This window comes from Hydrotalea lipotrueae (assembly GCF_019249625.1).
GTDB lineage: Bacteria > Bacteroidota > Bacteroidia > Chitinophagales > Chitinophagaceae > Hydrotalea > Hydrotalea flava.
Window position 1 is genome coordinate 1 of record NZ_JAESDL010000019.1, and the last position, 57,671, is coordinate 57,671.

At 37.5% G+C, this 57,671-nt stretch carries 54 protein-coding genes; 50 read left to right on the forward strand and 4 right to left on the reverse strand.

Features of this window, described 5'->3' with window-relative positions; translation table 11 throughout:
• Window positions 1–253: 253 nt before the first annotated feature.
• The 7 genes from JK139_RS11240 (at window position 254) to JK139_RS11270 (ending at window position 9,521) form a co-directional block, all read left to right on the forward strand.
• The gene (locus JK139_RS11240; RefSeq protein ID WP_218331315.1) at window positions 254–457 is read left to right on the forward strand and encodes a hypothetical protein; all 204 of its coding nucleotides are present in this window, start codon (window positions 254–256) and stop codon (window positions 455–457) included.
• Window positions 458–973, forward strand: coding sequence for a DUF6680 family protein (locus JK139_RS11245; RefSeq protein WP_074420270.1), 516 nt, complete (start codon window positions 458–460; stop codon window positions 971–973).
• A gap of 581 nt (window positions 974–1,554) precedes the next feature.
• On the forward strand, window positions 1,555–1,989 hold the full coding sequence (locus JK139_RS11250) for a DUF6326 family protein (RefSeq protein WP_074420269.1): 435 nt from the start codon (window positions 1,555–1,557) through the stop codon (window positions 1,987–1,989).
• A 15-nt stretch (window positions 1,990–2,004) separates the two neighbouring features.
• Entirely contained in the window at window positions 2,005–2,706 is a 702-nt protein-coding gene (locus JK139_RS11255) for a DUF4386 domain-containing protein (protein ID WP_074420268.1), read from the forward strand.
• Window positions 2,707–3,000: 294 nt separating this feature from the next.
• The gene (locus JK139_RS11260) at window positions 3,001–5,511 is read left to right on the forward strand and encodes an outer membrane beta-barrel family protein (protein WP_074420909.1); all 2,511 of its coding nucleotides are present in this window, start codon (window positions 3,001–3,003) and stop codon (window positions 5,509–5,511) included.
• A 323-nt stretch (window positions 5,512–5,834) separates the two neighbouring features.
• Window positions 5,835–7,313, forward strand: a complete 1,479-nt coding sequence (locus JK139_RS11265) for a radical SAM/SPASM domain-containing protein (RefSeq protein WP_074420266.1) — start codon at window positions 5,835–5,837, stop codon at window positions 7,311–7,313.
• Window positions 7,314–7,334: 21 nt separating this feature from the next.
• Window positions 7,335–9,521 carry a peptidase domain-containing ABC transporter gene (locus JK139_RS11270; RefSeq protein WP_074419534.1) on the forward strand — a complete coding sequence of 729 codons (2,187 nt, stop codon included), beginning with the start codon at window positions 7,335–7,337 and terminating at the stop codon, window positions 9,519–9,521.
• A gap of 12 nt (window positions 9,522–9,533) precedes the next feature.
• Here the strand turns inward: JK139_RS11270 and JK139_RS11275 are convergent, their stop codons facing one another.
• Complete coding sequence (locus JK139_RS11275; RefSeq protein ID WP_143439152.1) at window positions 9,534–9,761, reverse strand: hypothetical protein; 228 nt, start codon at window positions 9,759–9,761, stop codon at window positions 9,534–9,536.
• A 518-nt stretch (window positions 9,762–10,279) separates the two neighbouring features.
• On the opposite strand from JK139_RS11275, the gene JK139_RS11280 reads away from it, so the two are divergent.
• Window positions 10,280–10,924, forward strand: coding sequence for a DUF5343 domain-containing protein (locus JK139_RS11280; RefSeq protein WP_143439153.1), 645 nt, complete (start codon window positions 10,280–10,282; stop codon window positions 10,922–10,924).
• Window positions 10,917–11,504 (forward strand): Swt1 family HEPN domain-containing protein, encoded by a 588-nt coding sequence (locus JK139_RS11285; protein WP_074419536.1) that lies wholly within the window; start codon window positions 10,917–10,919, stop codon window positions 11,502–11,504. Before JK139_RS11280 ends, JK139_RS11285 begins: the two co-directional genes overlap by 8 nt.
• A 503-nt stretch (window positions 11,505–12,007) precedes the next feature.
• Here the strand turns inward: JK139_RS11285 and JK139_RS11290 are convergent.
• A complete protein-coding gene (locus tag JK139_RS11290) occupies window positions 12,008–12,220 on the reverse strand; it encodes a hypothetical protein (protein ID WP_179853208.1) in 213 nt (70 codons plus the stop codon).
• A 316-nt stretch (window positions 12,221–12,536) separates the two neighbouring features.
• Here JK139_RS11290 and JK139_RS11295 point away from each other — a divergent pair, with 316 nt between their 5' ends.
• On the forward strand, window positions 12,537–13,367 hold the full coding sequence (locus JK139_RS11295; RefSeq protein ID WP_074419105.1) for a hypothetical protein: 831 nt from the start codon (window positions 12,537–12,539) through the stop codon (window positions 13,365–13,367).
• Between the two features lie 439 nt (window positions 13,368–13,806).
• On the opposite strand, the gene JK139_RS11300 is transcribed toward JK139_RS11295, so the two are convergent.
• Both JK139_RS11300 and JK139_RS11305 read right to left on the reverse strand, forming a co-directional pair.
• Window positions 13,807–15,042, reverse strand: a complete 1,236-nt coding sequence (locus JK139_RS11300) for a DUF4440 domain-containing protein (protein ID WP_074419106.1) — start codon at window positions 15,040–15,042, stop codon at window positions 13,807–13,809.
• 40 nt (window positions 15,043–15,082) lie between these two features.
• Window positions 15,083–16,246 carry an aldo/keto reductase gene (locus JK139_RS11305; RefSeq protein ID WP_074419107.1) on the reverse strand — a complete coding sequence of 388 codons (1,164 nt, stop codon included), beginning with the start codon at window positions 16,244–16,246 and terminating at the stop codon, window positions 15,083–15,085.
• A gap of 199 nt (window positions 16,247–16,445) precedes the next feature.
• Here JK139_RS11305 and JK139_RS11310 point away from each other — a divergent pair, with 199 nt between their 5' ends.
• The 40 genes from JK139_RS11310 to JK139_RS11505 all read left to right on the forward strand — a co-directional run bounded on the left by JK139_RS11310 (window position 16,446) and on the right by JK139_RS11505 (window position 56,996).
• Window positions 16,446–17,345 (forward strand): helix-turn-helix domain-containing protein, encoded by a 900-nt coding sequence (locus JK139_RS11310; protein ID WP_074419108.1) that lies wholly within the window; start codon window positions 16,446–16,448, stop codon window positions 17,343–17,345.
• Between the two features lie 497 nt (window positions 17,346–17,842).
• Window positions 17,843–18,169, forward strand: coding sequence for a hypothetical protein (locus JK139_RS11315; RefSeq protein WP_143439101.1), 327 nt, complete (start codon window positions 17,843–17,845; stop codon window positions 18,167–18,169).
• A 1-nt stretch (window position 18,170) separates the two neighbouring features.
• A complete protein-coding gene (locus JK139_RS11320) occupies window positions 18,171–19,199 on the forward strand; it encodes a S8 family serine peptidase (protein ID WP_081298635.1) in 1,029 nt (342 codons plus the stop codon).
• A 170-nt stretch (window positions 19,200–19,369) separates the two neighbouring features.
• Window positions 19,370–19,720, forward strand: a complete 351-nt coding sequence (locus JK139_RS11325; RefSeq protein WP_074419111.1) for a type II toxin-antitoxin system RelE/ParE family toxin — start codon at window positions 19,370–19,372, stop codon at window positions 19,718–19,720.
• Complete coding sequence (locus JK139_RS11330; protein WP_074419112.1) at window positions 19,701–20,006, forward strand: helix-turn-helix domain-containing protein; 306 nt, start codon at window positions 19,701–19,703, stop codon at window positions 20,004–20,006. The genes JK139_RS11325 and JK139_RS11330 overlap by 20 nt, the downstream gene beginning before the upstream one ends.
• A 297-nt stretch (window positions 20,007–20,303) precedes the next feature.
• Complete coding sequence (locus tag JK139_RS11335; protein WP_141676729.1) at window positions 20,304–20,798, forward strand: hypothetical protein; 495 nt, start codon at window positions 20,304–20,306, stop codon at window positions 20,796–20,798.
• A 582-nt stretch (window positions 20,799–21,380) separates the two neighbouring features.
• Window positions 21,381–22,736, forward strand: a complete 1,356-nt coding sequence (locus JK139_RS11340) for an IS110 family RNA-guided transposase (protein ID WP_074419113.1) — start codon at window positions 21,381–21,383, stop codon at window positions 22,734–22,736.
• Between the two features lie 26 nt (window positions 22,737–22,762).
• Window positions 22,763–23,770: a dienelactone hydrolase family protein gene (locus JK139_RS11345; protein ID WP_074419114.1), complete on the forward strand. Its 1,008-nt coding sequence runs from the start codon at window positions 22,763–22,765 to the stop codon at window positions 23,768–23,770.
• 289 nt (window positions 23,771–24,059) lie between these two features.
• Window positions 24,060–24,938, forward strand: a complete 879-nt coding sequence (locus tag JK139_RS11350) for a DNA-methyltransferase (protein ID WP_074417600.1) — start codon at window positions 24,060–24,062, stop codon at window positions 24,936–24,938.
• Window positions 24,898–25,644: a PmeII family type II restriction endonuclease gene (locus JK139_RS11355; protein WP_074417601.1), complete on the forward strand. Its 747-nt coding sequence runs from the start codon at window positions 24,898–24,900 to the stop codon at window positions 25,642–25,644. The genes JK139_RS11350 and JK139_RS11355 overlap by 41 nt, the downstream gene beginning before the upstream one ends.
• Before the next feature lie 20 nt (window positions 25,645–25,664).
• Window positions 25,665–25,859, forward strand: coding sequence for a hypothetical protein (locus JK139_RS11360; RefSeq protein WP_074419115.1), 195 nt, complete (start codon window positions 25,665–25,667; stop codon window positions 25,857–25,859).
• A 10-nt stretch (window positions 25,860–25,869) separates the two neighbouring features.
• Entirely contained in the window at window positions 25,870–26,640 is a 771-nt protein-coding gene (locus tag JK139_RS11365) for a hypothetical protein (protein WP_074419116.1), read from the forward strand.
• Between the two features lie 206 nt (window positions 26,641–26,846).
• Window positions 26,847–27,635 carry a hypothetical protein gene (locus JK139_RS11370; protein WP_074419117.1) on the forward strand — a complete coding sequence of 263 codons (789 nt, stop codon included), beginning with the start codon at window positions 26,847–26,849 and terminating at the stop codon, window positions 27,633–27,635.
• Window positions 27,636–27,728: 93 nt separating this feature from the next.
• Window positions 27,729–28,154 (forward strand): hypothetical protein, encoded by a 426-nt coding sequence (locus tag JK139_RS11375; RefSeq protein WP_143439102.1) that lies wholly within the window; start codon window positions 27,729–27,731, stop codon window positions 28,152–28,154.
• A gap of 21 nt (window positions 28,155–28,175) precedes the next feature.
• Window positions 28,176–28,514 carry a hypothetical protein gene (locus tag JK139_RS11380; protein WP_074419119.1) on the forward strand — a complete coding sequence of 113 codons (339 nt, stop codon included), beginning with the start codon at window positions 28,176–28,178 and terminating at the stop codon, window positions 28,512–28,514.
• A gap of 722 nt (window positions 28,515–29,236) precedes the next feature.
• Window positions 29,237–30,769, forward strand: a complete 1,533-nt coding sequence (locus tag JK139_RS11385) for a hypothetical protein (RefSeq protein WP_074419120.1) — start codon at window positions 29,237–29,239, stop codon at window positions 30,767–30,769.
• An 11-nt stretch (window positions 30,770–30,780) separates the two neighbouring features.
• Window positions 30,781–31,131: a hypothetical protein gene (locus JK139_RS11390; protein WP_074419121.1), complete on the forward strand. Its 351-nt coding sequence runs from the start codon at window positions 30,781–30,783 to the stop codon at window positions 31,129–31,131.
• A gap of 23 nt (window positions 31,132–31,154) precedes the next feature.
• Window positions 31,155–31,676: a hypothetical protein gene (locus JK139_RS11395; RefSeq protein WP_074419122.1), complete on the forward strand. Its 522-nt coding sequence runs from the start codon at window positions 31,155–31,157 to the stop codon at window positions 31,674–31,676.
• Window positions 31,648–32,382 carry an outer membrane beta-barrel protein gene (locus JK139_RS11400; RefSeq protein WP_074419123.1) on the forward strand — a complete coding sequence of 245 codons (735 nt, stop codon included), beginning with the start codon at window positions 31,648–31,650 and terminating at the stop codon, window positions 32,380–32,382. The genes JK139_RS11395 and JK139_RS11400 overlap by 29 nt, the downstream gene beginning before the upstream one ends.
• Window positions 32,383–32,395: 13 nt before the next feature.
• Window positions 32,396–33,571, forward strand: a complete 1,176-nt coding sequence (locus JK139_RS11405; protein WP_179853189.1) for a S41 family peptidase — start codon at window positions 32,396–32,398, stop codon at window positions 33,569–33,571.
• 102 nt (window positions 33,572–33,673) lie between these two features.
• Window positions 33,674–34,195, forward strand: a complete 522-nt coding sequence (locus JK139_RS11410; protein ID WP_074419125.1) for a hypothetical protein — start codon at window positions 33,674–33,676, stop codon at window positions 34,193–34,195.
• A 923-nt stretch (window positions 34,196–35,118) separates the two neighbouring features.
• Window positions 35,119–35,679, forward strand: coding sequence for a restriction endonuclease subunit S (locus JK139_RS11415; RefSeq protein WP_074419126.1), 561 nt, complete (start codon window positions 35,119–35,121; stop codon window positions 35,677–35,679).
• Window positions 35,680–35,700: 21 nt separating this feature from the next.
• Window positions 35,701–36,084 (forward strand): four helix bundle protein, encoded by a 384-nt coding sequence (locus JK139_RS11420; protein ID WP_074419127.1) that lies wholly within the window; start codon window positions 35,701–35,703, stop codon window positions 36,082–36,084.
• Between the two features lie 19 nt (window positions 36,085–36,103).
• A complete protein-coding gene (locus tag JK139_RS11425; protein ID WP_074419128.1) occupies window positions 36,104–37,660 on the forward strand; it encodes a type I restriction-modification system subunit M in 1,557 nt (518 codons plus the stop codon).
• Window positions 37,661–37,662: 2 nt separating this feature from the next.
• Window positions 37,663–38,523, forward strand: coding sequence for a DNA damage-inducible protein D (dinD, locus tag JK139_RS11430; RefSeq protein WP_074419129.1), 861 nt, complete (start codon window positions 37,663–37,665; stop codon window positions 38,521–38,523).
• A complete protein-coding gene (locus JK139_RS11435; protein WP_074419130.1) occupies window positions 38,520–39,824 on the forward strand; it encodes a restriction endonuclease subunit S in 1,305 nt (434 codons plus the stop codon). The genes dinD and JK139_RS11435 overlap by 4 nt, the downstream gene beginning before the upstream one ends.
• A gap of 8 nt (window positions 39,825–39,832) precedes the next feature.
• Window positions 39,833–40,252, forward strand: coding sequence for a GxxExxY protein (locus JK139_RS11440; protein WP_074419131.1), 420 nt, complete (start codon window positions 39,833–39,835; stop codon window positions 40,250–40,252).
• A gap of 11 nt (window positions 40,253–40,263) precedes the next feature.
• Window positions 40,264–40,503: a DUF2188 domain-containing protein gene (locus JK139_RS11445; RefSeq protein WP_074419132.1), complete on the forward strand. Its 240-nt coding sequence runs from the start codon at window positions 40,264–40,266 to the stop codon at window positions 40,501–40,503.
• A 3-nt stretch (window positions 40,504–40,506) separates the two neighbouring features.
• Complete coding sequence (locus tag JK139_RS11450; protein ID WP_218331317.1) at window positions 40,507–41,040, forward strand: transposase; 534 nt, start codon at window positions 40,507–40,509, stop codon at window positions 41,038–41,040.
• Window positions 41,041–41,066: 26 nt separating this feature from the next.
• The gene (locus tag JK139_RS11455) at window positions 41,067–42,146 is read left to right on the forward strand and encodes a Fic family protein (RefSeq protein WP_074419133.1); all 1,080 of its coding nucleotides are present in this window, start codon (window positions 41,067–41,069) and stop codon (window positions 42,144–42,146) included.
• 241 nt (window positions 42,147–42,387) lie between these two features.
• Window positions 42,388–45,615, forward strand: coding sequence for a type I restriction endonuclease subunit R (locus JK139_RS15770; protein WP_074419861.1), 3,228 nt, complete (start codon window positions 42,388–42,390; stop codon window positions 45,613–45,615).
• Entirely contained in the window at window positions 45,615–46,310 is a 696-nt protein-coding gene (locus JK139_RS11465; RefSeq protein WP_074419432.1) for a M48 family metallopeptidase, read from the forward strand. The genes JK139_RS15770 and JK139_RS11465 overlap by 1 nt, the downstream gene beginning before the upstream one ends.
• 407 nt (window positions 46,311–46,717) lie before the next feature.
• Window positions 46,718–47,506 (forward strand): abortive infection family protein, encoded by a 789-nt coding sequence (locus JK139_RS11470; RefSeq protein WP_074419430.1) that lies wholly within the window; start codon window positions 46,718–46,720, stop codon window positions 47,504–47,506.
• 641 nt (window positions 47,507–48,147) lie between these two features.
• On the forward strand, window positions 48,148–49,731 hold the full coding sequence (locus tag JK139_RS11475) for a type I restriction-modification system subunit M (RefSeq protein ID WP_218331319.1): 1,584 nt from the start codon (window positions 48,148–48,150) through the stop codon (window positions 49,729–49,731).
• Window positions 49,728–50,648: a hypothetical protein gene (locus JK139_RS11480; RefSeq protein WP_218331320.1), complete on the forward strand. Its 921-nt coding sequence runs from the start codon at window positions 49,728–49,730 to the stop codon at window positions 50,646–50,648. The genes JK139_RS11475 and JK139_RS11480 overlap by 4 nt, the downstream gene beginning before the upstream one ends.
• A complete protein-coding gene (locus JK139_RS11485; protein WP_218331321.1) occupies window positions 50,648–51,109 on the forward strand; it encodes a type II toxin-antitoxin system VapC family toxin in 462 nt (153 codons plus the stop codon). Before JK139_RS11480 ends, JK139_RS11485 begins: the two co-directional genes overlap by 1 nt.
• On the forward strand, window positions 51,102–52,283 hold the full coding sequence (locus JK139_RS11490) for a restriction endonuclease subunit S (protein ID WP_218331322.1): 1,182 nt from the start codon (window positions 51,102–51,104) through the stop codon (window positions 52,281–52,283). The genes JK139_RS11485 and JK139_RS11490 overlap by 8 nt, the downstream gene beginning before the upstream one ends.
• Before the next feature lie 14 nt (window positions 52,284–52,297).
• A complete protein-coding gene (locus JK139_RS11495) occupies window positions 52,298–52,726 on the forward strand; it encodes a GxxExxY protein (RefSeq protein ID WP_074419425.1) in 429 nt (142 codons plus the stop codon).
• 8 nt (window positions 52,727–52,734) lie between these two features.
• Window positions 52,735–53,760 carry a virulence RhuM family protein gene (locus tag JK139_RS11500; RefSeq protein WP_074419424.1) on the forward strand — a complete coding sequence of 342 codons (1,026 nt, stop codon included), beginning with the start codon at window positions 52,735–52,737 and terminating at the stop codon, window positions 53,758–53,760.
• Window positions 53,757–56,996, forward strand: coding sequence for a type I restriction endonuclease subunit R (locus JK139_RS11505; protein ID WP_074419423.1), 3,240 nt, complete (start codon window positions 53,757–53,759; stop codon window positions 56,994–56,996). Before JK139_RS11500 ends, JK139_RS11505 begins: the two co-directional genes overlap by 4 nt.
• Window positions 56,997–57,671: the final 675 nt, after the last annotated feature.

Below are 57,671 nucleotides of genomic sequence, written 5' to 3' on the forward strand. Positions count from 1 at the left end.
AGCAGTTTCGACGTTGTCAAACAAGATTTGATTACTATGATGCTAATTTTCTCGGATTTGTACAATTAGCTTGTACAATTATATTATTAAGAAACTACTTTTGAGATACGCTCTAATGATTTTGGTTACTTTAGGACAATGATTGAATAATATGCCAACGCTTTTGGTGGCACATTTGCAAAACCGCACAAGCCAACGCTAAAGCCAAGTTTTACAAAAGAGCCACCAAGCCAACGCACCAAAACAGACACGAATGACACGAACAAATACGACAGAAAAGAAGGGCGAAGTGCTAACAGCGGTTTTGCATAATGGCGGGTGCAGTAGTAAATTGAAGGTCAGTTTTTCAAATCAATTTTTGTGGTGGGTTGACAGTTTTGTGCTCCGAAATCCGCCACTACGCAAAGCCGCAAACCGTTGGTGGCAAGGCGGACACCCCAATCATCAAAAAACATAAATGGAGACAAAAGACATCATCATGACAGTTGCAGTGCTGGTTGGACCTATCGCTGCTATTCAAATTCAAAAATGGTTAGACAACCGTAGGGAAATAAGGGGGCGAAAATTGAATATTTTCAAAACACTTATGACTACACGAGCAACACGAGTTTCATTAGAGCATATACAGGCATTAAACATGATAGACATCGAATTCATTGGGAAGAAATATCAAAAAGTGGTTCAAGCATGGCGACAATATCACGACATGCTTTCCAATAGTAATCCTCAAGCTCAGGACTGGAGCAACCGAATTGATGATTTGTTTATTAATCTTCTTTTTGAAATGGGGCAAGTGTTAGGCTATTCATTTGACAAGGTAATGCTTAGGAGAACTGCATATTCACCAATTGCTCATGGTGACTTAGAATTTGACCAACAGGTTATTAGAAAAGGATTGTCAAATATTATGAAGGGGGAAGCCGCTTTACCAGTCTACTTTGTTAATGGAAACAACACCGAAACGCAAGAATAGCCCAGCCACCAACATGGGGTTTGCTGCTATGGCGGGGCGACAAACAAAACTTCAGCTATGTGCAGTCGTCAGCAGCAGTTCCAGCGTGACGAACAAAGCCAGGCTTTAGTTCTTATCTTCAACTTCCAAAACAAACCTGGGTAGCGGTTCGGGCTGGGCGTTCAACGAATACCGCCACATCGCCAAGCCCTGTTCGTTGGCTGCAAGGCTAAAGCGACCAGTATGAAAATTTGTAAACTCTGCGGACTTCCCAAAGTATTAATAAAAAAATCGCATATCATTCCTGACTTTATGTACAAGGGAATGTTTGACGAAAACCATAAACTTGTTCTACAACCGTTTAGACAGGGGGACATCAACACCTTATCTTTGTTCAGCACCAGTTCCCAGCTTGACAGAACGCTATTTCAGCCACATCGCCAAGCCCTGTTCGTTAGTGGCAAGTGTATCGGCCGACCGTTTCCAGTTTACAGCAGACTATAAATAATTTATTTCCCTTGTAACTTTTTATACGATTCAATCGTTTCGTCAGTTCGTTACACTAAAAGCAGACAATTATTAACTTAACCCTAAAGAGATTTATGAATTCAAGTGGGACAAATACAAGTGATTTTGAAGACTTAAAAGTTAATATCAAAATCAAACTTTCGGCACTTTGGGCTTCTGTTACATTTTTTTATATCTATGGCGACTATTTTGAACTCTATGTGCCTAACAAAGTGCAAGGGATAATCAATGGTAACAGTATGCTTGACAATCCAGTAAAATTGTTTGCAGCTTCAGTATTATTGGCAGTTCCAGCCTTAATGATTTGCTTGTCTGTTATATTGAAACCCCGAATAAATAGAAAGTTAAACATAATTGCAGGTTGCTTTTTTACAGCAATTATGTTTTTGATTGCAGTTACATCAATTTCAGAATGGAGAACCTTCTATGTTTTTTATGCAATCGTCGAAAGCATACTTACTTCAATAATCGTATGGTATGCTTGGAAATGGACAAAAGTAAAAAATTAAATTACCAACTGAATTATGGCGACAGATTTCTCAAACAAAAAATTAGCAAGAATTGCAGGACTTTTATATTTAGGAGTAGTAGTAACAGGGATTTTTACTTTAATGTATGTGCCTTCTAAACTTTTTAATGCAGATAATGCTTCTTTGGTTTATCAAAATATTGCTTCAGCTCAAACACTTTTACGGTTTGGAATCGTTGGCGGACTTTTATGCTATACATTTTTTCTTTTCTTGCCACTCGTACTGTACAAATTATTGAAATCCGTAAATGAAAATTATGCTAAACTAATGGTGCTTTTAGCGGTTTTGAGTGTTCCCGTATTTTTCTTAAATGTTCAAAACCTATTTTCAATTCTTTCCCTTATCAAAGAAGGACAAAATAAATTAGGGTTATCAATAGAGCAAATCCAATCGCAGGTAATGTTATATCTTGGACAGTATGACAACGGCATGCGAATTGTGCATATATTTTCAGGACTTTGGTTGTTCCCTTTCGGTTATTTAGTTTTCAAATCCGAGTTCCTGCCCAAAATTTTAGGAGTATTACTAATGTTTGGCTGTTTTGGATACTTAATAAATTTCTTAGGCCACACTCTAATTCATAACTACTCTAAAATTGGAATATCATCATACATAAGTTTACCAGCAAGTATTGGAGAAATTGGAACTTGTTTGTGGTTATTAATTGCGGGTGTAAAAGACAAAAAAACAACTTGACGACAAAAACGCCTGCCACCAACAAAAGTATTTGCAAAAGCAGGGCTGGACATTGTGACATCAGCTATATGCAATTATCAACAGCCGTTCTGGCTCGACGTTCAATGTTCAGCTTTAGTTCATAACTTCAACAACATATTTTCAAATGGGCATTTGTACCGGGCTGGACAATCAATGAATTCCCTGTCTTCGCAAATACTCGAACGTTACTTGCTATTTTAAAAATTGACACACAAAGCGGGATTTATGTAACAAATAGTATGTGCTGAATAAAAGACAAACAATAAAACAAGTATGTACTTTAATATAAAACCTCAACAAGTTTGCACCACATTTGCAAGGCACACAAAACCTTTGCACAATAGCAAACCTTGCAAAAGAGGTGCAAACACGGCTTTATTCAGCAAACCCAACTTAAAGTTTATCTCATTAATAGTAGTAATTTTTATTTCAACTTATGTAAATAGCCAAACAATAAAAGGCAAAGTAACAGACATTAATAATTATCCTTTGGAGTTTGTAACTGTTACTTTAAAATGCGATACAACGTTTAACAAAATTGCGTTAACAGATTCGGTCGGCAATTTTATAATTGATAACTGCCCGTTGAATAAAAAATATTCTCTCAATGTTTCATTTATTGGGTTTAATACTATTGACACAACTTTTATTGCTAACTCAAATAAAAATTTCAATTTTGTTTTAACACAAAACAACACACAATTAAAAGCAGTAACAGTAACCAGTAAAAAGCCTTTGATTGAAAGAAAAGTTGATAGGTTGGTTTTTAATGTAGAAAATAATTTGCTTACAACAGGAATGAGTTCTGATGAAATATTTAAAATAATACCCGGAGTAAAAATTGATGAATTAGGAACTATAAGTATTAATGGCATTTCGGGTGCTGCTGTAATGTTAAATGATCATTTATTAAATTTAAAGGGAACTGAGTTGGTTTCTTTTTTGCAGGGGCTTCATTCGCAAGATATTTCTTCTATTGAAATAATTGCACACCCATCTGCAAGTTTTGATGCCGAAGGTGCAGGCGGTATAATTAAAATAATAACCAAAAAGAAAAGAAGTAAGGGCATAGAATTGGGTGTGGGCAGCACTTACAAGCAAGGTGTTTATGCCAAATTTCTTGAAGATGCGAGTGTAAGTTTTAAGAATGAAAAATGGGTTGTATATGTTTCGCTAAATAATAATAATTCTAAAAATTTTTATGAAGGAATCAATACAAGAACAATTGAAAATAATCCATATTCGTTTTTCAGATATAACAATGCAACTTCAAAAGGAAATGGATTTGGTTGGCGTGGCGGCTTTGAATTTGACATTGCAAAAAATCAGACTATCCAATTTGAAACTATTTCTAATTCAGGTAATAGAAATACTTTGAACTCATTAGTAAACACACAAGTATTTTTAAATAACATTCTCGATACCACAGTTAAATGTCTTAGCCCATATAATGGTAAATCAAAAAATTCTACTTATTCATTCAACTATAATTGGACAATTGATGCTTTGGGGAGTACATTTAAAGTTTTATCAGATTATTCTGTTTCAAATTCTTTATCGAATGATACAAGTTTAAATAGTTATTATGATAAGAATAATATTTTTGTTTATCAGTTAAATAGATATGGGAATGTTGGAGATTCGCTGCACATTTTTACTGTACAAAGTGGTTTGAATTATAAATTCAGAGATAAAAAAAGCAACATACAATTCGGCGTAAAATACAGCAATGCTAATAATTTTAATGGTAACGATTACTTTTTGTATAACTTCTCAAATTCAGAATGGCAAAGTGATACAACGCAAACCAATCATTTTCGTTACAGAGAAAATATACTTGCAGGTTATTTGAATTTTAATTCAAAAATTAAGCGATTAGAATATGAAGCAGGGCTAAGAATTGAGAACACACAATCAAAAAGTATTTCAACAACAACCAATACACAAGTGGCTGATAATTACACGCAATTTTTTCCCGATGTGTTTTTAAAATATTCATTAAACGATAGTATAGGCAGATATATTTCTTTGAGTTATTCAAAAAGAATTTCACGACCGCCTTATATTATTCTAAATCCGTTCAAATATTTTTATGACCAATACACTATTAAACAAGGTAATCCTTTTTTACAACCAACAATTGAATATTCTCTTGCTGCAGATTATGCTATAAACAATAAGTTATCATTTTCATTGAATTATTATTTTAGTAAAAATGCTTTATCAGATGTTTATCTTTCGCAGGGAAATTATACAATAGAAACCTTCGCAAATTTAAGTTCAGCAGATGGCTACTATCTTGAAACGACTTACACAAATGATATTACAAAATGGTGGAACAGTATGGTAGATGTAGCTTTTGTAATTTCTCGATTTCGTGCACCCGATTTTGAGCAACATTATACAGGCATCAATTTTTCGACTACAAATGCCATAAAATTTAATGCTCGTTTAAGTTTACAAAGCGATTTAAATTTTTCGTCAAAAGGCTATGACAGATTTTCAACAAGCAATTACAATTCAGCTGTTTTAAATATTGCATTTCAATACAAACTTTTAAAAGATAAATTACTGTGCCGAATAGGAATGAATGATATTTTTTATAGAGAAGGAAATATGAGTTTAACTGAAAACTATCAAGGACAAATTACAAACACATTATTTAAAAGAGATACAAGAGGTTTCTTTATAGGCATAAGGTATAATTTTAAAAAGGGATTAAAGAAAGAAAACAAGCAAATTGAAAAAAGTAACAACGATGAAATGCAAAGAACAAGTAATTAAAAATATTGTAGGCCAACAATGGGAAAATTGCCGAAAATCCCTAAAAAGAGTAGGCATTAAATTCAAAAATGTTTTTTATGAAAAATGAAATTTAAAAAAAGCAGTTTCAATTAGATGCAATTAAATTGCTTGAAAACGCAGAAATGCAAAAATTAAAAGGTGGTTTAGCCGCATCTGTTGATTGTGCATGTAAATCTGGTTGCAGAACAGCATGTATCAGCGGAGGTCAAGTAAGCAATTAATTAGAAATTGCTTTTAGCTTTATGCGAGAGTTGAGTCTTTTGAGATTCGACTCTCTTCTTACAATTTAAAATATAAATATTATGAATATATCATTTAATCCAGAATATCATCTTAAACCAGATGAAGGCAGAGTTTTATTAATGCCAAGCGAAATGTTTCGTTCATTGCAAGACGGATCGGATAATAGCTACGAGTCTGTTATACACCCCATTTATGCTATGATATTGGCGTTTTTTAATAATACTGAATATGAAGAAGGAATTAGAAATGCTTCGAACTATCTGAATGTAAGTATTGAGTTCATTAAAAAATTTATTGACCCTTTAATTGAAAATGATGATATTATTTCTTTTAAAAACGATAATCAATTAGACATAGTCTTTCCAAGAAAAACTCTCATCAGAAACATTCTTGAGAATAGTAAAAAATATAATCCAGAGGATTTTATCTATGAAAGTGTAGACATCTCTCATAAAAGACATAAAACGCCAACAGATATTACATTAATGGTTAATACAACATGTGCTACAAATTGTTTTTATTGCTATGCAGACAGAAGAATTAAGACAAGTTGCAAAATACCATTAGAAAGAGTTTATGAATTAATTGATGAAGCAAAATCATTTCATGCTAGAAGTTTTGAAGTTATTGGCGGAGAATTTTTCCTTTATAAAAATTGGAAAGAGGTTTTGATTTATTTATATGATAGTGGATTTCATCCTTATATATCAACTAAAGTCCCTATTTCAAATGATGCTATTGACTTTTTAGCATCAAATAAAATAACTGATATACAGGTCTCATTGGATACATTAGTTCCTAATAATTTGACAGAAATACTCAATGTAGATAAAGCATATATTGAAAAAATTAAAGAAGCTTTAATTTACTTGAACAAATCAAATGTTGGAGTGTACTTGCATACAATTTTAAATAGCAAAAATCAATCACCTAATGACATGAAATCAATTTACGATTTCATAAAAGATATGAATAATATTGTTACGTGGAGAATTGACAAGGCGGGGCCTTCATTGTATTTAAGTGAGGATAGCTATGAAAATTACAGAGTAAATAAACATAAAACTACTGAAACATATGAATATCTTAGAAAATTAAGCGAGCAATATACGAAATTTGCAATATTGCCTGATGGTGTAAACCCAATAGCTATTAATGATAGTCCAAATCCAGCAATCAGAGAAGGAAGAGAGAGGGCATCTTGTTCCGCAAATTATTCGCAATTATTTATTTTACCTGATGGGAATGTTACTGTTTGTGAAGAGTTATATTGGCATGATCAATTTATAGTAGGAAATGTACTTGAAAGTAGTTTGTTGGAAATATGGAATTCAGATTTTGCTAAATACATTCGAAAAATTCCACAAAAAAAAATACCATTTGATAGTGCGTGTAGTACTTGTGCCGAATATGATTTATGTAGAGATTTGAATAAAATATGTTGGAAAGATGTTATTAAAGCATACGGTAATGATAAATGGTATTATCCCGATGTTGCCTGTTCAAAAGCCCCCCCCTTGAAATATCATGTGGAATAGTATACCTCAAATATCATCCTAATGGCAAGATATTATTTCCGAGTGCAGCTTCAATACGATACTATGGATTGCGGACCCGCTTGCCTTTCCATGCTTTCAAGTATTTATGGTAAAAAATATTCCTTACAATTTATACGAGAAAATTGTTCCATCACTAGCGAGGGTGTATCCTTATTAGGTATTACTGAAGCTGCAAAAAAAATTGGCTTCAAAACTATTTCTGCAAAACTAACTATCAATAATCTTAAAGAAAGTAAGGAAACTCTTCCTGCAATCCTTCATTGGAATCAAAACCATTTTGTTGTATTGTATAAAATTAAAAACAATAAATTCTACATAGCCGACCCTGCCCATGGATTGGTAAAATTAAACGAAGAACGCTTTAAAAAAAGTTGGTTAAGTGAAGAAGATAAAGGCGTGACCTTATTTTTAGAACCAACCGAAGAATTTTATAAACTGCAACCACCTGCTTCGGCTCAGGTTAAAATAAAATTCCTTTTTAAATATTTAACGACCTACACTAAGCAATTATCTTGGATGTTTTTATTGCTTTTGTTAGGAAGTGCTGTTACTTTAGTATTTCCATTCCTAACGCAAAACCTTATTGATAAAGGCATTCATGCAAAGAATATTAATATCATCACTACTATTTTGTTGGCTCAATTGGCTTTATATATGGGTAGCATTGCCATGAGTATTTTTCGCAACTGGTTATTATTATTTGTTGGTACAAAACTGAGTATTAAAATTATTTCCGATTTTCTAAAAAAAATGTTGCAATTGCCCATTAAGTTTTTTGATACCAAAACGATGGGCGATTTTAATCAACGCATTCAGGATAATGAACGAATAGAAAATTTTCTTACATCACAAAGTTTACTCACGTTTTTTTCAATTCTCACATTCACCGTTTTCTTTGGTGTGCTTTGGTATTACAACATAATAATATTGTTGGTGTATATGACGCTAACTGTGTTATCGGTTGTATGGTCGTATTACTGGCTACAAAAGCGAAGGCAATTAGATTATTTACGTTTTCAACAACGCAGCGAAAATCAGGAATCTATTTACGAAATGCTGAATGGTGTTACAGAAATGAAATTAAACCAGTTCGAGGATTTTAAGCGTAACAAGTGGGAAGAAATTCAACACAAACTTTTCAACATAAATATCCGTATTTTAAAACTTGACCAATTGCAACTTTCGGGCTTTGAATTTCTCAATCAAATAAAAAATATTCTCGTAACTTTTTTAGCAGCCAGTTTTGTAGTACACGATAAAATGACATTAGGTGCTTTGTTAAGCGTATCGTATATAGTAGGCGAAATGAACTCGCCTGTTAATCAGTTAGTCAATTTCTTTCGCTCTTTACAAGATGCTAAAATAAGTTTAGAAAGATTAAACGAAATACAAAATCATCTTCTTGAAGAAGAACCACAGGCACAAAAAATTATTAGCAAAAATAATGATGAAGGAATTATTTTAAAAGATGTTTCGTTTCAATATGAGGGTCCGCATTCACCTTTTGTATTAAAAGATATTTGTTTGCAAATACCCACCGGAAAAGTAACGGCAATAGTAGGCACAAGCGGAAGCGGTAAAACAACTTTAATGAAATTGTTGCTTAAATTTTACGCTCCTGTTGAAGGATATATTTTCTATAACGGAATAAACTTAGAAGAATTATCACCCAAAGAACTCCGAAAAAGTTGTGGAGTAGTAATGCAGGACGGATATATTTTTAGCGATACCATTGAAAGGAATATTGCAACAGGTGATGAAAATATTGATAATGAAAAATTAGCGCTGTCAGTAGAAATGGCTAACATTAAAACATTTATCGGAAATTTGCCATTACATTATAAAACAAAAATTGGAGCATCGGGAATTGGTATCAGCAGCGGACAACGGCAACGAATTTTAATTGCAAGAGCCATTTATAAAAATCCCGATTATATTTTTTTGGATGAAGCCACCAGTGCTTTGGATGCTGAGAATGAAAAAGTAATACACGATAATTTGCAAACCTTTTTTAAAGGCAAAACAGTTGTAATTATCGCACACAGATTAAGTACTGTAAAAAATGCCGACCAAATTGTTGTATTAGAACAAGGTAAAATTGTGGAAATTGGCAATCATGAAACGCTCACCAAACAAAAAGGTAAGTATTTTGAATTAGTAAAAAATCAGTTAGAATTAGGAAATTAAAACAGACAAACCCTAACCAATAGACACATAAAAATTAGTGAGAGACGAATATTTTTTGTATAGACAACTGTTTCCTGCATTGACAGAACCATAAACTTGACAAAGAGAGGCATAAAAACCGAATGAAATAGCGTATCCGCCACTAACAGACAGGTAACCGGCACACACAGACGCATAAAAATTGGTGAGAGATGAATAACCAACGCATAGAGACGAATAACCAAAGACAATGACATTCATTTCCACGACAACAATATGCAATTCCGTCAATACAAGATGCGTTACCAGGACAATCAACATCGTTTTCAGCACAGTCAGACAGGTTTTCAGTATTGTTACATCAATAAAACAGACAACGAACATCATTTTCAAGACATAGATATTCAATTTCATAACATAGACACATGTTTTTCGACACATTGACAGGGTAAGCAGCAATATTAGACCAATAAAAACGACAGATACACAAATGAGCATTGCAACCACTTTGCAAAAGCCCACAAAGCAAAGCACAGATGCTATCTTTTACAAACAGGTTGCAAGTACGAACAATGAACTTTTGTATTTCAATTAAACAGACAAGAAGCGAAGAAAAACAGCAAGTAACATAGTATTTGCAAAATGCGGGGCAGAGCAGTTAAATGCTCAACATTAGTAATGCTATTTTACTTTTGTGCGAGTTGTGAGCAACAGAATAAAAAATATCCGCACTTCGCAAATACCTGATCGTTGCCTGCAATATTTAAACTAACATGCTTATGCTTTCTAAAAAGTATCTGAACAGCGTAAAAAATTTACCCGCAATCATGAAAAAGATTGTGGAAGGAACTGCTCCCGACAAATTCACGACTGAACACCTCAAGAAAATTGGGTTTCCGAGTAGCAACGACAGAGCACTGATTGGGGTATTAAAGGATTTGAAATTTATTTCTGAAAGTGGGACACCTACCCAGCGTTATCATGACTATAGAAATTCTTCAAGGTCGAAGAATATTTTAGGGGAAGCTCTCAAAGAAGCATATTCAGACATCTTTCACATAAACGAAAAGCCTAGTCAAGCAGATCGTCCAGCAATTACCGGTTTATTCAAATCTACGCACAATGTAAGCGACCAAATTGCCGGTTTTATGGCTAACACATTTCTTTCATTGCTCTCGATGGCAGACATTTCTGGAACCCATAAAGCACCATCTAAAAAAGAGACAGAAAAGCCCAAGAAAGAAGAGGAACATCAGCAAGGTGACGAACCGCCTCCGCCACCAAATAATCATAGCGGAAACGGTACTTTTCCTTTAATACCTAATTTGAGATATAACATCGAAATCCACTTACCTGCTTCAAAAGACATTGAAGTTTACAATGCAATTTTTAAATCTTTAAAAGAACATCTACTAAATGACTGATAAACCCAACATAAGGGAGTGGATGTTTCGAGCACTGATGTTTGAAGCGGAAGCAGAGCAATTCAAATCCGCTGGAATTCGAATTGGAGCGGACACAGAACAAGCGGAAAAAGCATTAATGGAAGAAACTCTTTCACCTTTCCCTATTCAGACACGAAACGAAGGGTTGCGAATGGCTCGACTTTACGCATTGGTTAACTGTTTTGAAAATTCAGTGAGAGATCTGATCAAAGAGCGTTTAAAGGAAAAGTTCGATACTGATTGGTGGGAAAAAGGAGTTCCAAGAAGCGTAAAAGATTTTGCACAAAAGCGGCAGCAAGCAGCAAAAGAAAATTCATGGCTGGAAGGTGACAATACAGAGCTAATAGAATTTATAGAGTTCGGACATTTATCCGACATTATCATTCAAAACTGGACAGACTTTTCAGATTTAATTCCGACACAGCACTGGTTGAAACAGAGACTTGACGAGCTTGAAAAAGCAAGAAATTATATTGCTCATAATAGACTATTACTTCCCTCAGAATTTCGAAGAATTGAGCAGTATATAAATGATTGGAACAGACAAGTAGGCTTCTAATACTGCAGGCAACATTGCATTGGCAATATGGCGGGGCGACGAATATATTCTCAGCTTTTGTTCGCTCATCAGCTTCAGTTTCGGCAGACGAATAATGCCTAGCGATAGAATAAACAATGAGCTTTTGTATCTTTAACCAGCAGCAGCACCGGGCGGACGGAACACAGAATACCGCCACATCGCCAATGCTTTAACGTTGCCTGTCATGCCCAACAACCCGTTTAAAGTTCACGGCTGATATTTACAACTTTTTATTTTTTCATTTTTAAAATTTCATAATAATATGGTTCATTCGCCTAACAGCAGTTGGACAAAATGCCCCAAGTGCGACAAAACACAATTTGAACTTGTTGAAGATGTCCCTACTGGGACAACATGGGTGCATCTTTATTTAAGATGTTCAAGTTGTAAAACTTTTTTACAAATGGTTCCGTATGATAACACAAATGTTTTACTTGAAACAATGCAAAAAGACATCAACAAAATCAAAAGTGTTTTAAAAATTATTGATTAAGGATTTTAGGATTAACTTCTTTTGGAAAGTTTTGAATCCAATCATAATAATTCTTTGCGGTATCAAGAATTTTATCAGGACAATGCTTACATGCTTCTGCAGCAATTCTAAGACACATTATTTTTACATCTACAAACTTTTCAACTGACATGATTTTTCTGCGACTGCCCAAACTTGTTATTAAAATATTCAGTTTTGACACAACACTTTTTGGGCAGTCGGCTTTGGACTGTAAGCGAAGCATAAAACCTATAAATAAAAGAACTTGTTTTGACAATGGCACGAACAGGCAACAAATGTATTGCCAATAGCAGGGGGCGACAGTCCGCAATTCAACTGCGGAACTTTATTCAGCCACATATCCGGCTGACGTATTTCAATTAAGATGTTTATCATTTTCTGTACTTTTATTTTTTTAATCAACTTCGGCAGCCAGCTTGACGGGTGCTATTGCCCCGCCTTCGGCAATACCTACCGTTGTAGGCAAGGCGTGACCAACACTAACACTTTGAAAAAATATGACTTGTAAATTTTGCGGACAACCAGCAGGCTTTTTGAGAAGCGTTCATAAAGAATGTGAGCTTGCTCATTCAAATGCACTGATTTCTATTCCTAATGAAATAAGCAAATCAATTACCTCGACATCTGACTTTTCCAATCTTAGCAATGAAGTTGCAGCCATTGCAAAGACTGGATTTATCAATCAGACTGAGTTGAATGAGTTATACACTTTAGGATTTGACAAAGCAGTAGAAACCTTTCTTGACGATGGAATTATTTCTAAGGAAGAAGAAGAGAAAATTTCTAACTATAAAAAATATTTCGACCTTGACCAGAACCTTCTTAATAAAAATGGTTCTTTTGAAAAAGTTGCAAAGGGACTAATACTCAAGGATATTTCTCAAGGGAAATTACCAGAGAATAGATTGAATATCTCGGGCAATTCTCCATTTCTATTAGACAAAGGAGAAACTCTCATTTGGATTTTTCAGACCGTAGAGTTTTATGAGCAGAGAAGTAAAACTACATTTGAAGGGAAAAGCCAAGGAATTAGCATTAAGATTGCAAAAGGAGTTTATTATCGAACTGGACAATTCAAAGGCAATCCAGTTACAACAACACAAATGACATTAATTGCGAATGGCATGTTTGCCCTGACAAATAAAAATATCTACTTTGCTTCTGCGTCAAAAAGTATTAAAATTCCTTATGCTAAACTAATTTCAATGACACAATATTCAGACGGCATTGGACTTCAAAAAGACGGAGCAAGTGCGAAACCGCAAATATTTAAAGGGTTGGACGGGTGGTTTACATATAATATAATATCGAACTTAAAAAATGTTTGATTCCCCTGCCTACAACAAAAATATTTGCAAAAGCAGGGCTTGACAATGTAACATCAGCTATGTGCAAGCATCAGCACCGGTTTCAACTCGACGTTCAATTTCCAGCTTTAGTTCATAACTTCAACAACATATTTTCAAATGAGCATCTGTACCGGGCTGGACAATCAATGAATTCCCTGCCTTCGCAAATACTCGAACGTTGTACGTCACCCTACTACACACAGCGCAACTGTTGACACATTCTGAAACCTTGCCGACGCTGCCCCACGCTATTTTTAGCACATTGCAAGGCGCACAAATCAACAGCACAAAAGCCAACCTTGCAAAGAGCTAAAAATGCCAACGAACAATCTGCCCACCGAGGACGCAATCATCATTTATGAGTCTTCCTATTTTTTTGTTACCGGTTACGACTTAAAAAATTCGAGACGAAGGTTGATTATTGATTGTATTGCACTTTGTAGGCAATTACCTGATTTGTTCTAAATGAAGGAACATACAGCGTTTTTGTTTTGCTGTTAAAGCTAATATCGTTGGACATAATTCCATTTGCACGGGTATCTAACAAAATCTGTTTTGTTCCATCTGCTTTAACATGGTAAAGGATGCCTCGATAGTTACTGATGATAAACTCATTTTCGGCAAGTATCACAATACCGTCAAGGCCACTTTCAAAACCGTCCGCAATGGTGGTGACCGATTTACTGGCATTCACTTTTAAAAAGCTGGTCGAAGTGACAACATACAAGTCGGTGCCAACCGTCAACAAACCGTTTGCACCGGGCAGGCTTTCGAGGTAAACGGCGGGCTTGTTGCCTTCAATCCGGTACACCTTACCGGCACGAGTATCGGTCACGTAGATTGTTCCTTTTGTATCTATTGCCAAGTCGTTCAACATGACAGCGCCTTCTACCGGAATGCGTTTTACCACCTTTGCGGTTTTAACGTCAACGACAGCCACCGCTGCTGTTTCTGCTGTATAAAGCAACCCGTTGTACAAAGCCGAGCCTTTATTGGATGAGAGCCCGGTTACCCAATCCTTCTGTATAATTCTTCCGGCGGTATCCATCCGGACGATGGCACCCGCATTCATGCTGGAGGCATACAGCGTGTTTGATGCCGAATCATAAAGAACGGACTCCGGCCCTTTCAGGGTAAGCGAATCGGACTCCCAAACCTTTTCCAAAGCAATCTTTTTCGTTAACCGGAGGGGCCTTGCAAGCCTTGAAAAGGTAAGTGACCCCATTTTCCAGCCGTCTTTTTCTTTCAGGTACACCTCTGTAACCATGAACGGATTGGCCACTTCATTTCCCCCCACCACAGCCACCAGGTCAATGTCGTTTAGCAAAATTGCCGTGTTGCCAATCAGGTTCACAGTCATCGAATAAACCTGCGCTTTCTTGTACCAAATGCTGCCACTTTTGATGACCGCCAGTTCCTGGTCTTTTCCCCAACTTCCACTCATGTGTACGAACATGGATTTTTCATGAAACAAGGTTGACAGGGGTTCCATCTTTTTATCGGCCATCCAGGCCCATTTGGCGTTTGACAGGTTGATGAGTTCCTGTTCTGCCTTAGTGTATTTCTTCTTTGAAGTGCTGTCCTGTGCTGATTGTGCAAAGGCGGATGGTACACTGGCCAGTAAAAGAAACAGCCCAACGAGAGATGATTTCATGTGTATCGATTCTTTTCGTTTAAAAATCGTTCTTTCCAAATTATTTTTTTAGGGGTGCTTCCACGCCGGAGAAAGCCAATACCGCATCCGGCAGGCGCTGCCCTTTGATTTCAATGGCTCTAACTGCTGCGTTTAACGCTGTCAGTTCATCGGCCGTAAATTTTATGGCGTGGGCACCGCTGTTCTGTTTCATGTGCGCCATACTGGTTGTTCCGGGTATGGGAACAATCCACGGCTTTTGTGCCATTAACCAGGCAAGGGCAATCTGTGCCGGAGCAGCCCCTTTGCGCTCCGCCCAAGTCTTTATCAAATCCACCAGCTTTAAATTTTGGGGCAAATTTTCCGGTGCGTATCTCGAGGTGCTTGCCCGTATGTCGCCGGGAGCAAATCTTGTGTTAGCATCTATCCATCCGGTCAGCAATTGGCAAGCGAGCGGCCACCAGGGAACAAAGCCAATGCCTAACTCTTCGCATAGCGGCATCACCTCCTTCTCCGGCCCCCGCCAAATCATCGAGTATTCGTTTTGTATGGCTGTCAGCGGCAGAGTGGCATGAGCCCGCCGAATTGTTTGCAGCCCCGGCTCGGATAATCCCCAATGCAACACCTTGCCTGCATCTATCAGGTCTTTTACGGCACCGGCAACGTCCTCAATCGGAACGTCAGGGTCAACCCGGTGCTGATACAGCAAATCAATACGGTCGGTACGGAGCCGTTTGAGTGAACCCTCAACGGCAAGCTTGATGTGCGCAGGCTTGCTATTGAGCCCGGGAAGCCGCCTTCCGGTTTCGAGGTCAATGTTCCAGCCAAATTTGGAAGTAATTACCACTTTGTCCCGAAAGGATTGAATGGCCTCACCCAGTATCCGTTCGTTTTCGTGCGGGCCGTAGGCTTCGGCACAATCAAAAAACGTGATGCCTTGGTCGTAAGCAGCCCGTAGAATTTCTATCATTTCCTGACGGTAGGGCACAAGCGTATTGTATTGGCGATGCATGTTCTGCACGCCCATTCCAATGCTGGAAACTTCGAGCTTCCCAAGCTTGCGTTTGTCCGAAAGCTTCGCCGGTTGATTGCCAGACATACCAGTTTGGCTGGTTGCTGGCACAGAACAAGCGGTGGGCAGCAAGGCCCCACCTGCAAGCACTAAGCCGGTTTTGAAAAGGTCACGGCGGTTGAAACCGGTTGCTTTTTGATTTGTATTATCCATGTAGGTTTCCTTAATGAGATTTATGATACCTGGTAAAGTTCAATCAATAGCCTAATTGCTATTGCGCAAAGGTTACCTTAATTATCCTGACCACTTGTATACAGATTACGGTTTTACATACCATTATTGCTGATTGGGGAATGCGCATCAATGAAAGGCTCAGGAAAACAGTAGTTTTAAACTTTGAAAATGGAATTTTATGGAAAACATAAGACGGTTCGAGACAATTAATGATTATAACATCTTCAACCAAAAAGAAACGTTGCATCCGCTGGTAAGCGTTATCGATATGTCGAAGGCGGCGCCAAGGCAAGCCTCCAATATGTACTTTGGCTTTTACACTGTTTTCTTAAAAGATGTGAAATGTGGTGACCTGCGATACGGCAGAGCAATGTATGATTACCAAGAAGGGACGCTGGTCTTTATTGCGCCGGGTCAGGTTGTTACTGTTGACAGCAATGGCGAAACCTACCAACCCAAAGGGCATGCATTGGTTTTTCATCCTGACTTAATATACGGCACTTCTCTTGGCCGGCATATACAGGATTATACGTTCTTTTCCTATCAATCAAATGAAGCACTGCACTTGTCAGAGCGGGAAAGAAAAATTGTGTTGGATTGTTTTTCCAAGATAGAATACGAACTGGAGCATTCCGTTGACAAGCACAGCAAACGGTTGATTGTTTCCAATATCGAAATGTTGTTAAATTATTGCATCCGGTTTTACGACCGCCAGTTCATTACTCGTGATAATGTGCACAAAGGAATATTGGAAAGATTTGAGCAGTTGTTGACCGTGTATTATCAGTCCGATAAGCCACAAACGATTGGTTTGCCTTCCGTTGCCTATTTTGCAAGGGAACTGAATTTATCAGCAAGTTATTTTGGCGACCTGATAAAAAGGGAAACGGGCAAAACAGCCCAAGAGTATATACAAACAAAGGTGATTGACGTAGCGAAAGAAAAGGTGTTTGACAAAAGCAAATCACTTAGCGAAATAGCGTATGAGCTTGGGTTTAGGTATCCGCAGCACTTTACCCGGCTGTTTAAGCAAAAGGTTGGTCAATCACCGAATGAATATCGGGGTTCATCAAATTAGCCGACGCACCAAGTCAGGCTCTTTTGCAAGGCGCACAAAGCCGACACACATAAGCTAACCTTGCAAAAGAGCCTGCCTTGTTCCGACGCTTCCGGGACACACCCTGCCACGGTAGACACAGACTAAAAATTTGAAGTGACAAGACAAAGGGCGAACATACAACAAAAGGTTTGCCGCAAGTCTGGCGGACGTAATAACAATCGGCTGTTGTACTACTATCATCTAATATCGGGCTTGACCGAATTCTATTTGGCTTTTAGTTGTTAACTTCAACTTTAGTATTTCAATCGGCTTCAGTTGCCAGGCGGACAGCTATAAAATACCAGCCCTGCGGCAAGCCTCGAACGTTGTAAGCAACCCTATTGCAACACTCTAATAATCTGGAGCGACAAAAGGGAACAAATTCAACGGACATGAAAACGCAAAATCATCAACTGCTACGAGAACATAGTCCACCACAAACAATAAAATATTATTCGAAAATCAAATCAAACGTTATGAAACTTATTTATTTTTTTATTGTTGCGATTTTGCTGTCTTTTTCATGCCGCAAAAATTCACCTGAATTTTTTAGTGGTAATGTAGACCGAGGAATCAACGGATGTTCAGGAAGTACAGGATTTGTTTATATTATAAAGTATTCAGATCAAAATAACAGAGAAGACAGCTTATCTACACTGACTCTGCCCACTCAATTTAAATTGTCAGGAACAAAAATTAAGTTTCAAATGAGAGATTTAAACAACACAGATGAAATAATGTTTTGTAACGCTATGATTACGCCACCGAAACAAAAAGTTATTTATAACGTAAAATCACAGTAACATGAGACAAAAATTATTTGCTCTTGTCGTAATATCATTTCTGCTTTGCATTCATAGTAATGCGCAAAAATATTTTTATTCAAGGAACACAAAAGTCTTTCTTTCAGAAGACACGACTACAATAATAATAAAAGGAACACAAAAAGCATCTTATAATCGAATAGCAACTCTTCTCCATGATAAACTTATACTCTTTGATACGACAGCATTAAAAGATTTGGCACTAATAAAATTCAATACACCTTTGGTAAAATATCAGAATTTAAACTTACTTAAATCAGATACGGGCATTCTTTATATTTCAAACCTTTTGAAAGGGGGGAATGTTCCATACATCACAACAGGTGAAATTTTGTTATTACCAAAAGAAGGCGCAAATGTATCTGCATTACTGAGCAGCCTGAATTTAGCAACTAAAATTCAATCATCTGGTAAAGCCTTTGATATAACAGTATTGAAAATTGTAGAAGGAGAAGATGTTTTTGCAATTGCAAACAAAATTTATGAAAGTGGGCAGGTAAAGTGGTGTCATCCAAACTTTTTTGTACCTATAGAACATTCTACAAATGACCCTTTGTATGCACAACAATTTTATTTAAAAAACACAGGACAAGGTGGAGGTACTGCGGGCATTGATATTAACGTGGAACCAGCATGGAATATAACCAAAGGCAGTTCCTCAATTAAGGTTGCCGTCATTGATGACGGTGTTGAAGACATATCAGGAAGGGTGTTGAATGGTCATACTCCAAGAGACCCAACTGGAAATGGACATCCAACAAATGCAGCAGGTATTGGACATGGCGAGGCATGTGCAGGTATTATTGCAGCAACTCAAGACAATAGTATTGGCATTGCGGGCATAGCACCTAATTGTATGATTGTTCCTGTAAACATTTTTTATGGCGGTGAAACTACATTAGATATTGCAAACGCTATTAATTGGGCTTGGAACCAAGGTCAGGCTGATGTATTAAGTTCAACTTTCGGCAGCAGTTTCGGCTGGACGTTCACTAATCGGCTTTTGTAATAACCATTGCAACATATCTTTATTCATCTGCAGTTCCCGGCTGACGAATATAAAATCCCGGCACAGCAGCAAGCCGTTTTCCGTAAGCTGCGATATTCGGTGGACATCCCCTAACAGTTTCTGGAAAATTTTAAGTTTCACTTTCGGACAACTTTTTGTATCTTCGCTTTGTGGACAAAAAACAAAAGAAACGAACCATTATTTTTTACAAGAAATACTTTGAGGACTTCTTTGTAAAGCAGCGTGACAAGGTAAAGGAGAAAATCGTTTGGACGTTTGACCTGATTGAAGAAATAGATAAAGTACCTGAAACTTATCTTAAACACATAGAGGGTACCGATGGGCTTTACGAAATTCGTGTTCAGTCAGGCAACGACATTTTTCGCATCTTTTGCTTTTTTGACCAGGGACAACTTGTGGTGCTTGCTAACGGTTTTCAAAAGAAAACACAAAAGACACCGAAACAAGAAATTGATAAAGCACTTAAAATTAAAAAAGAGTATGAAAGCGAAAAAAAGTAACATCATCACACTTGACCAGTTCAAGGACAAACATTATGGCAAACGTGGGACAGCAAAACGTGAACAATTGGAAGCTGGTTATGAAAACTTTAAAATCGGCGTTTTGCTACATGAAGCAAGACTTGAAAAAGGTTTGACACAGGAAGAACTTGCTGAAAAGGTCGGGACAACAAAATCATACATTTCAAAAATTGAAAACGACGTGAAGGAAGTTCGCATCTCAACGTTGCAAAAAATTGTAGAAGTTGGGTTAGGTGGACAAGTACAATTATCCATCAAACTCTGAAGAATAAAACCGCAGCTAACAGTGCATTTGCAATAGCATGGCTGGACATTGGAGCAATCGGCGGCAAATCATTTTTTAGCTTTAGTTTCGGCAGACATTACGCTGTTGAGCATTAGTTCATACCTTCAACTTCAGTTTTACAATTAAGCATTTGTTCCCGGCTGACAGTTCGCTATTGCCATGCCATCGCAAATGCCTTAACGTTGTAGGCAAGCGGTCAGACCGTTCACAGTTGACGTTGCCTACCTGTTTTTTAAATTTCCTTCATTGTTGGGTGACAAGACAAACTAAATGCTTATGGATAATTATCCACAATATGCCAGATATGTTTATGATGCGGCACATAGACGTGGACTTCTGATTGATAGAACAGTAATCTTAGAGCGTCAAATGGATGAATATATTTCTCATCGCTTTTGCAGTGACGAAGATGCTCGCATTGACCTTTTATCATTGATTATTTCTTCAAGAAGAATGACAGCAAAAGACAAAGTGGAGGTTTTGTTGGCTTTGTTAAAGAAACACGACGCCGAGTTTTACAAAACACATACTGGTATCAAAACAACCTTTGAGACTATTCTTGCTACACGCAATATGTATGCTCACCAAATGCTCGACACCAGAACTGAAACGGTAAATGCGTATGACGGGAACATTATCACTTTTCTTAACTTATCAAACCCAAACGACTTTGTTACTCATTCGAAAAAAGAGCTTGAAGAAGTTATGGAGAAAATAACTAAGCTAACCAATCTTCTAAATATGCTAAATCAAAGCAGGAAACAACAATAGTCTTCCCCTCTGGACTTGCCAGACATAGTAAATCTATGATACAAGGGGAAGAGACTCGAAGTTTACAAGACGTTTTAACCAAATATCGAACTTGCGTCTAATATTGGATATTTATAGACCAAATTTATGAAATATTCTTATTACATAGACAATGGCTATGAGCCTATCTTCCGACAAATCAAAGAGCTTTTCGGTTCGGTCTGACCAAACGCCATGCCTACAACAGGGTCTTGTTGCTATTGGCATTTGATTATTGAATTGAGTTGCTTAAATTTATGCCAACAGCAACAAGACCCGGAACGTTGGCGGTCATTCCCCATTTTCCGAAACAAAAATAATTTCTGGTGCTAACGGGAATTCACGGTTTGGATTTTCCTCAATAATTTTAAAGCGACTCTTTGCAAGACCCTTTTAAGCATTGGTGCATCAAAGCCCGTGCGTCATTCTGGTTGGAATGTAAAATCCGGGTGTACTAAGCACCGGGATGTGATAATTTCAGTGGTGCCCCCTTGTGGAGAGCCCGTTCAGAATAATTACAAGTCAAAGCTACATTCCCTTAGAGTCATTTTAAAATATTTTATTATGACAAACAAAAAACTGAAGATGGATATTATCCATCCGCACGCTGCCGGTATTGATATCGGCAGCCGTTCTCATTTTGTAGCGGTAGGCCAGGATGAAAATGATGTCAAAGAATTTGGCGTTTATGCCGATGACCTCACTCAAATCTGCTTACATCTAAAACAACACTACATTACCTCTGTTGCTATGGAAAGTACCGGAAGCTACTGGCAAAACCTCTACGTGGAATTAATCAAACACAGCTTTGAAGTAGTGCTTTGCAATGGTAAATTCACCCGAAACATCAAAGGCAAAAAGAGCGATGTAAAAGATGCCCGCTGGATACAAAAACTCCATAGCATTGGACTGCTCACCGGCAGTTTTTTGCCCGACGAAACTACCGAAGTATTAAGAACCTACTGCCGGCAGCGGCAGAACTGGCAGGACTTATCAGTAGAAGCTACCCATAAAATGCAAAAGTATTTAAAGCTCCTTAACTTCAGGCTTGATGTCGTCGTTCGGGATGTATGCGGCCTTACCGAGTTAAAAATTATTGAAGATATATGCAAAGGAAACCTGGATGCTGCTTCGCTTGCCAAACACCGCCACTTTAATTGCCGCAAAAGTGAAGAGGAAATTACAAAAGCGCTAAAAGGAAATAACCGGCAGGACTATTTATTCGGGCTACGCCAGGAATACGATGCCTACCTGTTTATCCAAAATAAAATGCTTGAATGCGAAAAGCAAATCAGCAGCTTTCTCCAACAACAAATCAACAGCAGCCCGAAAAAGAAAAAACTTCAGGCCCCGGAAAAGAAACATAAGCGGCTCAACAAAAATGCTATTACCGGTATTGACCTTAACCAGGCAGCCTGTCAATATTTTGAAGGAGTGGACTTATTCACAATAGAAGGGCTTGGGCATGCTACTGTACTAAGCATCATCAGCGAAGTGGGACCGGATGGCTTTACTAAATTTGAAACAGCCAAACATTTTACTTCCTGGCTCAGGTTGGCTCCCAACAATAAAGTAAGCGGGGGCAAGCTACTCAGCACCAAAACTCCCAAAGGAAGCAACCGGTTAAAAATAGCATTGCGTAATGCTGCCAATGCTATCGGAAATTTAAAAGACACACATCTGTCTAACTTTTTTAAAAGAGTTTGTTACCGAAAAGGCAGAACCGTAGCCGTCAGCGCCACAGCCAGAAAGCTGGCTGTCATCATCTGGAATATGGTAGTCAAAAAAATTCCTTATCAGCCACCCACACATTATCTTTTCCTCGATGAAAAAAGAAAGCTCGGCCTGGTTAAACGCATTCGAAAACAAATAGATAAATTTGGACTGACTAATGATGACCTGGGGCTTTTAACAACTTAAACGATTTCTACGTTAGTCAGAATATTATGAAGAACCTTATAGTCATAGCAGCCTTACTTTTTACTGCCATTTCATATGGACAAAATGAACGACTCGAAGATTACGGCATTAGGCATTTGCAGACAGTTTATAGAGACGACACCGTTGACATTTTGATTAAGTCCAAAAAAGGTGAAGAACAAAAAAGAAAACCTTTATTTCTTTTTTGTCAGGGCAGTTTGCCTATTCCCCTGATAATAAAGTATGACGATAATGGCAAAAAAGGAATTTATCCTGTATTTGTTTTCAATCCAGACAGTTTAGCTAATGAATATCATTTAGCTGTAATCAGCAAACCTTATGTTCCATTAATTGCTGACCAAAAATCTTTAAATACTGATTTAACCTATAAAGACAGTATGGGTAAATTTCCAAAAAAGTATATTGAACGCAACTTACTTGATTATTATGTTGACCGAGACATCGCTGTAATTAAATTTCTTCAAAGCCAATCTTGGATTTCAAATAATAAATTAGTTGTTGCCGGGCATTCAGAAGGAAGTACAATTGCCGCTAAAATTGCTTATAGTTTTCCGAAAGTAACTCAACTCATTTATTCAGGTGGCAATCCATTTGGACGCATTGTAACTATAGTAGAACAACAAAGAGCTTTTGAAAATGACACAACAAAATATGGTGAGCAAGTGTTTGACAATTGGAAAAATATTATAGATGACCCAACAAATATGCAAGCTTCACAAGGTGACGCCTATAAAGCAACTTATCAGTTTTCTATTCCACCGCCACTGACTTATTTAGAAAAATTAAAAATACCAGTGCTTATTACTTATGGAACGAAAGATTACAGTTCTCCATTTAATGATTATTTCAGAGTAAAAATGATAGAGCAGAAAAAGACAAATTTCAACTTTAAGGCATACATTGGAGTAGAACATAATTTCTTCCCATTAAAAGCTAATGGTGAAACTAATTTTGACCTTTTTAATTGGGACAAAGTTGCTGACGATTGGCGACAGTGGTTAATGCGACAATAAATACGAACGCACAACAAAAGTATTTGCAAAAGCAGGGCTGGACAATGTAACATCAGCTATGTGCAAACATCAACTGTGGTTCGGGCTCGACGTTCAATATTCAGCTTTAGTTCATAACTTCAACAACATATTTTCAAATGAGCATCTGTACCGGGCTGGACAATCAATGAATTCCCTGCCTTCGCAAATACTCGAACGTTGCACGCCATTTTTCGTGACACCCTAAAAATACTAAGATTTTTGGCATTCGGGGACAAAGGCTTTATATTTGTACAAACAGGACAATATTATGGAGATAAGAACAGATTTATTCTTAGGCGACAGCAAAACGATGCTCAAAAAACTTCCTGACAACTCTGTTGATCTCATCGTGACATCTCCCCCATACGCAGACCAGCGTAAAGGAACATATGGCGGCATCCATCCTGACAAATACGTTGAATGGTTTCTTCCAATAACAAAGGAACTTCTTAGGGTTTTAAAACCGACTGGAACTTTTATCCTGAATATAAAAGAAAAGGTTGTTGAAGGTGAACGCAGCACCTATGTAATAGAATTAATTCTTGAAATGCGTAAACAAGGTTGGCTATGGACAGAGGAATTTATTTGGCACAAAAAGAACTGTTACCCTGGCAAATGGCCTAATCGTTTTCGTGACGCATGGGAAAGGCTTCTTCAATTTAACAAGGATAAGAAGTTCAAAATGTATCAAGAAGAAGTAATGGTTCCAATGGGCGATTGGGCTAAATCAAGGCTTAAAAATCTAAGCGACACAGATAAAATAAGAGACAACTCAAAAGTTGGTAGCGGTTTCGGTAAAAACATTTCAAACTGGTTGACAAGAGAAAAAGCGTTTCCAACAAACGTTTTACATTTAGCGACTGAGTGCAGCAATAAAAATCATAGTGCTGCTTTTCCTGAAGAACTTCCTGAATGGTTTATGAAACTGTTTACAAAAGAAAAAGATACAGTTCTTGACCCATTTATGGGTTCAGGAACAACGGTATTGGTTGCAAACAGAATGAAACGACACTCAATTGGTATTGACATCGTTCCTGAATACTATGACATGGTTAAAGAACAAGTTAAGCCAGTGGAATTATATTTATTAGAGCCGACAGTAAAATATGAAACAGCTAAATCTAAAAGACGTTACGCAGTACGTTGAAGAAAACATTGGAACCTTTCACCAAAAAAGAATTGCCGGACTGAATGATTTGAAGTTGAAGAAGGTCTTGGGAAAGAAAAATCCTTATCTCTTCAAAGCAAAATACATTCTCACGGCGCAGGATATTATAAAAAGTTTGACCGATGCTTTTATTTCATCACAGGAAGAAACAATTTTCGGTGATTGGCTTGAAGGACTTGCGATTTTTATCAATGGTAAAGTATATGATGGTCGCAAGTCTGGCATTCCCGGCATAGACTTAGAGTTTGATAAAGATGGCATTCGCTACATTGTAACAATAAAATCCGGCCCAAATTGGGGCAACAGTTCACAAATAGGCAAAATGCGGGCAGACTTCAAAACTGCACAGAAAACACTTCGTACAAGTAATTCACAACTGAACATTACAGCAGTAAACGGTTGCTGTTACGGCAGGGACAACAATCCAGATAAAGGCGACTATTTCAAATATTGTGGTCAAAAATTTTGGGAGTTTGTATCAGGCGACACAGACCTTTACACAAAAATCATTGAGCCATTAGGTCATCAAGCTAAAGAACGGAATGACGACTTCATCCAATCATATTCGCAAATGATAAACAAATTTACAAAGGAATTTGCGGACACTTTTTGCATGGACAACGGTTCAATAGATTGGGATAAACTTGTACGCTTTAATTCAGCGACCTTTGCTCCGAAAAAATAAAACGGCGTGCAACAAAAGGTTTGGCAAAAAACTGGCTGACGGAGCGCAACTTCAACTGTATGTTCTCTATTCAGCAGCAGTTATCGGCTGGACTCTATAAATTTGGCGGCATCAATAACAATGAACTTTTAATTATAAATTTAGCAGCGGTTCGGGCTGGACGAATTTCAAATACCAGTTCTTCGCCAATCCCTGAACGTTGGCTGCAAGGCTAAAGCGACCAGTATGAAAATTTGTAAACTCTGCGGACTTCCCAAAGTATTAATAAAAAAATCGCATATCATTCCTGACTTTATGTACAAGGGAATGTTTGACGAAAACCATAAACTTGTTCTACAACCGTTTAGACAGGGGACTGTTGAAAATTGGGAAATTAAAAAACCTTCAGACGGAGAATACGAAGGTGGGTTACTGTGCGACGAATGTGATAATGCTCTTTTAGGTCACTACTATGAAGATTATGCAAGTCGTGCAATGTATGGAGGACAACTTTTAGCAAGTGAATGCCCGACATTTCAAAAGTGTATTAGCCAGCATGGAATTGGGTTTATTAAATGTGAGCGACTAAACTACCATAAATACAAACTGTTTCTTTTATCAATACTTTGGCGAGCAAGTATTTCGACAAGACCTTTTTTTAGTGAAATCAAGTTAGACCCAATTCATGAAGAAGAAATACGGAAAATGATTTTAACCAAAGATGGAGGCGATGTATCAAAATACCCTATTTTCATTTTATCTTATTCCAATAATTTAAACTTGCCTAAACAACTAATAGCACAACCAAGACAAATAGCGACGACCGATGAATTACAAACGTATTCTTTCATGATAAATGGATATTTTTATTTCTTTTATCTTAACAAATCGGAAACTGTATTGCCACATTATGTAACTGCTGAAACTATTAAGCCAAACAACGAACTTAATGTAATAATTATTCCAGAGGATAAAGGGACTAATTTTATTTTTGGACAGTTCGGAATAAAGCCCTGACAGCCAACAAAAGGTTTGGCAATATGGCTGCTTGACGTTGTAAACATCAACAGCAGTTCGCTATTCAACTTCTGTTCGGGCTCGACGAATATCGCCTAGCAACAGAATAAAACATCAACACCTTATCTTTGTTCAGCACCAGTTCCCAGCTTGACAGAACGCTATTTCAGCCACATCGCCAATGCCTAAACGTTAGCTGTAACTTTATGGCGACAAACAAACTAAAGCTTTGTGTTTTTTGCGACAATCAATTAACTAAAGAAAACCGTAGCAGGGAACATATCATCCCACAATGGCTATTAGATTTTTTAGAGATAAGAGAAGAGGCAATACAGCCAACACACTTTTCAAGTCAAGGTCACACTAATTCAACAAGACATCACACTCTTGACAATCTTTTAGCGGGACAAATTTGTGAGAAGTGTAACAACGGTTGGATGAGCCGTCTAGAACAAGAAGCAATACCTATTCTAAAATCTCTAATCGCAGGTGATCGAGTTGTCGTAGACCTCAACGATACCGAACGACAAATAATTGGTAGATGCACAGCAAAAACTGCATTAACCTTAAACTCAGCATCGAATTATTTAAAAAACATCCCATCTGACCATTATAAATATACAATGACAACTGCAGGCAGTTTGCCAAGTGGAGTTTTTTCATTTGCTCAACAACATCATGGGACAAGACCCTTTTATTGGATTCAATCACCCACTTGGATATTAAATGGAAACTCAGATTCCTTATCGGTATTAGGGGAAAGATTAAAAGACAAGTCTTATAAAATTGCATTTCAATTCGGAAAACTCATGCTATTAATTGGATATATTCCATTGGACAATATTTTTCCTGTTCTATGCAGAGGAATACATATTCCTTTGATTCCAAAAACAGGCAAGTGTGGATGGTATGACATAAAAGAATTCCCCTGGCATGATAGTGAAAAAGCACTAATGGAATTTCACTTTGGCCTTCAAGCAACACTTATGGAATAACAAAAGCTACAGCTAACAAGTGCATTTGTGCCATTGGGGCTCGACAAACTACGTTCGTCATCGCCCCGTTCGCTGCTCAGCTTCAGTTCCGGCTTGACGGAACCTAGTAGTCCTAAATATCAGATTGCTGGTAATGAATTTTCTCAATTTGGACTTTCAGGAAAATCATTTTCTAGTATTTTAGATAGTGTTGGAAAGTGGCATAATGACTACCAAGATTATTTATTAACAGCAATTGTTTCCCAAAAACAAAGTCTTGAAGATACTATTAAATTGAAGCAATTCATTAAAATTAAATCTTCAGAATTCTTTTATAAAAAAGGTATCAATTCAAATATGAATTTATATACAAATGGTTTTAATTATATGCCTATTGAAATAAGTTTTAATAAATCAAAATATTCAATAGAAGGAAATGAAATTTTAGAAAAATTAAAGAGTTTACTTATAAATTATAATAATATAGACGCTACTGATTTCTTTTACGATTTAAAAAAATTAAAAACAAGCGCATTGTAGTTAAAAAATACTAATGAAAAAATGACTGTTGGCATTTCAGTTTCGATAGCTATAAGCTCATTTACTTATTGGAAAGCTAATGCTGAAAAGTGGCAATCTATTTTAAAATCAGAAAATTTAGACAGAACTACCAATATCCATAATTTTAATACATTTTCGGTAAGCGTAAACAGTGCTGGTTGTCGTATAGGTCTTGGACAACTTGGTGCTGCAGATGTGGGAGGTGCAATTAGTGGTGCAATTGATGGAGCCGCCCTTGGACCAGGTGGTGCATTAGCTGGTGGTGTACTTGGTTCATCAGGAGCTTCCTTAGGCAACTTAGCAGGGCAAGTCATGGGCTGTTTATTTAGCTGGTGGTAAAATTAATTTACAACTTAAAATATTATAATAACATGAACAAACTTATTCATTCAATAAAAAATAAAAAGAAGATATTTTTAGTTTTATTTATAATTACATTTTTTTTGACAATTGTTTATAATAAATTATTTAAAAATAGTTCAAGGCCATTTGATATCTTTTTTTTCTTTTTTATTCCATTGTGTGCTCTGTCATTTATTTATATTATACTTAAAAAAAATAGACAAGACAAATAATTAATCTGAATATCTTAAATGAGGATTAATGTTTCTTATTCATCCTCATTGAATCAGAATAATTCTGCCAACAAAAGGCTTGGCTATATGTCGGCGGACGATAACACAATGGCTCGGCTGTAGTTATCTATCATCTGTAGTTACAACAGACGACATCCTATTGGGCTGTGGTTTGTATATTAATCTTTCGTATTTCTATTCTGCTTTTGTTCCCGACTGACAGTTTTCAAATTCCGCCACATCGCCAATGCCCGAACGTTGTAGGTAACCCTAAAAGACATGTTCAAAAAATGTTAGCGTAATAATATTAAATGCAATAAACAAACTAAATGATTACTTATGAACTTTAAAACAAATTCTCAATATGTTTGCAACACTTTACAAGGCACACATAGCAACATTCAAATGCTAACCTTATAAAGAGTTGCAAACGCAACTTTACTCAACTAATTAAACAATATCTTTAACTTTTAAAATTCATGATTTATGAAAAAAATCAACACACTAATTGCAAGCAGTAGCAATGTTCTCTCAATTGGATTACTAATTTTTATCTTCTTTTTTACAAGTTGCAAAAAAGATTTTAATTCTTCTATTTCTGCTAATGGAAGTGACGGAATACATCCCTTCCCATTAAATTGGGAAACAGCTGATTATATGCCAACGCCTTTTGGTACAACTATTTTAGTGCCTTGGGCAAATGGTTCAGTAAAAGGATTTTCTCCTGATATTTGGTATGATTATAAAAGTAGTGATGGTTGGACATTAGTATATAATGTTTTTAATACAACTTCTTTACCTGCCAATCCTTGGTTTGCATTGTATAATCAGTATAGAGGATTGTTACGGATTTATGTTTATGTAACGGATAATGGTTTCGTTGCATCTGATTATTTAACAAGTGGTCTGAATTTAGCACCCAACTCCATTTCTTCTTCTATGCTAAATTATATAGGGCAAGATGTAGTTGATGTAACAAAAAATCAAACTTCAATCTCAAAAATCGAGCCTACTCAATTGGCTACGGGCACATGGTATGCATCTCAATATGAAATTGCCTATGACCCTAATATTGCAACAAGCACATACCAGCAATTAGGATTAAATTGGACTTTGAAGTGGACAAGTGTATCAAGTATATCTCTAGGAGGCACACAACAAGGAACAATTAATGGTACGATATCAACACCTACTCCTAGCTTTGATATATCAGGGCTCCTCACACAAGGAGTATTAGAGGCAACAGGGTTGACTATCTTTAGCAACAATGCTGGAGGTGATAAAACGAATTATACACAAAATACATTAGGATTGCCTGGTAACATATTCAAGTCAATTCAAGACGGATTGCAAAGCGGATTATCTGGTGTCGTGAAAAATATTTTCAATGGAATATTTGGTGGAAGTAGTTCTAATACACAAGAAGTAAATTTAACAATGAATACAAAAATTCAATTAACTGGTAATTCAACTCAAAGTGGAGCTTTTATACCGGATCCTGGTTTAGGTATAGGTATTCCTGGTATTTCAAATAGTCAGTCTGCTAGTGGTTACATTCCTGGTTATAATCAACCAATGGGTGTATTTAACTTGGCAGCAAAACCAACGGTTAATGTTCATACAACAAAAACGCAGATAACAAAAGATGGGGGTATTTATTATCAATACGAAAATCTATATACAATAAATGCGGCTTCATTAAACTATTTGTGGAATTCTGCGGTTATAAATTCCTCATCAACAGGTGCTGCAATTACAAATTTAACAACCGAAGTTGTTCTTTTGGACCCTGATTTATCTACATTCCCATATCAACCTTTAATTGGGGGACAAGAAGAAACGATTGGCACTCATACAGCAATAACTGGTTCTCAGGTCGGTACAACTTATATTGTTGCGAGGGTGCAGCCGATTAACACGAATGTAGCTATAAGAATTAAATTTAATGTTGTGCCAAATAATGGAGCTCCTCCATCAACCATTGTAAAAACTTTTTTGGCTAATCTCGTAAATAATTAAAATATACTTGTATGAAACAAATTAAATTCTTATTCATCTTATTTTTATTATTTCTTTCTTTTTCATGTACAAAGCAAACTATTGTACAACAAACCTCTGCCGACGAAATAACAATAGAATTACAAAAAGTCATTAAGAATAATAATATAAATAGAATAATTGCATGGACAGATAATGGAGGATTTCCAACAAATATTTCACCCACTTCAGGTACAACATGGTCCTTTTCAAATGGATTTATTTCAATTCAAGACCAATTACAAACTTTTAATTTATTATATTTAGATTATTATAATGTTGCGAAAGTAATGGTAAACGACGGCACTAATCCTGTTGCACTCATTTTGCATTTTAAGAATTAGTAAATCTGTAAATTCGCTTTCAAATGAGTATAAGTAAAAAGTGCATTCTTTCATTTATTTTGAGCATAGGAGCTATTTTTTCCTATGCTCAAAGTAATATTTTGTCTAATAATGACTCTATAAAAAATTGCTATGTCTCTAAGAATAATGATACTATTATTTTAAGCAAGAATAAAATTATTACAGTAGGTTCAATACTGTATATCGGCAAAGGTTCGGATACTTTATATGGATGGTATAATCATATAAGTTTTAAAAGCCCGTTTAACTGGTCTTTGTGGTTATTCAGAGATGCCGAATTAGAAAGCTACAAAAATAATTATCCTTATGATGCTTCAGTCTCAAGAGAACATGATAAATTATTAGGCTATATACACAAAGGTGATAGTGTGATGGTAAAAAAAATAAAAGTGAGAAAGACAAAAAAATATGGTATTTGGTATATTTTAACTTTAAAAGATTACAAGTTTCCCAAAACAAAATATCAATGTTTTTTATTGGAAGCACTTAATTCACATGAAATATTTATTACACAAAAATTGTAGAATAATATTTGCATTCTCTTTGTTGAGCCTCTATTATAAAGGTATTTCACAATTTAGTACAGGCTTATCGGCAGCTTATTCTAACAACCATTTAAACACCAACATTTCTAATCGTTCTTATACTCAAAATAAAAACGGCAATAGTTGGGGTATAAGTTTCCCGTTAAATTACAAGTGCAGTAATAAAATAAATTTTCAAACAGAAATTGATTTTTTGAATAAAGATTATTCATTTATTCGCACAGGTAATTATGCAGGTATTTATACAAGGTATAACAATATTTATTTGCAGTGGCCGTTCATTTTTCAATATAAAATATTTCAAAAAAGTAAATGGCAAATTTTTGCCGATGTAGGTTTGTATGCTTCATATTGGGCATTTGGAAAAATAAAAGGTGTACTCCCTAATGTTTTTAACAGCTACGATAGCATAAACACATTAGGACAGATTACGCATTATTTAACTTATACAGGTTACTCACAAAATTATCAATTCAATCAAGAAAAAGATAATCGTTTTGAGTTTGGAGCATCGGCAGGTTTATCATCATCATATCAGTTTAATCAAAAATATTCCTTAGTTATCAATGCAATATATTATCAGTCCCTAACTTCACAGCAAAAAAAATATAGTATTAATCAAACTATGCAATACAATCAAACCATCTTTATTTCAATAGGCTGTATGTTTCATTTGCATGTGTAATACTTTCAAAGTAATGTCATTATCATTTTTAAAATATTGGTTCGCATTTTTAGTTTCTTGCTCACTTATTTGTAATATTTCGTGCAAAAAAATCTCTCCACCTTTTGCCGATACCACCCCAAAAACTTTCAGTGATGTATTTGAGCAATATTGGAACAAGATGAATGTTAATTATGTTTATTGGGATGTTGATACAACCAACTGGGATAATATTTATAAAAAATACAAACCTTTATTTGCAAAATTAGATTTGAATAATGTTGCCGATATTAAAAAAAGTGTTTCTTATTTTAAAGAAATGACAAGCACTTTAATTGATGCTCATTATTATATTTCATTTACTCAAAACAGTATTATTGATTCGTTTGCATATCCTGCTTATGATAGAAAAAAGATGAGCCAAACCTTTCATAATCCCTATTCTTTTTATAGTGTAGATACTAATTACTTAGATGCTAATTTTCAGTTAGGCATTGATTATAATTTTTCTTTTGCTGGTCAGCCATTGGCTGTTTTATACGGTACGATAAATAATTCAATCTTATATTTTTCTTGCAATGATTTTTCTTTATCAAAGGCTTATAATTCAACAACAGCAAATAAAATACAACCTGTTTTAAATTCATTTTTTAATACTCTAAATAATTTTCCCATTAATATTAAAGGTTTAATAATTGATGTGAGAAGTAATTATGGTGGTGATTTAAGTGATTTGAATTTTTTAGCGGGTAGGTTTATTGATAAACCTTTATTATTTGGGTACACACAATATAAAATTGGGAATGGAAAATTAGATTATTCGGCATGGATTCCATCATATGTTAATCCTCAAGCTAATTCAAAATCTCTAATAGTTCCTATTATAATTTTAGCAGATAATGTTTCAGCATCTTTATCTGAAGCAGTTGTAATGGCTATTAAAGCAATGTCCAATTCAACTTTTGTAGGCGAAACTACATTTGGAGCTACGGGTCCAATCATAAGTGACAATAATGTTTATAATGACGGAAGTTTTACTGTTCCCAATTTCATGAACGTACAAACATCATTGGCAAAGTTTAAATATATAGATGGAAAGATTTATGAAGGAACAGGGTTCTCACCTGATGTGTTTGTACCTTTTAACCTTTCTGCATTACAAAATAACATTGACCTTCAACTTGAAAAGGCAATTACTTTATTTAAGTAGCTTTTAATTGCTCAAAAAATGTTTTACATTTACATCAGCATTTGCATAATATCCCTTTTGAATTTTTTTACAATCTTTTTTTAATCATCAAAATTCAGAATTATGCCAAGTACAGCAGAAACAGGGCACGCTAAAAACGTAGCCAACTTTGAAACTTTAATTTCATTTTGCATCGGTTATGGTGCAGCTTACAATCCGTCGAGAGACAGTTTAAAAATCGCCAATTTGCACAATCCCAGCTTACCACAGCCAAATCAGCCCTTGCTGATTGCAAAACCAAAGAAACTGCCTTCGACAATGCTACTGACATTGGTAGAACATTTTAACGGATTGATTGAATTGGTAAGTTCTCATACCGAATACAATCCCAATGAAGAAGAACTTAAAGTGACGGCTTTACAAACTTTACTGACACAACTTAAAGCCGACAATATAAGCGTAATTAACACCCATACCGATTGGAGTAACAGCCGTCTCACCAGAGACAATGTTCTTTATGCCGATACAACAGGCTTGGTAGACACAGCTTTGAACGTAAAAGGTTATGTAAAATCATTATTCGGTGCAACAAGCCCTCAATTTGCACAAGTAAAAGGAATAGAGTTTAAAAGAGGAAAAAACTAAAGTAAAATGACACATGGTTTTAAAGACACAGTAGAGCTATTTGCCATAATTGTTAGGCAATAGACACATTTTGCAGGCAGATAATACAAAATTATCACCCGCTTTTTCAAAATTGTTGTCCGCATTGACAAATGCTACAGATGGCGATTATATAATTAGTTTCTGCAAAGACAAAATTTTTATTCGCATTTATTAATAAGGCATCCGCACCAAGTCAGGCACATTTACAGGGCACACGAAAGCCACCCGCAAAGGCAACCCTTGCAAAAGAGCCTGCCTTGTTACTCTTTTCTTTGAACAAATATTGTATGACTTAGAATATTTAAAAGTGTAAATTATTATAAGGGCTACCTACAACATTGTGTTGGCAAAAGTTGGGCTGAAGTATTTGGCCCATCGGCTGTAGGATTTTTGGCCAAGCTTCTGTAATTTGGCTTTAGCTAATCGAGTCTGTAGTGGCCAAGCAAGCAGTGGGATTTCTATTGCCCAACCTTCGCAAAGCCCTGCTCGTTACCTGCAAGCGTATGACGACAGCGCAACAACGAAACAGACGACTAAAAATTGAACATTAATACAAGGACAAACCATTTTGACAACAGGTGACCAACATACAGACCATATTTCAAACGGACAGCGAGTAAGCCGACACTCATTGCCGACCCTTCTGTATTTTTTATTTTCCCCACCGCACATTTTTTTTAATTCAATTTTATTGCCACCGCACAAGTGGCACATTTGGCTTTGCCCTACCGGTAAGCCAACCCTTCAGCGAAGCGAAAAGAGCCACTTTTTCCCCACGCTCTAAGACAGTACAGACCACATAATCTCATTTTGTAGACACGCTACTTAAAATTATTTCTATAAAATATTTGGAAGTTAGGAAACTTTGCCTACTTTTGTAGAATCATTACAAAGGTATAAATTTGAAAAAGCTGATAAAAGATATCACAAACATCCAAACCGGACTCTTTGCAAGGCCTTCTAGCATTGGTGAAGTGGTGTATTTACAATCCAAGCATTTTGACGAATTTGGGCAATTGCATTCGGTTCTTCACCCCGATTTGCTGGCTGAGGGGATTTCTGAAAAGCATTTGCTGAAAGACGGTGATGTGCTTTTTGCTGCCAAGGGAACTAAAAACTTTGCAGCCGTTTTTGAAAACCACAACGAACCTTCTGTGGCTTCCACTTCATTTTTTGTTATCAGACCAACTGACAACAAAGTGCTGCCCCAGTATTTGGCTTGGTTTCTAAATAACCATACCACACAAACCCTTTTAAAAGGGCAAGCTATCGGAACTTCCATTCCTTCTATTTCAAAACAGGTTTTAGAGAATCTGGAAATAACCATACCAAGCATTGAAACCCAAAAGACGATTCTGCAAATCACCAAACTCCGCAACAAGGAAAAGTCTTTGAAGCAGAAAATTGAAACACTAAGAGAAAAACAAATTCAGGCGATGCTGCTGGTGGCAGCTTCGCAATGATGAATGATAAATAAATGAATTATGAACGAAAGAGACACAAATATAAAACCGAATCCTTTAAAAGACAAGTCGTTTCAGTTTGCCCTGAAAATTGTAAATCTATTTCAGTTCCTTTCTGAACAAAAGAAGGAATATGTAATAAGTAAGCAACTGTTACGTTCAGGAACTTCCATTGGAGCCAATGTTCGGGAAGCACAAAACGCACAGAGTAAAGCTGATTTCATACATAAATTTTCCATTGCACAAAAGGAATGTGACGAAACACTTTACTGGCTTGAATTGCTTCATCAATCTGGACTTCTTCCAGAAGAAGAATTCACAACCATTCATAAGGACGCCAACGAGCTTTTAAAGATGCTCCGTAGCTCTATTCTAACAACGAAACAAAATATTCATCATTCATAACTCATAACTCATCATTCCAATGAAAATTTCTCAAAAAGACATCAACGATGCAGTTTGGAAAGCTTGCGACACCTTTAGAGGTAGCATCGACCCAAGCGTTTACAAAGACTATGTGCTTACCATGCTGTTCCTGAAATATCTCAGCGATGTGCATGACGATAAAATGGAAGGCTACCTGAAAAAGTACAACGGTGATATAGAACGTGCCAAACGTGCCATGCAACATGAACGTTTTATTGTACCTGAACACAGTCATTTCAAGTATTTATACGACCACCGTAATGAAGCCAATATTGGAGAACTCATCAATATTGCATTGACGGATTTGGAAGAAGCCAACCGTGAAAAACTGTACAGCGAAGATGGTGCAGGAATTTTCCAAAACATAGACTTTAACAGCAGCAAGCTGGGTGAGCCTAAGGATAAAAACACCCGCTTGAAAACCTTGCTGATTGATTTTAAATCTGACAAACTGGATTTGCGTCCTTCGCATTTAGACGGGAACGACATTATTGGTGGTGCTTACATGTTCCTGATTGAAAACTTTGCCAGTGATGCCGGGAAAAAAGCAGGTGAATTTTTTACACCAAAAGAAGTTTCTACACTCATTGCCAAACTCACCAAAAGTAAACCCGGCTCACGTATATGCGACCCTACCTGTGGTTCTGCCTCTCTTCTGATTAAAGCAGGTGAAGAAGTGGGCTCAGATAATTTTTCACTTTACGGACAAGAAGCCAACGGCAGCACTTGGGCATTGGCGGTGATGAATATGTTTTTGCATGGCTTTGATAATGCTACCATTCGCTGGGGCGATACCATCCGCAATCCTAAACTGAAAGAGGGCGATGCGCTGATGAAGTTTGATACCGTAGTAGCCAACCCGCCTTTCTCATTGGACAAATGGGGCAAGGTAGAAGATAAGGATGGAGAAAAAACCACTGTGAGCTATGACCCGGAAAGCGATAAGTACAACCGTTTTTGGAGGGGCGTGCCTCCCAAAAGCAAAGGCGACTGGGCATTTATCAGCCACATGATAGAAACACTGAACGAACACGGAAAAGCAGGTGTAGTAGTGCCGCATGGTGTATTGTTCCGTGGCAGCAGCGAAGGAAAAATAAGGCAGAAAACCATTGAAGAAAATTTGTTGGAAGCGGTGATTGGCTTACCTGCCAACCTGTTTTTCGGCACGGGCATACCGGCAGCCATTTTGGTGTTTAACAAGCAAAAAAATAGCACCAATGTTTTGTTTATTGATGCCAGCAAGCAATATGAAAGTGCCAAAAACCAAAACAAGCTGCGGGCAAGCGATATTGAACACATTGTAACAACCTACCGGAATTTTGCTGCGGGCAAATTACAGCCCGGTGTGGTGGAAGATAAGTATAGCTATGTTGCCACTCCTGAGGAAATACAGGAAAACGACTACAACCTGAACATACCCCGCTATGTAGACACCTTTGAAGAAGAAGCCGAAGTAGATATTGCTGCCGTGCAAATGGAGATTGAGCAACTGGAAGGCGAACTGGTGAAAGTGCAGAATGAGATTGAGGTCTATCTAAAACAATTAATGAACTAACTATGGCAAACGAATTATCAAATCAACATAAAACGGTGTTTGAGCAAATCAAACAAATTGACAATGATGGCAACGAGTGGTGGTCTGCAAGACAATTGGGTAAGATATTGGAGTACTCTGAATACCGCCATTTTAAACCTGTAATTGAAAAAGCCAAAGAGGCTTGTGTTAATAGTGAACAATGCATCGAAGACCATTTCGAGGACTTCCTCGAAATGGTTGATATAGGCTCGGGAGCCAAACGCCCCATGGAAGACGGTGTAAAACTATCTCGTTATGCGTGTTACCTCATTGTGCAAAATGCTGACCCAAGCAAAGAGGTGGTAGCTCAAGGGCAAACCTATTTTGCTATTCAGACCCGCTTGCAGGAAATAAGGCAGATGGAGGAATACAACCGTTTAGCATCGGAAGATGAAAAACGATTGTTTTTGCGGGAAGAAATGAAACGCCACAACATTCAATTGGCCGATGCTGCCAAAGATGCCGGTGTAATTGAGCCATTGGATTATGCCATTTTTCAAAACCATGGCTATATGGGTTTATATGGTGGATTGGACGCCAAAGGTATCCATAAAAACAAAGGCTTGAAAAAGAGCCAAAACATTCTCGACCACATGGGGAGTACCGAATTGGCAGCTAACTTGTTCCGTGCTACACAAACCGAAGAAAAACTAAGACGAGACAACATCAAAGGCAAGCAACAAGCCAATAAAACCCACTATGAAATCGGGAAAAAAGTACGCAAAACCATTGAAGAAATTGGGGGCACCATGCCCGAGGATTTACCGGTAGCCGATAGCATTAAAAAATTGGAAAAAGCCAAAGAACCCAAGCCATTAAAATCACCCAAAAAGAAAAAATGATGGCAGCAACAAAAAATACCAAAGCGTTTTACAATACTGAAATTCCAGAAGGATGGAATATTTTTCGTTTGGGCGACTTGGGAAAGTTTTCAAAAGGAAAAGGCATATTGAAGGAGCAGGTTATTCCTGAAGGATTGCCATGTATTCGCTATGGAGAAATTTATACAACCCACGATTTTATTATTAAGGATTTCAAATCTTTCATTTCCGAAGACGTAGCTATTGAAAGTAAAGAAATTAAAAAAGGTGATATTCTATTTGCAGGTTCGGGTGAAACAGTTGAAGAGATTGGAAAAGCTGTCGCTTATGTTGGTACGTATAAAGCGTATGCAGGAGGCGATGTAATTATTCTTTCAACAAACAAAAATATCAATCCAGAGTGTCTATCTTATGCTTTGGAAACAGATTTTGTTAAGAGGCAAAAGCGAGTCTTAGGGCAAGGAAACTCTGTTGTACACATTTATTCGAGTGATTTATCCAAAATCAAAATCCCCCTCCCTCCCCTCCCCGAACAAAAAGCCATAGCCGCTTGCCTAAGCACCTGGGATAAAGCCATCCACACCACCGAAAAACTCATTGCCCAAAAAGAACTCCGCAAAAAATGGCTCATGCAGCAATTGCTTACGGGAAAGAAAAGGTTGAGGGGGTTTAAGGGGGAGTGGAAAAAATTGGGTGCAGGTGAAGTTTTCAAAAGTGTAACAAAGAAAGGATTTGCTGATGAAGAATTGCTATCAGCCACACAAGACAGAGGGATGATTCCAAGAACAATGTTGGAAGGTAGAGTAACTATGCCAACAACAGGTACAGAAGGTTTCAAATTAGTTGAAGTTGGAGATTTTGTTATCAGCTTGCGTTCATTTCAAGGTGGTTTGGAATATTCATATTACAGAGGTTTAGTAAGTCCGGCTTATACGGTTCTAAAACCGAAAAAGCCTATTAATGAAGAATTCTACAAGCAGTATTTCAAGAGCTATGATTTTATTGGGCATCTGGCTATTGCTGTTATTGGAATACGTGATGGCAAACAAATCAGTTACGATGATTTCTGCACTGTAAAAATACCTTACCCATCCATCGAAGAACAAACCGCCATTGCCCAGGTGCTGCAAGCGGCAGATAAAGAAATCAGCCTGCTCAAAGCTAAAGCAGAGAAGTTGCGGGAGCAGAAGAAGGGCTTGATGCAGGTATTGTTGACGGGGAAAAAACGTCTGAACTATGATTCATCTGATTTTTATGATGGCCATGATTCGGATGCTAAGAATATAAAATCACAGCAATCAAACGAATCAAGAAAATCATAGTTCAGACAATGATTAATGAGCAATACAAATACAGCGAACTCACTTCCAAAATTATTGGCTGTGCCATGACTGTGCACAAAACTTTAGGAAATGGATTTCAAGAGGTGATTTACCAACGTTCATTAGAAATTGAAATGCGTTTGGCAGGTATAGCTTTCAATAGAGAATTTGAAATGCCCATATTTTACAGAGAAGAGCAAATAGGAACCCGTAGAGTTGATTTCCTGGTGGATGGCGTTATTTCCGTAGAACTGAAAGCCATTTCTAAATTAGAAGATGTCCATTTTGCCCAAGCCATCAACTATTTGGAAGCCTATAATCTGGAAATTGGTTTACTGATAAACTTCGGTGAAACAAGCCTGAATTTCAAAAGGCTTACCAATAAGAAATATAAATCACAGCAATCACACGAATCAAATAAATCATAGTTCAGACAATTATGCCGCGCAAAGAAAGACATATAGTTCCCAATGCCGAAAAAGGCGGTTGGGACTCAAAACGAGAAAATGCAAAGAGAGCTTTCAAACATTTTGAGACCAAAAAGGAAGCCATGGACTGGAGCCGGGAAAAGGCGAAACAGGAAAAATCTGAATTGATACCACACGGAAAGGATGGAAAGATTCAGAATCCAAACAGTTATGGGAATGATCCCAATCCACCAAAGGATAAAAAGAGATAGATTATGCCATACAACCCAAACATACACCACCGCAAATCCATTCGCCTGAAAGGTTACGATTATTCACAGGCGGGATTGTATTTTATTACCATATGTGTACAGGACAGGTTGTGTTTGTTCGGGGAAATTGAAAACGGGGAAATGGTATGGAATGATGCGGGATGCAACGCCCATGAATGTTGGTTACAAATTCCAAATCATTTTCCCAATGTCATTTTACATGAATACATTGTAATGCCCAATCACGTTCACGGTATCATCGAATTGGTAGGGGCGAATAATTATTCGCCCGAAACCAGGGCGAATGAAAATGGGGCGAAATATTTTTCGCCCCTACGGTCACCGTCAAAAACCATTGGGTCCATTGTTGGGGGGTATAAAATTGGCGTTACAAAATGGTTTCGTGAAAATGGTATCATGGATACAATATGGCAACGCAATTATTGGGAACACATCATTCGTGATGAACAATCCCATCATCCATCATCGAATTGCCACATACATCATCAACAACCCGAAAAATTGGGAGAACGATAAATTATATCAATGATAAGAACATAATTATGGCATATAAAATACCACAACTCCCTTTGGATTTCGATATAGAAACCAAAGCCATCCTAAAAAAAACGGCTGCTGCCCGCAGTGCCTTGGCCGAGATGAAAGGGGCTGCCATGAGCATTCCGAATGAAAGTATTCTTATCAGTACCCTTTCCTTGCAGGAAGCCAAAGACAGTTCGGCCATTGAGAACATCATCACCACGAATGATGAATTGTTTCAGTCGGATTTTATGGCAAAGAATTTTAAAACCCTTGCTAGTAAGGAAGTACACAACTATGCAGAGGCATTAAGATGGGGATTTCAAACCGTGAGGCAACAGGGATTTTTGTCGAACAACCACATCATAGAAATACAGGCAACCATAGAAGAAAACCGGGCTGGTTTTCGCAAAGTTCCGGGAACGGAACTTAAAAACGAACAAACCGGGGAAGTGGTGTACACCCCGCCTCAAACCCACGATGAAGTGGTGGCCCACATGAACAACCTGGAGCAGTTTATGAATGTTAGTGAACTCAGTGATTGGGACCCGCTGGTAAAAATGGCCATTATCCACCATCAGTTTGAGAGCATCCACCCTTTTTATGACGGCAACGGAAGAACGGGCAGGATTATCAATATCCTATATCTGGTAAAAGAAGGCATGCTGAATTTGCCCATCCTGTATTTAAGCCGCTACATTAACCAAAACAAAGGCGACTATTACCGTCTGCTACAAAAAGTCCGTACCGAAAATGCCTGGGAAGAATGGGTACTGTATATCCTGGATGGTGTGGAGCAGACTTCCTTACAAACCATTAAAATCATTGAAGGGATTAAGAAGCTAATGCAAAGCCATAAGGATAGAATAAGGACGGAGCTCCCTAAAATTTATAGTCAGGATTTGTTGAACAACTTATTCCGGCACCCCTACACCAAGATTGACTTTGTGATGGAAGAAACTGGTGTAAGCCGCAAAACTGCCGCCAAATACCTTGATGAATTGGATAAGCTTGGCATAGTAAGCAAACAAAAGATTTGGAAGGATAACTATTACATTAATTCCGATTTATACAACCTTTTACAAAATGTCAGCAAATTATAGTCATTGGCAAGTACCAGTAGAATTTACCCATGAAGGGCTTGTCATAGGTAAAATATTCGATTTTCTACCTATGAAAATCGATTCAAGGGCAAAAACAGGGAAAAATTATCCATGAGCAAGGTATCGTGTATAGAAAATGCCCAAAACCTATACATGACAAACCCAACATGTAAAGAAAACCGCTCTTTTCTATACATAAATACGGTTCATAACTCATCATTCATCATTCATAACTCATAAAGTGGACACTCCAAGTTTTAAAGAAGACCATATCAGCCAGATTCCGGCAATGCAAATGCTGGTGAATTTGGGTTATACCTATTTAAGTCCGGCAGAAGCGGAAAGGTTAAGAGGTGGAAAAACTACCAATGTATTGCTGGAAGATGTACTGCGAAGGCAATTGAAGGAAATAAACAGCATACGAGTAAGTGCTACCAAAACCAGCATTTTCACAGACGAGAATATAGAACGGGGCATATTGGCTTTGAAGAATCTGCCCATGAACGAGGGTTACATAGCAGCCAGTGAAAAGGTTTACAACCTGCTCACCTTAGGTCAGGCATTGGAACAAAGTGTAGATGGCGACAAAAAGAGTTTCACCCTTCAATACATTGACTGGAAAAACATCAGCAACAATGTATTTCACGTAACAGAAGAATTCAGTGTAATGCGAAGCACTAGTAAAGAGCATTACCGCCCCGATTTGGTATTGTTTGTAAATGGCATTCCGCTTTGCATAATTGAATGCAAACGACCTGACATGAAAGAACCCTTGAAACAGGCTATCAGTCAGCATTTGCGTAATCAACAAGAAGATGGAATCAGAAGCCTGTATGTGTATTCGCAATTCACTTTGAGTATTGCCACACAAGAAGCGGCTTATGCTACTAACGCCACACCCGAAAAGTTCTGGGCAAAGTGGCAGGAGAAATTTAGCAATGATGAAGAAGAACGCAACTATAAAAACAAATTACATGAACTCAAAAATAAGCCACTACCAGTTTCAATAAAAGAACAATTGTTTTCAGACCGCTTCAAATATGTTCGCCAGTACTTTGATGCAATAGAGCAAGAAGAAATTCTGCCCACCGAACAGGACAATTATTTGTATGGATTGTGTCGTCCTGAACGATTGATGGATATTGTTTTCAATTACGTTTTGTTTGACAATGGAGAAAAGAAAGTTGCCCGATATCAGCAGTTTTTCGCCATTAAAAAATCTATGCAACGCATCAGAAATGTGGAGAACGGAAAACGAAAAGGAGGCGTAATCTGGCATACACAAGGAAGTGGAAAATCGTTGACCATGGTAATGTTGGCACAAGCCATTGCCATGGAACCCAGCATACGCAATCCAAAAATAGTATTGGTAACAGATAGAACCGATTTAGATAACCAAATTACGAGCACGTTCAGGAAGTGTGGCAAGTTTGTAGAAAACGCTACTACTGGACAGCGATTAGTGGAATTACTGGAAAGCAAAAGCGATGCAGTGGTTACGACTATCATCAACAAGTTTGTGGCTGCAGTAAAGAAAATCAATCAACCATTAGAAAGCCATGACATCTTTGTTCTGATAGATGAAGGTCACCGAACACAGCACGGGACTTTTAATGTGGACATGCAGAAAACATTGCCCAATGCATGTTTTATTGCCATGACTGGAACACCGCTATTCAAAAAGGACAAAAGCACAGCAGCCAAATTTGGTGGCGTAATTGATGCTTACACTGTTGACCAGGCAGTTAAAGACAAAGCAGTTGTTCCTTTGCTCTATGAAGGACGATTGGCTTTGCAGGATGTAAATGCCAGTCCGATAGACACTTTCTTCGGGATGGTGTCAGAGCCATTAACCGAATATCAAAAAGCAGATATCAAGAAAAAGTTTGCTCGTTACGACCACCTAAACTCAGCCGAGCAAAAAATGCGAATGATTGCTTGGGATATCAGCTATCATTTTCGAGACAATTGGCAAGGAAAAACACCATTCAAAGGGCAATTAGTTTGTGATAAAAAAGTGAATGCCATCAAGTACAAAGAATATTTGGATGAAATAGGTATTGTAAGTAGCGAAGTGTTGATTTCATCTATTGATGAACGAGAGGGTGAAGAAAGTGCTTATGAGAAGTCAACTGAAAAGGAAAATCAGTTTTGGAAAAAAATGATGGACGAACATGGCAATTCAAAAAGCTATGAGAAAAACATCATCAGCCGTTTCAAGAATCAAAAAGACCCGGAAATCATCATCGTAGTTGACAAATTGCTTACTGGCTTTGATGAACCTAAAAACACCGTTTTATATCTCACTAGAAATTTACAAGGGCATAAGTTATTACAAGCCATTGCAAGGGTAAACCGTATTTATCCTGACAAGGAATTTGGTTACATCATTGACTACTATGGTGTGATTGAAAATCTGGATGATGCTTTGCAGATGTACTCTTCATTTGAAGATTTTGATGAAGAAGATTTAGCAGGAACACTCACCAATATTTCGGAGGAAATTAAAAAGCTTCCGCAAAAACATTCAGACCTTTGGGATATTTTTAAAACCATAGCCAACAAAAGAGATGCAGAAGCCTATCAGCAATTATTGAAAGATGAAGCGATACGGGTTTTGTTTTACGATAAACTAGCAACCTTTGCCAAGAGTTTGAAACTGGCATTGTCCTCTATCCAATTTCATAAGGAAGTAGAGGAAAAGGTTATCAATCGTTACAAAGAAGATTTAGCTATGTTTTTGAAGTTACGATTGGCTGTAGTTGAACGATACAGCGATGAAATTGACTACAAACAATACGAAGGACAAATTCAAAAACTGATTGACACACACATCACTACAGAAAAAATTGAAACCATCACTGAACTGATAAACATTTTCGATAAGGATAAATTTCAGCAAGAAGTAGAAAACACCACTGGCAAAGCAGCCAAAGCAGATAAGATTGCGAGCAGAACAGCGAAGCACATTACGGAGAAAATGGATGAAGACCCTGCTTTTTACAAGAAGTTTTCGCAAATGCTAAAAGAAACGATTGCCGACTATGAAGCCAAGAGAATCAGTGAAGCACAATACCTGAGCAGAGTTCAAGATATTATGAACAGTGTTTTGGCTCATACCGACAATGATATACCGGAGCAATTGAAGAACAGAGATGTAGCCAAAGCTTTTTATGGGTTGACAGTTGAAGCACTTTCTGACAAAATTCAAGACAATATAGTTCGCAAAGAGGTCGCAACACAAACGGCTTTACAAATTGACGACCTGATTCAAGATTCTGTTTTAGACAGCGGAAAACCCATTATTGACTGGCAATTCAAAACAAACATTACAGGAAAATTGCTGATTGAAATTGGCGACTATCTGATTGATGAAGTACGAGACAAATACAACGTTGACTTGTCATTTAAAGACATGGACAAGATTGCAGAAGATTGTATTGAAGTAGCTAAAATCCGTTACAAATGATGATAGCAGCTATACAATTTGGAAGCAGAACAATAGATTTTCGTTTGGAGTATTCAGACAGAAAATCCCTTGGTATTACTGTAACACCTGAAATGGAAGTGTTGGTAAAAGCACCAACAGACACAACCATTGAAAAAGTGAAAGAGAAAATCAGAAAAAAAGCACCTTGGATTATTAAACAACAAAGCTTCTTTCTTTCCTTTCAACCAAAAACACCGAAAAGAAAATATATAAGCGGTGAAACACATTTGTATTTAGGCAGACAATACCGCTTGCAAATTATAATTGCTAAGGAGGAATCTGTAAAACTAAAAGGCAAATTCATTGAAGTAACAGCGAGTGAAAAATCAAGAGCAAAGGACTTATTAGACAATTGGTATTTACAACATGCACGGACAAAGTTCCATGCAATTGCTGAACCACTGATTGACAAATTCAAAAAACACAAAGTTGAACCAAGTTCAATTGTCTTGCGTGACATGCCGACACGTTGGGGCAGTTGCACACCAAAAGGAAAAATCATTTTAAATCCTGAATTGATAAAGGCACCCAAAGGCTGTATTGAATATGTGATTATACATGAACTTTGTCACTTAATACATCACGACCATACACAGAAATTTATAGATTTACAGACTAAGGAAATGAAAGACTGGGAAAAGTGGAAAATGAAATTAGAAAAATTACTAGCATGAGAAGCCTACGCACAAAAGCACACACATTTGCAAGCCGCACATGCCCAAGCACAAACCAAAGCTTGCAAAAGAGTGTGCTTTTCACCAGCCCAAAAAGAAATTCATTTTTTTCTTCCCTCCCTTCGGTGTTTTATTTTTTCGCCACCCTCAGCCGAAACAAAAACGGTTGGACAGAAACAGCGAAAACCTTTACTGACAGCGGTTTGACAATAACGGAGGACAGAAGGCCAGCTTGTAACACGGGTTTGGCAAAAGTGGCGGTTAAGTGCTCCGCAGACAGTTTTGTGGTTAATCAAACATTGGTTCTCCGCATCAACATTCGTGGTGAAAATCGCCACCTTCGCCAAGCCCGAAACCGTTAGCGGTCACCCTATTGCGACATCCTACAAAAAAATTAACTTGCGAAGATGAATGATTTGATTTCTCCAAAATATCAGATGAAACTTGTTAAGTCGGTTAGTGAAGCTATTTGGTTAGAATTTCCAACTTACGAACAAGTTAGATATTACATTGACAAATGGCACGAAGACAATTACGAACCAAATGGTTTCAACAATAACTATTGGGAGAACTTTAGAGTTATAGAAAAGGACAATAAGAAAATAGATTTACTTGCGACACTTAGTTCAATGGATGGTACAACGCTGCTAAAAATTGCTATTGACTTAGGAGTTGATACACCTGATTTCATTCCCTCAATTCCGACATTTAAAAACGAACTTAAATCCGAATATAAAACAGCTTATGACACTTTTTCAAAAGCTTACAAACAAATTGAGGCAGACCCAAGTTTAGCTGTTGGACTTGCTAATTCAGCACTTGAAAGCATTATCAAAGAAATTTTAAAAGACGATAGGATTTCTAGTAAAACAACAGGCGGCGAAACTCTTTATAAATTGACATCAATAATTTTAAAGGAGTTCAACTTGACAAACGATGAACATCCTAAAGAGATTAAGACTATTGCAAGTTCACTTTTAGCGATAAACCAGACCATTGAAAAATTGCGAAGTGAAAAGACAGATTTCCATGGAAAGACCGAAGATGATTATCTAATCAATGACACGGTTTACACTTATTTTATCATCAACAGTGTTGCTACGGTTGGACTTTTTCTTAATTCATATTACAAGACAAAGTTTCCAAAGCCACAACCAACACAAGTAGTACAAGAAATAGACGACTTGCCATTTTGAGAGAGAAGGGTGAACCGCTAACATGAACTGTGCTGCAAGTGTGGCTGGACGTTGTTAGCATCATCAGCAGTTCGCTACTCGGCTTCAGTCCGGGCTTGACGGAATTCTTTGTGTACATCAAGGCCACAGAAAATGGTACTACCTGTGAAATCTAATTGATTAACTTTAGCCATGGAAATGAAGTTTTAAAATGAGCGGATATTTTACTCTTAAATTTAAGCGAGTATCCTGTCAACTCATACATAAGACCTAATGCCACACCTGCAGCAAGCCCTGTTCGTTACCTGCAAGCGTATGACGACAGCGCAACAACGAAACAGACGACTAAAAATTGAACATTAATACAAGGACAAACCATTTTGACAACAGGTGACCAACATACAGACCATATTTCAAACGGACAGCGAGTAAGCCGACACTCATTGCCGACCCTTCTGTATTTTTTATTTTCCCCACCGCACATTTTTTTTAATTCAATTTTATTGCCACCGCACAAATGGCACATTGGCTTTTGCCCGACACACAAGCCGACCCTTCGCAAAACCAAAAGAGCAATTTTTTGCCCACGCACTTATGACGACAATGCAACTATAAAACTTAACTTAGCAGACTATAAAATCTTTACATATTAACACCGAGAAATGGCGAAAAAGACGAAAGAAAATATTGAAGAACCGTTAGAGAAGAAGCTCTGGAAAGCGGCTGACAAGCTCCGTAAAAACATGGATGCTGCCGAATACAAGCATGTGGTTTTAGGACTGATTTTCCTGAAATACATCTCTGATGCTTTTGAAGAACTTTACAACAAACTAAAAGAAGGAAAAGGCGACTATGAAGGAGCCGACCCCGAAGACAAAAATGAATATGTAGCCGAAAAAGTGTTTTATGTGCCACCTTCTGCCCGTTGGACATGGCTGCAAGGCAGAGCCAAATTGCCCACCATTGGCAAAGACATTGACGATGCCATGGATGCCATTGAAAAAGACAATCCATCATTGAAAGGCGTTTTGCCCAAAGTGTATGCACAGGAAAAATTAGACAAAGGCAGTTTGGGCGGACTGGTTGACTTGGTAAGCACAGCAACTTTAGGAACAAAAGAAGCTCAAAGCAAAGACTTGTTGGGCAGAGTGTTTGAATATTTCTTAGGCGAATTTGCATTAGCCGAAGGAAAGAAAGGCGGACAGTTCTATACGCCTGAAAGTGTGGTAAAACTATTGGTTGAAATGCTTGAACCCTATGAGGGCAGAGTTTTTGACCCTTGCTGCGGAAGCGGTGGCATGTTTGTGCAAAGCGAAAAATTCATTAAAGCCCATCAGGATTACTATAAGAAAAACAAAGGCAAAAAACTTTCATTAAACCCTGCCGACCATATTTCTATTTACGGACAGGAAAGCAACCAAACCACCTGGCGACTGGCAAAAATGAACCTTGCCATTAGAGGTATTGACAGCAGTAATGTAAAATGGAACAACGAAGGCAGTTTTTTAAACGATGCACACAAAGACCTGAAGGCCGATTACATCATTGCCAATCCTCCGTTTAACGACAGCGACTGGAGCGGTGAACTCTTACAAAAAGATGCACGCTGGCAATACGGCGTGCCTCCGAGTGGCAATGCAAACTACGCATGGATACAACATTTCCTCTATCATCTTGCGCCCAACGGACAAGCCGGATTTGTCTTATCCAAAGGTTCACTCACCAGCAACAGCAGTGGCGAAGATGTGATACGCAAAGCCCTGGTAGATGGCGATTTGATTGACTGCATTGTAAACCTGCCTACCAAACTGTTTTTGAACACGCAGATACCCGCCTGCCTGTGGTTTATGAAAAAGAACAAGCAGCAGCGCAAGGGTGAGATTCTTTTTATTGATGCCCGAAACATGGGCTTTTTAATTAACCGCAGAACCCGTGACTTGAGTGCGGAAGACATACAGCAAATTGCCAAAACCTACCACAACTGGCGAACATGTGAAGGCGATTACCATGATGTGCAGGGCTTTTGTAAAAGTGCCAATTTAGAAGAAGTAAAAGCATTGAACTATGCCCTTACACCCGGCAGGTATGTAGGTCTGGCAGAGGAAGAAGATGACTTCAATTTTGCTGAACGCTTTGCCACACTGAAAGCAGAACTGGAAAAGCAAATTGCCGAAGAAGATGCATTAAATCAAAGAATAAAAAGAAATTTACAGAATATTAAAATCAACGAATTTTCAGCAATATGAATTATGACATAAAACTTATAAATAACTACGAAGGCAAGGGAAGAATTGAACTTGACCGTATGGAGTTTTTGGCCAAGCATATAAAAAGCATTGCTCAAAAGGCTTTACTGTTACAACTCTATGGATATAGTAAGGTTTCAATGCCTAAGAACTTGAATAAATACCTCCATGTGTTTTTAACACAAACTGAGGGGGTTGATGGCAATACTATTCTCACGCTGGATGCAGATAATTTTCAGAACATCCCAATGCAGTTAGATTTATTCAAAGAGAAAAAAGCTCTGAATGCACTTACCCCAATGGCTCTAGTAATTAAGTCATTCACTGCTGCTCTTTCTGATGAAGATGATAAAAATATGATTGATGAACCACTAATTGATGAACTATTAAGATTTAAAAAGTTCTTTCAAACAGATACCGAAAAAGTTTTATTGACTAACCGCAGCACTATTCCTGAAATCGAATTTTCCAGAAAAGAAATTGATAAAATTGAAAGTTTATTTAAAACAATACCTCAACCACAAAAAACAGTTGTTGCTGGTGTAATTGATGAAATGAAGTTTTCAAGGGAGCAAGTAATATTGACTACCTCTGATAATAAAAAGATTGTGGTAATTGTTGCAAAAGAGCTTTTTCAAGACTTAAAAGATTATTTCGGTCAGGAAATAGCCATCAATGGTATGGCACATTTTAAACCAGGTGGACAATTGTCATATGTGAAAATGGAAAGTTTTGGTGATGCAGGAAAAGCCGGAAAAATATTATCAAGAAAGCCGGATAAAATGACCATGCAACAACAGATAGCTTTACAAATCAGAGAAGGGAAAAAACGAAATCCAATTGATGAAATAATTGGGACATGGCCCGGAAATGAGTCAGATGAAGAATTTGAGAAAATGCTAAAAGACCTTGACTAATGAAGAACATACTTTTAGACACAAATATTCTTATTCACTTAAATAGAGGAAAGGAAATAGCCCAAAAAGTTCGTGAATATGTAAGTTCGTTTGTAGAGCCACAGGTATTTATTTCTGTAGTGAACTTGGCAGAAGCAGAAAGTTTGGTTATACAATGGAAAATGCCTGAAGAAGCTGTAAAACACCTGAGAAGCAATATGAATAAATTCGTTTGTATTGATATTGAACAAAACAATCAAACGCTTATAGATGCTTATGTAAATATTGACTGTTACAGCAAGAGAAAAATTAACGGACCTGATGGCAAACTTATTCCAAATGGTGCAATTGGAATGAAGAAGAACGATTTATGGATAGCAGCAACAGCCCATGCTTTAGATGCGGTTTTACTTACTACGGATGGCGATTTTGACCACTTAGAAAAGCTATATTTTGAAATTAAGAAGTTTTACTATGAGTGAGTGGAAGGAATTTAAATTAAAGGACTTAACTACTAAGATTGGAAGCGGTGCAACTCCAACAGGCGGAAGTAATTCTTATAAGCAAACAGGAACTTCATTGATTAGAAGTCAAAATGTCTTAGATTTTAAGTTTACATATGATGGACTTGCGTTTATTGACGAACAGCAGGCAAATGATTTAAAAAATGTAATTGTAGAAGAAGATGATGTTTTGCTAAATATTACTGGTGACAGTGTCGCTAGAGTTTGCAAAGTCCCGAAGGATGTTTTGCCTGCTAGAGTTAACCAACATGTTGCTATAATCAGAGCAGACAATAAAAAAGCAAACTCAGATTTTTTACTTTATTACTTACAAGCAATAAAGGAATATTTGCTTATATATTCTGAAATAGGTGGTACAAGAAATGCTTTGACAAAAGCCATGATTGAAAACTTGGATGTTACTCTCCCCCCGCTCCCCGAACAAACCGCCATAGCCGAAGTATTAAGCAGCTTAGACGACAAAATAGACCTGTTGCACCGCCAAAACAAAACCTTAGAGCAATTAGCCGAAACGCTTTTCAGGCAGTGGTTTGTGGAAGAGGCAGAGGAGAGTTGGGAGGGAAAAGGTTTGGATGAAATCGCAGATTTTTTAAATGGATTAGCTTGTCAAAAGTTTCCAAGAAAATCGGGTGAAAATGGTTTACCTGTTATTAAGATAAAAGAAATGAGAACTGGCATCACTGAAAGTTCAGATTGGGCAACTGCCGATGTTCCAAAGAAATACATCATTGAAAATGGTGACATGCTGTTTTCATGGTCGGGTAGTTTAGATATTGTTTTATGGTTTGGTGGTAAAGGGGTTTTGAATCAACACTTATTCAAAGTCTCATCTGACATTTATCCTCAGTGGTTTTACTATTTCTGGACTCAATATCATTTACAAGAGTTCAAAGGCATTGCTGATGATAAAGCCACAACAATGGGACACATTCAAAGACATCATTTATCTGAGGCGACAGTAATTGTGCCTCCAAAAGAAGTATTGGAAAAAATGGATGAAACCATAAATCCACTTTTTCAAAAAATCAAATCCAACACCCAACAAATCCGCACCCTTACGCAGCTAAGGGATACATTACTGCCTAAGCTGATGAGCGGGGAAATACGTCTGAATTATGATTTTAAGGATTAAAGGATAATAGGAATATGAAACACGAAGTATTGACTCATAGAATCATTGGTTGTGCCATGAAAGTGCATAGCACATTAGGCAATGGCTTTCAGGAAGTGATATATCAAAGGGCGTTAGCCATAGAAATGAGTAAGCAAGGCTTGGATTTTCAACGTGAAATGGAAATGATTGTTTTTTACGAAGGCAAAGATATTGGCACCCGCAGAGTGGATTTTTTTGTGGAAGGCATTATTATGGTGGAATTGAAAGCATTAATAAAACTGGAAGATGTGCATCTGGCACAAGCTATGAACTATTGTCAGGCATACAACCTGCCAATAGGTCTGCTGATAAATTTCGGTGCCAAAAGTTTAGAGTTCAAGAGAGTGTATAATGTCAATCATCCTGACAATAAAGACTACATCAAAAACAATCCTAAAATCTCAAAATCCTCAAAATCCTAATTCTGACAATGGCAGAAAATAAAAACAATTCATCCGACATCATCTTGTATAGTTCCCCCGAAGGAAACATAAAGGTAGAAGTCATTTATTCGGGGGAAACCTTTTGGCTAACCCAAAAACGGATGGCTGAACTTTTTGGCGTAGAAGTTCCAGCCGTGAGTAAACACCTTGCAAATATCTTTGAATCAGGCGAATTGGTTCAGGAGGCAACTGTTTCCATTTTGGAAATAGTTCAACAGGAAGGCAGCCGAAACGTAACCCGAAAAATGGAGTTTTACAATCTGGACGCCATTATTGCTGTGGGTTACAGGGTAAACAGCCGTCAGGCAACCCAATTCCGAATTTGGGCTACCAAAACCCTTCGGGAGTTTATCATCAAAGGTTTTGTGCTGGACGATGAACGCCTGAAACAAGGAAAACGCTTTGGTAAGGACTATTTTGATGAACTCTTAGAACGCATCCGTGAGATACGGGCAAGCGAAAGGCGTTTTTATCAAAAAATTACCGACATCTACGAGCAGTGCAGCATTGACTACAATAAAGAAGCGGACATCACACAAACCTTTTTCAAAACCGTTCAGAACAAATTGCATTGGGCAATTACGGGCAAAACGGCTGCTCAAATCATTGCCGAAAGAGCCAAAGCATCAGAGCCGAACATGGGCTTACAAACTTGGAAAAATGCACCTTCAGGCAAGATTATGAAAACCGATGTGAGCATTGCCAAAAACTACCTGATTGAAAAGGAAATCAAAGAACTGGAACGAGTGGTTACCATGTATCTGGACTATGCCGAAAATCAGGCTGCAAGGCAGATACCGATGAAAATGGCTGATTGGGTGCAGAAAATTGATGCGTTTCTGCAATTCAATGAATACAAAATTTTGAAGGATGCAGGAAAAGTAAGCCATGAAGTTGCCAAGAAACTAGCTGAAAAAGAATATGAGAAATACCGCATCAAACAAGACAAGACTTTTGAAAGCGATTTTGATAAAGAGGTAAAAAAGATAACACCTCCCAAGAAGAAGAAATGAGCAAACCCATCACCGAAAATATCATTGAGCAGTCAGCGATTGAAATTTTGCAATCGCAGGGATGGGAATACGCCAACGGCAAAGAGATTTCACCCGAAGGGCTTTTTTGTGAAAGAGAAAATTTCAGTCAGATTGTTTTGATCAATCGGTTGAGAACTGCCATTGCCAAAATCAATCCTACAATTCCTTTAGATGCACAAGAAGCAGCCGTTCAAAAGGTGTTGCGTATTGCTTCACCTGACTTGTTGCACAACAACGAAGAATTTCACCGTCTGTTAGTGGAGAAAGTAAAAATACCTTATCAGGAAAACGGTTATGAACGCAGCCACGAAGTTGCATTGATTGACTTTGAGCATCCTGCCAACAATCAGTTTTTGGTAGTGAATCAATACACCATCATTGAAAACAATCAGAATAAACGACCTGATGTTTTGCTGTTTGTAAATGGGTTGCCTTTGGTAGTGGTTGAACTGAAAAATGCAGCCAGTGAAAATGCAGACATCAAAAGTGCTTATCAGCAAATACAAACTTACAAATCGATTATTCCAAGTTTATTTACTTACAACGCCATCTGCATTTTATCAGACGGTTTGGAATGTAAAGCAGGAAGCGTTTCAGCAGATTTGAGCCGATACATGACATGGAAAACGGCTGACGGTATAAAAGAAGCATCACGATTTAAGCCACAATTAGAAACCTTATTGAAAGGCATGTTGCAGCCAGCAACTCTTTTGGATTTAGTTCGCAACTTCATTGTGTTTGAAAAGTCGAAAAAGGAAGATGCAAAAACGGGGTTAATACAAATTCAGACCGTAAAGAAATTAGCCGCTTATCATCAATTCTTTGCAGTAAACAAAGCCGTTCAATCAACTGTAAACGCATCAGGTGAAAACGGAGATAAACGAGGCGGTGTAGTTTGGCATACACAAGGTTCAGGTAAAAGTTTGAGTATGGTTTTCTATTCAGGAAAACTCATCACTTCACCCGAAATGAAAAATCCAACCATTGTGGTAATTACAGACCGTAATGATTTGGACGACCAATTGTTTGACACTTTTGCTTCATCAGTTCAGTTGCTAAGACAAGAACCCGTTCAGGCAGAAAACAGAGAACATTTGAAAGAATTGTTGAAAGTGGCAAGTGGTGGAATTGTATTTACAACCATTCAGAAGTTTTTGCCCGAAAACAATAAATCCGTTTACGACCAACTTTCTGACCGTAAAAATGTAGTGGTGATTGCAGATGAAGCACACAGGACACAATACGGTTTTGAAGCGAAATTAGTTGATGAAAAAGATAAAGAAACCAAAGAAGTAATCGGAAAACGCATTGCTTATGGTTTTGCCAAATATATGCGTGATGCTTTGCCAAATGCTACCTACATTGGTTTTACAGGCACACCGATTGAAGGCACAGACGTAAACACTCCGCAGGTTTTCGGCAATTACATTGACCGATACGACATTAAAGATGCTGTTGATGATGGAGCAACAGTTAAAATTTTCTATGAAAGTCGATTGGCTAAAGTAAATCTGGACGAAGAAGGCAGACGATTGATTGAAGAATTTGATAAGGAATTAGAACAAGACGAAGAACTCACCGAAAAGCAGAAAGCTAAAGCCAAATGGACAAAGTTGGAAGCCATTGTTGGGCATCACGACCGAGTAAAAAATTTGGCAAAAGACATTGTAACGCATTTTGAAAAACGGCAAACTGTTTTTGAAGGCAAAGCAATGATTGTAGCCATGAGCCGAAGAATTGCAGCCGACCTTTACAAAGAAATTATCGCACTTCGCCCCGATTGGCACAATGATGATTTGACCAAAGGAGCTATAAAAGTGGTAATGACAACCAACAGTGCAGACGGTCCTGAATTTTCAAAACATCATACCACCAAACAACAACGCAGGGATTTATCGGAACGGATGAAAGACCCTGCTGATGAATTGAAATTGGTAATTGTTCGGGATATGTGGCTGACTGGTTTTGATGCTCCTTGCTTGAATACTATGTATGTTGACAAGCCCATGAGAGGACACAACCTAATGCAAGCTATTGCAAGAGTAAACCGTGTTTTCAAAGACAAGCCAGGCGGTTTGATTGTGGACTATTTAGGCATTGGAACAGATTTGAAAAAGGCACTTTCATTTTATGGTGAAGCAGGTGGAAAGGGCGACCCTGCCGAGAACATTGAAAAAGCATTTGAAATTTTCAAAGAGAAATTGGAAGTCGTTCAGCAAATGTTCAATGAAGACAGCATCACCCGTAACGATATTTTAGTTGAAGAACCCGAAGCATATTATGAAGGCAGTTTCAAATTCAACTACCGCAGATTTTTTGTTGTAGATGCACAGGAAAAACTCTCCATCATTCTGCAAGCAGAAGAACACATTTTAGGCTTACAGGATGGCAAAGAAAGATTTATCAGAGAAGTAAGTTTGTTAAGTCAGGCACTTTCACTTTGTATTACCAAAGAAGAAGTTCAACCACATTTACCCGAAGTTGCGTTTTTCCAAGCCATGAAAGCAAGGTTGGCAAAATTTGATGCTCCAATTGGCGGTGGCAAATCAGATGTAGAAATTGAAACTGCGATTAAGCAAATAGTTGATGAGGCATTGAGCAGCGATAAAGTAATTGACATTTTTGATGCAGCAGGAATTGACAAACCCGAAATTTCAGGACTAGAAATATTATCAGACGAGTTCCTTTTGGAAGTTCAGGGAATGCAGCATAAAAATTTAGCAATCGAATTGCTAAAAAAGATTCTGAACAACGAACTGAAAGTAAGAGCCAAGACAAATCTTGTAAAGAGCAAGAAACTTTTAGAAATGTTGGAAGGTGCTATAAAACGCTATCAAAACAACTTGCTGACAACGGCTGAAATTATTCAGGAACTCATCAACATTGCCAAACAAATTAAAGAAGCTGACAAGGAAGGAGAAAAACTCGGTCTGAATAATGATGAAGTTGCTTTTTACAATGCCCTCGAAATAAACGACAGTGCAGTTCAAGTTTTGGGTGACGACACATTAAAAGAAATTGCAAGAGAAATCGCAGACAAAGTAAGAGCAAACGCAACAATTGACTGGACAATTAGAGAAAGTGCAAGAGCAAAACTCATGGTGCTTGTAAGGCGGACATTAAACAAATACGGCTATCCACCAGACAAGCAACAAAAGGCAATTGACACAGTATTAAAGCAAGCAGAATTATTAGCAGACAATTTAACAGCATGAGAACAAGCCAACGCACAGGTGTAAGCACATTTGCAAGCCGCACAAGCCCAAGCTCAGGGCAAAGCTTGCAAAAGAGCTTCCACCTTTCCCTCGCAGACAAAATTGAAACCACTTGCGGTTCACGAACACCTTTAAAAAACAATTATGAAGTGAGTAATTAAAAAATCTTCTCCCCTAGTGAAAACAAAATACGCAACCGCAAAGTCCAACACGACACGGGCAATGACAGTGAAACTCAACGACAATGGTTTTCAGACACGGTGGACAAGAACGCCAGCTGGTAACAGCGGTTTTGCGTCATGCGGGGTGAAGTGCTTAAATTCAAGTGCAGTTTTTCAATTTAACTTTAGTGCTGGGTTGACAGTTTTGTTCCCTGAAATCCCGCACGAACGCAAAGCCGCAAAACGTTATGTGTCACCCTATTGAAGCATCCTGCACATATACAATCATCCATGACTTTGCCACCCGACCCAACGCTATTTTTAGCACATGGCAAGGCACACAAAACCCAGACACAAGGCCAACCTTGCCAAGAGCTAAAAATGCTAACACACTGCCTACCCACCCCAGCTGACGAATATCTATCATCAGTAGCAATGCACTTCAGCAATATATCTTTATTCAATACACCAAGCCTACCCACCACCCAACTGGCAGACAATTAATAATTTGCCT

What these genes read in the sequence shown, in the direction of transcription:
- JK139_RS11240 (WP_218331315.1), top strand. Translation starts at nt 254, where the DNA reads ATGACACGAACAAATACGACAGAAAAGAAGGGCGAAGTGCTAACAGCG.
- JK139_RS11245 (WP_074420270.1), top strand. Translation starts at nt 458, where the DNA reads ATGGAGACAAAAGACATCATCATGACAGTTGCAGTGCTGGTTGGACCT.
- JK139_RS11250 (WP_074420269.1), top strand. Translation starts at nt 1,555, where the DNA reads ATGAATTCAAGTGGGACAAATACAAGTGATTTTGAAGACTTAAAAGTT.
- JK139_RS11255 (WP_074420268.1), top strand. Translation starts at nt 2,005, where the DNA reads ATGGCGACAGATTTCTCAAACAAAAAATTAGCAAGAATTGCAGGACTT.
- JK139_RS11260 (WP_074420909.1), top strand. Translation starts at nt 3,001, where the DNA reads ATGTACTTTAATATAAAACCTCAACAAGTTTGCACCACATTTGCAAGG.
- JK139_RS11265 (WP_074420266.1), top strand. Translation starts at nt 5,835, where the DNA reads ATGAATATATCATTTAATCCAGAATATCATCTTAAACCAGATGAAGGC.
- JK139_RS11270 (WP_074419534.1), top strand. Translation starts at nt 7,335, where the DNA reads ATGGCAAGATATTATTTCCGAGTGCAGCTTCAATACGATACTATGGAT.
- JK139_RS11275 (WP_143439152.1), bottom strand. Translation starts at nt 9,761, where the DNA reads ATGAATGTCATTGTCTTTGGTTATTCGTCTCTATGCGTTGGTTATTCA.
- JK139_RS11280 (WP_143439153.1), top strand. Translation starts at nt 10,280, where the DNA reads ATGCTTTCTAAAAAGTATCTGAACAGCGTAAAAAATTTACCCGCAATC.
- JK139_RS11285 (WP_074419536.1), top strand. Translation starts at nt 10,917, where the DNA reads ATGACTGATAAACCCAACATAAGGGAGTGGATGTTTCGAGCACTGATG.
- JK139_RS11295 (WP_074419105.1), top strand. Translation starts at nt 12,537, where the DNA reads ATGACTTGTAAATTTTGCGGACAACCAGCAGGCTTTTTGAGAAGCGTT.
- JK139_RS11300 (WP_074419106.1), bottom strand. Translation starts at nt 15,042, where the DNA reads ATGAAATCATCTCTCGTTGGGCTGTTTCTTTTACTGGCCAGTGTACCA.
- JK139_RS11305 (WP_074419107.1), bottom strand. Translation starts at nt 16,246, where the DNA reads ATGGATAATACAAATCAAAAAGCAACCGGTTTCAACCGCCGTGACCTT.
- JK139_RS11310 (WP_074419108.1), top strand. Translation starts at nt 16,446, where the DNA reads ATGGAAAACATAAGACGGTTCGAGACAATTAATGATTATAACATCTTC.
- JK139_RS11315 (WP_143439101.1), top strand. Translation starts at nt 17,843, where the DNA reads ATGAAACTTATTTATTTTTTTATTGTTGCGATTTTGCTGTCTTTTTCA.
- JK139_RS11320 (WP_081298635.1), top strand. Translation starts at nt 18,171, where the DNA reads ATGAGACAAAAATTATTTGCTCTTGTCGTAATATCATTTCTGCTTTGC.
- JK139_RS11330 (WP_074419112.1), top strand. Translation starts at nt 19,701, where the DNA reads ATGAAAGCGAAAAAAAGTAACATCATCACACTTGACCAGTTCAAGGAC.
- JK139_RS11335 (WP_141676729.1), top strand. Translation starts at nt 20,304, where the DNA reads ATGGATAATTATCCACAATATGCCAGATATGTTTATGATGCGGCACAT.
- JK139_RS11340 (WP_074419113.1), top strand. Translation starts at nt 21,381, where the DNA reads ATGACAAACAAAAAACTGAAGATGGATATTATCCATCCGCACGCTGCC.
- JK139_RS11345 (WP_074419114.1), top strand. Translation starts at nt 22,763, where the DNA reads ATGAAGAACCTTATAGTCATAGCAGCCTTACTTTTTACTGCCATTTCA.
- JK139_RS11350 (WP_074417600.1), top strand. Translation starts at nt 24,060, where the DNA reads ATGGAGATAAGAACAGATTTATTCTTAGGCGACAGCAAAACGATGCTC.
- JK139_RS11355 (WP_074417601.1), top strand. Translation starts at nt 24,898, where the DNA reads ATGAAACAGCTAAATCTAAAAGACGTTACGCAGTACGTTGAAGAAAAC.
- JK139_RS11365 (WP_074419116.1), top strand. Translation starts at nt 25,870, where the DNA reads ATGAAAATTTGTAAACTCTGCGGACTTCCCAAAGTATTAATAAAAAAA.
- JK139_RS11370 (WP_074419117.1), top strand. Translation starts at nt 26,847, where the DNA reads ATGGCGACAAACAAACTAAAGCTTTGTGTTTTTTGCGACAATCAATTA.
- JK139_RS11380 (WP_074419119.1), top strand. Translation starts at nt 28,176, where the DNA reads ATGACTGTTGGCATTTCAGTTTCGATAGCTATAAGCTCATTTACTTAT.
- JK139_RS11385 (WP_074419120.1), top strand. Translation starts at nt 29,237, where the DNA reads ATGAAAAAAATCAACACACTAATTGCAAGCAGTAGCAATGTTCTCTCA.
- JK139_RS11390 (WP_074419121.1), top strand. Translation starts at nt 30,781, where the DNA reads ATGAAACAAATTAAATTCTTATTCATCTTATTTTTATTATTTCTTTCT.
- JK139_RS11395 (WP_074419122.1), top strand. Translation starts at nt 31,155, where the DNA reads ATGAGTATAAGTAAAAAGTGCATTCTTTCATTTATTTTGAGCATAGGA.
- JK139_RS11400 (WP_074419123.1), top strand. Translation starts at nt 31,648, where the DNA reads ATGAAATATTTATTACACAAAAATTGTAGAATAATATTTGCATTCTCT.
- JK139_RS11405 (WP_179853189.1), top strand. Translation starts at nt 32,396, where the DNA reads ATGTCATTATCATTTTTAAAATATTGGTTCGCATTTTTAGTTTCTTGC.
- JK139_RS11410 (WP_074419125.1), top strand. Translation starts at nt 33,674, where the DNA reads ATGCCAAGTACAGCAGAAACAGGGCACGCTAAAAACGTAGCCAACTTT.
- JK139_RS11420 (WP_074419127.1), top strand. Translation starts at nt 35,701, where the DNA reads ATGAACGAAAGAGACACAAATATAAAACCGAATCCTTTAAAAGACAAG.
- JK139_RS11425 (WP_074419128.1), top strand. Translation starts at nt 36,104, where the DNA reads ATGAAAATTTCTCAAAAAGACATCAACGATGCAGTTTGGAAAGCTTGC.
- dinD (WP_074419129.1), top strand. Translation starts at nt 37,663, where the DNA reads ATGGCAAACGAATTATCAAATCAACATAAAACGGTGTTTGAGCAAATC.
- JK139_RS11435 (WP_074419130.1), top strand. Translation starts at nt 38,520, where the DNA reads ATGATGGCAGCAACAAAAAATACCAAAGCGTTTTACAATACTGAAATT.
- JK139_RS11440 (WP_074419131.1), top strand. Translation starts at nt 39,833, where the DNA reads ATGATTAATGAGCAATACAAATACAGCGAACTCACTTCCAAAATTATT.
- JK139_RS11445 (WP_074419132.1), top strand. Translation starts at nt 40,264, where the DNA reads ATGCCGCGCAAAGAAAGACATATAGTTCCCAATGCCGAAAAAGGCGGT.
- JK139_RS11450 (WP_218331317.1), top strand. Translation starts at nt 40,507, where the DNA reads ATGCCATACAACCCAAACATACACCACCGCAAATCCATTCGCCTGAAA.
- JK139_RS11455 (WP_074419133.1), top strand. Translation starts at nt 41,067, where the DNA reads ATGGCATATAAAATACCACAACTCCCTTTGGATTTCGATATAGAAACC.
- JK139_RS11465 (WP_074419432.1), top strand. Translation starts at nt 45,615, where the DNA reads ATGATAGCAGCTATACAATTTGGAAGCAGAACAATAGATTTTCGTTTG.
- JK139_RS11470 (WP_074419430.1), top strand. Translation starts at nt 46,718, where the DNA reads ATGAATGATTTGATTTCTCCAAAATATCAGATGAAACTTGTTAAGTCG.
- JK139_RS11475 (WP_218331319.1), top strand. Translation starts at nt 48,148, where the DNA reads ATGGCGAAAAAGACGAAAGAAAATATTGAAGAACCGTTAGAGAAGAAG.
- JK139_RS11480 (WP_218331320.1), top strand. Translation starts at nt 49,728, where the DNA reads ATGAATTATGACATAAAACTTATAAATAACTACGAAGGCAAGGGAAGA.
- JK139_RS11485 (WP_218331321.1), top strand. Translation starts at nt 50,648, where the DNA reads ATGAAGAACATACTTTTAGACACAAATATTCTTATTCACTTAAATAGA.
- JK139_RS11490 (WP_218331322.1), top strand. Translation starts at nt 51,102, where the DNA reads ATGAGTGAGTGGAAGGAATTTAAATTAAAGGACTTAACTACTAAGATT.
- JK139_RS11495 (WP_074419425.1), top strand. Translation starts at nt 52,298, where the DNA reads ATGAAACACGAAGTATTGACTCATAGAATCATTGGTTGTGCCATGAAA.
- JK139_RS11500 (WP_074419424.1), top strand. Translation starts at nt 52,735, where the DNA reads ATGGCAGAAAATAAAAACAATTCATCCGACATCATCTTGTATAGTTCC.
- JK139_RS11505 (WP_074419423.1), top strand. Translation starts at nt 53,757, where the DNA reads ATGAGCAAACCCATCACCGAAAATATCATTGAGCAGTCAGCGATTGAA.